At 40.0% G+C, this 57671-nt stretch carries 60 protein-coding genes and 1 tRNA gene (2 of these 61 cut by a window edge); 31 read left to right on the top strand and 30 right to left on the bottom strand.

The features are described 5' to 3' along the window. Together PR766_RS02360 and PR766_RS02355 are read left to right on the top strand one after the other, a co-directional pair. Window positions 1–221, top strand: partial view of a hypothetical protein gene (locus PR766_RS02360; RefSeq protein WP_154636346.1) — the 3' portion only. The gene continues 34 nt to the left of window position 1, outside the view; only the last 221 of its 255 coding nucleotides appear in the window; its start codon lies beyond the left edge, outside the window; its stop codon occupies window positions 219–221. Beyond that, the gene (locus PR766_RS02355; protein ID WP_154636347.1) at window positions 221–553 is read left to right on the top strand and encodes a hypothetical protein; all 333 of its coding nucleotides are present in this window, start codon (window positions 221–223) and stop codon (window positions 551–553) included. Before PR766_RS02360 ends, PR766_RS02355 begins: the two co-directional genes overlap by 1 nt. A gap of 225 nt (window positions 554–778) precedes the next feature. Here the strand turns inward: PR766_RS02355 and PR766_RS02350 are convergent, their stop codons facing one another. The 3 genes from PR766_RS02350 to cptA all read right to left on the bottom strand — a co-directional run bounded on the left by PR766_RS02350 (window position 779) and on the right by cptA (window position 5669). Continuing rightward, on the bottom strand, window positions 779–2785 hold the full coding sequence (locus PR766_RS02350) for a BCCT family transporter (RefSeq protein WP_006657323.1): 2007 nt from the start codon (window positions 2783–2785) through the stop codon (window positions 779–781). 526 nt (window positions 2786–3311) lie between these two features. Further along, window positions 3312–3767, bottom strand: a complete 456-nt coding sequence (locus PR766_RS02345) for a hypothetical protein (protein WP_006657325.1) — start codon at window positions 3765–3767, stop codon at window positions 3312–3314. Between the two features lie 192 nt (window positions 3768–3959). Continuing rightward, the gene (cptA, locus tag PR766_RS02340; protein ID WP_154636348.1) at window positions 3960–5669 is read right to left on the bottom strand and encodes a phosphoethanolamine transferase CptA; all 1710 of its coding nucleotides are present in this window, start codon (window positions 5667–5669) and stop codon (window positions 3960–3962) included. 337 nt (window positions 5670–6006) lie between these two features. Between cptA and PR766_RS02335 the strand changes: the two genes are divergently transcribed. The 6 genes from PR766_RS02335 (at window position 6007) to PR766_RS02310 (ending at window position 11003) form a co-directional block, all read left to right on the top strand. Then, the gene (locus PR766_RS02335) at window positions 6007–7185 is read left to right on the top strand and encodes an NAD-binding protein (RefSeq protein WP_006657327.1); all 1179 of its coding nucleotides are present in this window, start codon (window positions 6007–6009) and stop codon (window positions 7183–7185) included. A 33-nt stretch (window positions 7186–7218) separates the two neighbouring features. Beyond that, on the top strand, window positions 7219–7836 hold the full coding sequence (gene ccmA / locus PR766_RS02330; RefSeq protein WP_006662716.1) for a cytochrome c biogenesis heme-transporting ATPase CcmA: 618 nt from the start codon (window positions 7219–7221) through the stop codon (window positions 7834–7836). Next, on the top strand, window positions 7836–8501 hold the full coding sequence (ccmB, locus tag PR766_RS02325; RefSeq protein WP_006657329.1) for a heme exporter protein CcmB: 666 nt from the start codon (window positions 7836–7838) through the stop codon (window positions 8499–8501). The genes ccmA and ccmB overlap by 1 nt, the downstream gene beginning before the upstream one ends. A gap of 66 nt (window positions 8502–8567) precedes the next feature. Beyond that, window positions 8568–8939, top strand: coding sequence for a thioredoxin family protein (locus tag PR766_RS02320; RefSeq protein ID WP_006662714.1), 372 nt, complete (start codon window positions 8568–8570; stop codon window positions 8937–8939). Then, the gene (locus PR766_RS02315) at window positions 8927–9742 is read left to right on the top strand and encodes a sulfite exporter TauE/SafE family protein (protein ID WP_036967230.1); all 816 of its coding nucleotides are present in this window, start codon (window positions 8927–8929) and stop codon (window positions 9740–9742) included. Before PR766_RS02320 ends, PR766_RS02315 begins: the two co-directional genes overlap by 13 nt. A 256-nt stretch (window positions 9743–9998) precedes the next feature. Then, window positions 9999–11003, top strand: a complete 1005-nt coding sequence (locus tag PR766_RS02310; protein WP_006662712.1) for a LacI family DNA-binding transcriptional regulator — start codon at window positions 9999–10001, stop codon at window positions 11001–11003. 55 nt (window positions 11004–11058) lie between these two features. Here PR766_RS02310 and PR766_RS02305 read toward each other — a convergent pair whose 3' ends face one another. From PR766_RS02305 to PR766_RS02290, 4 genes are all read right to left on the bottom strand, one after another. Then, entirely contained in the window at window positions 11059–12030 is a 972-nt protein-coding gene (locus PR766_RS02305; protein WP_006662711.1) for an ABC transporter permease, read from the bottom strand. 10 nt (window positions 12031–12040) lie between these two features. Further along, the gene (locus PR766_RS02300; RefSeq protein WP_006657334.1) at window positions 12041–13525 is read right to left on the bottom strand and encodes a sugar ABC transporter ATP-binding protein; all 1485 of its coding nucleotides are present in this window, start codon (window positions 13523–13525) and stop codon (window positions 12041–12043) included. 174 nt (window positions 13526–13699) lie between these two features. Next, on the bottom strand, window positions 13700–14560 hold the full coding sequence (locus PR766_RS02295; RefSeq protein ID WP_392397799.1) for an ABC transporter substrate-binding protein: 861 nt from the start codon (window positions 14558–14560) through the stop codon (window positions 13700–13702). 186 nt (window positions 14561–14746) lie between these two features. Beyond that, on the bottom strand, window positions 14747–15820 hold the full coding sequence (locus PR766_RS02290; protein WP_154636349.1) for a zinc-binding dehydrogenase: 1074 nt from the start codon (window positions 15818–15820) through the stop codon (window positions 14747–14749). A 558-nt stretch (window positions 15821–16378) separates the two neighbouring features. Between PR766_RS02290 and PR766_RS02285 the strand changes: the two genes are divergently transcribed. From PR766_RS02285 to PR766_RS02240, 10 genes are all read left to right on the top strand, one after another. Next, a complete protein-coding gene (locus PR766_RS02285) occupies window positions 16379–16939 on the top strand; it encodes a LemA family protein (RefSeq protein ID WP_006657337.1) in 561 nt (186 codons plus the stop codon). Window positions 16940–16954: 15 nt separating this feature from the next. Continuing rightward, complete coding sequence (locus PR766_RS02280) at window positions 16955–17998, top strand: hypothetical protein (RefSeq protein WP_230086829.1); 1044 nt, start codon at window positions 16955–16957, stop codon at window positions 17996–17998. A gap of 1 nt (window position 17999) precedes the next feature. Then, window positions 18000–18548 carry a LemA family protein gene (locus tag PR766_RS02275; protein ID WP_112860823.1) on the top strand — a complete coding sequence of 183 codons (549 nt, stop codon included), beginning with the start codon at window positions 18000–18002 and terminating at the stop codon, window positions 18546–18548. Further along, window positions 18545–18937, top strand: a complete 393-nt coding sequence (locus PR766_RS02270; protein ID WP_006662706.1) for a hypothetical protein — start codon at window positions 18545–18547, stop codon at window positions 18935–18937. The genes PR766_RS02275 and PR766_RS02270 overlap by 4 nt, the downstream gene beginning before the upstream one ends. 870 nt (window positions 18938–19807) lie before the next feature. Beyond that, on the top strand, window positions 19808–20434 hold the full coding sequence (locus PR766_RS02265; RefSeq protein ID WP_036962688.1) for a fimbrial protein: 627 nt from the start codon (window positions 19808–19810) through the stop codon (window positions 20432–20434). Between the two features lie 57 nt (window positions 20435–20491). Further along, on the top strand, window positions 20492–21151 hold the full coding sequence (locus tag PR766_RS02260) for a hypothetical protein (RefSeq protein WP_006657343.1): 660 nt from the start codon (window positions 20492–20494) through the stop codon (window positions 21149–21151). Between the two features lie 35 nt (window positions 21152–21186). Continuing rightward, complete coding sequence (locus PR766_RS02255) at window positions 21187–21840, top strand: DUF1120 domain-containing protein (protein ID WP_036962685.1); 654 nt, start codon at window positions 21187–21189, stop codon at window positions 21838–21840. A 214-nt stretch (window positions 21841–22054) separates the two neighbouring features. Further along, window positions 22055–24295 (top strand): fimbria/pilus outer membrane usher protein, encoded by a 2241-nt coding sequence (locus PR766_RS02250; RefSeq protein WP_230086832.1) that lies wholly within the window; start codon window positions 22055–22057, stop codon window positions 24293–24295. A 34-nt stretch (window positions 24296–24329) separates the two neighbouring features. Next, window positions 24330–25016 carry a fimbria/pilus chaperone family protein gene (locus tag PR766_RS02245; RefSeq protein ID WP_036962681.1) on the top strand — a complete coding sequence of 229 codons (687 nt, stop codon included), beginning with the start codon at window positions 24330–24332 and terminating at the stop codon, window positions 25014–25016. A 73-nt stretch (window positions 25017–25089) separates the two neighbouring features. Next, complete coding sequence (locus tag PR766_RS02240; RefSeq protein WP_006657347.1) at window positions 25090–25428, top strand: helix-turn-helix domain-containing protein; 339 nt, start codon at window positions 25090–25092, stop codon at window positions 25426–25428. 166 nt (window positions 25429–25594) lie between these two features. Here the strand turns inward: PR766_RS02240 and PR766_RS02235 are convergent, their stop codons facing one another. From PR766_RS02235 to PR766_RS02205, 7 genes are all read right to left on the bottom strand, one after another. Next, a complete protein-coding gene (locus PR766_RS02235; RefSeq protein WP_154636352.1) occupies window positions 25595–26401 on the bottom strand; it encodes a hypothetical protein in 807 nt (268 codons plus the stop codon). 29 nt (window positions 26402–26430) lie between these two features. Further along, entirely contained in the window at window positions 26431–26952 is a 522-nt protein-coding gene (locus tag PR766_RS02230) for a hypothetical protein (protein WP_036967208.1), read from the bottom strand. A 52-nt stretch (window positions 26953–27004) separates the two neighbouring features. Then, the gene (locus PR766_RS02225; RefSeq protein WP_272518467.1) at window positions 27005–29581 is read right to left on the bottom strand and encodes a fimbria/pilus outer membrane usher protein; all 2577 of its coding nucleotides are present in this window, start codon (window positions 29579–29581) and stop codon (window positions 27005–27007) included. A gap of 88 nt (window positions 29582–29669) precedes the next feature. Further along, window positions 29670–30380: a fimbria/pilus periplasmic chaperone gene (locus PR766_RS02220; protein ID WP_006662699.1), complete on the bottom strand. Its 711-nt coding sequence runs from the start codon at window positions 30378–30380 to the stop codon at window positions 29670–29672. A gap of 59 nt (window positions 30381–30439) precedes the next feature. Beyond that, window positions 30440–31021, bottom strand: a complete 582-nt coding sequence (locus PR766_RS02215) for a fimbrial protein (protein ID WP_154606209.1) — start codon at window positions 31019–31021, stop codon at window positions 30440–30442. A gap of 92 nt (window positions 31022–31113) precedes the next feature. Beyond that, window positions 31114–31413, bottom strand: a complete 300-nt coding sequence (locus tag PR766_RS02210) for a helix-turn-helix domain-containing protein (protein WP_036979927.1) — start codon at window positions 31411–31413, stop codon at window positions 31114–31116. A 521-nt stretch (window positions 31414–31934) separates the two neighbouring features. Next, the gene (locus PR766_RS02205) at window positions 31935–32534 is read right to left on the bottom strand and encodes an FMN-dependent NADH-azoreductase (protein ID WP_006662697.1); all 600 of its coding nucleotides are present in this window, start codon (window positions 32532–32534) and stop codon (window positions 31935–31937) included. A 103-nt stretch (window positions 32535–32637) separates the two neighbouring features. Between PR766_RS02205 and PR766_RS02200 the strand changes: the two genes are divergently transcribed. The 7 genes from PR766_RS02200 (at window position 32638) to PR766_RS02170 (ending at window position 39604) form a co-directional block, all read left to right on the top strand. Continuing rightward, window positions 32638–33549 (top strand): LysR family transcriptional regulator, encoded by a 912-nt coding sequence (locus PR766_RS02200; protein ID WP_006662696.1) that lies wholly within the window; start codon window positions 32638–32640, stop codon window positions 33547–33549. A 191-nt stretch (window positions 33550–33740) separates the two neighbouring features. Next, a complete protein-coding gene (locus PR766_RS02195; RefSeq protein WP_230086834.1) occupies window positions 33741–34433 on the top strand; it encodes a carbohydrate-binding family 9-like protein in 693 nt (230 codons plus the stop codon). A gap of 187 nt (window positions 34434–34620) precedes the next feature. After that, the gene (gene murQ, locus PR766_RS02190) at window positions 34621–35541 is read left to right on the top strand and encodes an N-acetylmuramic acid 6-phosphate etherase (protein WP_036967196.1); all 921 of its coding nucleotides are present in this window, start codon (window positions 34621–34623) and stop codon (window positions 35539–35541) included. Between the two features lie 47 nt (window positions 35542–35588). Next, window positions 35589–36953 (top strand): PTS transporter subunit EIIC, encoded by a 1365-nt coding sequence (locus tag PR766_RS02185; protein ID WP_006662693.1) that lies wholly within the window; start codon window positions 35589–35591, stop codon window positions 36951–36953. Between the two features lie 15 nt (window positions 36954–36968). Next, the gene (locus tag PR766_RS02180; protein WP_006657359.1) at window positions 36969–37811 is read left to right on the top strand and encodes a MurR/RpiR family transcriptional regulator; all 843 of its coding nucleotides are present in this window, start codon (window positions 36969–36971) and stop codon (window positions 37809–37811) included. Between the two features lie 6 nt (window positions 37812–37817). Next, window positions 37818–38600 (top strand): sulfite exporter TauE/SafE family protein, encoded by a 783-nt coding sequence (locus PR766_RS02175; protein WP_006657360.1) that lies wholly within the window; start codon window positions 37818–37820, stop codon window positions 38598–38600. A gap of 455 nt (window positions 38601–39055) precedes the next feature. Continuing rightward, a complete protein-coding gene (locus tag PR766_RS02170; protein WP_036967190.1) occupies window positions 39056–39604 on the top strand; it encodes a hypothetical protein in 549 nt (182 codons plus the stop codon). A gap of 183 nt (window positions 39605–39787) precedes the next feature. Here PR766_RS02170 and PR766_RS02165 read toward each other — a convergent pair whose 3' ends face one another. The 5 genes from PR766_RS02165 to mutY form a co-directional block, all read right to left on the bottom strand. Beyond that, window positions 39788–40699 carry a nucleoside hydrolase gene (locus PR766_RS02165; RefSeq protein WP_006657362.1) on the bottom strand — a complete coding sequence of 304 codons (912 nt, stop codon included), beginning with the start codon at window positions 40697–40699 and terminating at the stop codon, window positions 39788–39790. Window positions 40700–41488: 789 nt separating this feature from the next. After that, window positions 41489–41564, bottom strand: a tRNA-Phe gene (locus PR766_RS02160). Window positions 41565–41756: 192 nt separating this feature from the next. After that, window positions 41757–42830: a membrane-bound lytic murein transglycosylase MltC gene (gene mltC, locus PR766_RS02155; RefSeq protein ID WP_006657364.1), complete on the bottom strand. Its 1074-nt coding sequence runs from the start codon at window positions 42828–42830 to the stop codon at window positions 41757–41759. Between the two features lie 122 nt (window positions 42831–42952). Continuing rightward, entirely contained in the window at window positions 42953–43222 is a 270-nt protein-coding gene (locus PR766_RS02150; RefSeq protein ID WP_006657365.1) for an oxidative damage protection protein, read from the bottom strand. A gap of 11 nt (window positions 43223–43233) precedes the next feature. Then, entirely contained in the window at window positions 43234–44286 is a 1053-nt protein-coding gene (gene mutY, locus PR766_RS02145; protein ID WP_036979938.1) for an A/G-specific adenine glycosylase, read from the bottom strand. Between the two features lie 237 nt (window positions 44287–44523). Between mutY and trmB the strand changes: the two genes are divergently transcribed. The 5 genes from trmB (at window position 44524) to PR766_RS02120 (ending at window position 48494) form a co-directional block, all read left to right on the top strand. Then, window positions 44524–45240, top strand: coding sequence for a tRNA (guanosine(46)-N7)-methyltransferase TrmB (gene trmB, locus PR766_RS02140; protein WP_154636354.1), 717 nt, complete (start codon window positions 44524–44526; stop codon window positions 45238–45240). Between the two features lie 2 nt (window positions 45241–45242). Continuing rightward, a complete protein-coding gene (locus PR766_RS02135) occupies window positions 45243–45572 on the top strand; it encodes a YggL family protein (RefSeq protein ID WP_006657368.1) in 330 nt (109 codons plus the stop codon). Window positions 45573–45608: 36 nt separating this feature from the next. Next, on the top strand, window positions 45609–46577 hold the full coding sequence (gene glsB, locus PR766_RS02130) for a glutaminase B (protein WP_006657369.1): 969 nt from the start codon (window positions 45609–45611) through the stop codon (window positions 46575–46577). 42 nt (window positions 46578–46619) lie between these two features. After that, window positions 46620–47351: a DUF2884 domain-containing protein gene (locus PR766_RS02125; protein WP_006657370.1), complete on the top strand. Its 732-nt coding sequence runs from the start codon at window positions 46620–46622 to the stop codon at window positions 47349–47351. Window positions 47352–47543: 192 nt separating this feature from the next. Further along, complete coding sequence (locus tag PR766_RS02120; RefSeq protein WP_036967183.1) at window positions 47544–48494, top strand: siderophore ABC transporter substrate-binding protein; 951 nt, start codon at window positions 47544–47546, stop codon at window positions 48492–48494. Window positions 48495–48579: 85 nt separating this feature from the next. Here PR766_RS02120 and hemW read toward each other — a convergent pair whose 3' ends face one another. From hemW to rsmE, 9 genes are all read right to left on the bottom strand, one after another. Beyond that, window positions 48580–49719 (bottom strand): radical SAM family heme chaperone HemW, encoded by a 1140-nt coding sequence (gene hemW, locus PR766_RS02115; protein ID WP_154636355.1) that lies wholly within the window; start codon window positions 49717–49719, stop codon window positions 48580–48582. Then, window positions 49712–50305, bottom strand: coding sequence for an RdgB/HAM1 family non-canonical purine NTP pyrophosphatase (gene rdgB, locus PR766_RS02110; RefSeq protein WP_006657373.1), 594 nt, complete (start codon window positions 50303–50305; stop codon window positions 49712–49714). Before rdgB ends, hemW begins: the two co-directional genes overlap by 8 nt. A gap of 15 nt (window positions 50306–50320) precedes the next feature. Continuing rightward, window positions 50321–50905 carry a YggT family protein gene (locus tag PR766_RS02105; protein ID WP_006662644.1) on the bottom strand — a complete coding sequence of 195 codons (585 nt, stop codon included), beginning with the start codon at window positions 50903–50905 and terminating at the stop codon, window positions 50321–50323. Between the two features lie 21 nt (window positions 50906–50926). Further along, complete coding sequence (proC, locus tag PR766_RS02100) at window positions 50927–51748, bottom strand: pyrroline-5-carboxylate reductase (RefSeq protein WP_036962655.1); 822 nt, start codon at window positions 51746–51748, stop codon at window positions 50927–50929. Window positions 51749–51764: 16 nt separating this feature from the next. Beyond that, entirely contained in the window at window positions 51765–52457 is a 693-nt protein-coding gene (locus PR766_RS02095) for a YggS family pyridoxal phosphate-dependent enzyme (protein ID WP_154631045.1), read from the bottom strand. A gap of 128 nt (window positions 52458–52585) precedes the next feature. Then, window positions 52586–53005: a Holliday junction resolvase RuvX gene (gene ruvX, locus PR766_RS02090; protein WP_006657377.1), complete on the bottom strand. Its 420-nt coding sequence runs from the start codon at window positions 53003–53005 to the stop codon at window positions 52586–52588. Next, on the bottom strand, window positions 53005–53568 hold the full coding sequence (locus PR766_RS02085; protein WP_006662641.1) for a YqgE/AlgH family protein: 564 nt from the start codon (window positions 53566–53568) through the stop codon (window positions 53005–53007). Before PR766_RS02085 ends, ruvX begins: the two co-directional genes overlap by 1 nt. Before the next feature lie 126 nt (window positions 53569–53694). Then, complete coding sequence (gene gshB, locus PR766_RS02080) at window positions 53695–54642, bottom strand: glutathione synthase (RefSeq protein WP_006657379.1); 948 nt, start codon at window positions 54640–54642, stop codon at window positions 53695–53697. A gap of 9 nt (window positions 54643–54651) precedes the next feature. Further along, the gene (rsmE, locus tag PR766_RS02075) at window positions 54652–55383 is read right to left on the bottom strand and encodes a 16S rRNA (uracil(1498)-N(3))-methyltransferase (RefSeq protein WP_006657380.1); all 732 of its coding nucleotides are present in this window, start codon (window positions 55381–55383) and stop codon (window positions 54652–54654) included. Between the two features lie 254 nt (window positions 55384–55637). On the opposite strand from rsmE, the gene PR766_RS02070 reads away from it, so the two are divergent. Further along, window positions 55638–56297 (top strand): prepilin peptidase, encoded by a 660-nt coding sequence (locus tag PR766_RS02070; RefSeq protein WP_154636356.1) that lies wholly within the window; start codon window positions 55638–55640, stop codon window positions 56295–56297. Here PR766_RS02070 and PR766_RS02065 read toward each other — a convergent pair. Then, a complete protein-coding gene (locus PR766_RS02065) occupies window positions 56290–56934 on the bottom strand; it encodes a DsbA family protein (RefSeq protein ID WP_036979953.1) in 645 nt (214 codons plus the stop codon). The two genes, PR766_RS02070 and PR766_RS02065, sit on opposite strands and share 8 nt — an antisense overlap. A gap of 132 nt (window positions 56935–57066) precedes the next feature. After that, window positions 57067–57671: the 3' portion of an MBL fold metallo-hydrolase gene (locus tag PR766_RS02060; RefSeq protein ID WP_036967174.1), read on the bottom strand. 268 nt of this gene lie beyond the right edge of the window; the window shows 605 of its 873 coding nt (coding positions 269–873); its start codon lies off the right edge, out of view — the gene reads right to left on this strand; it ends in the stop codon at window positions 57067–57069.

Below are 57671 nucleotides of genomic sequence, written 5' to 3'. Positions count from 1 at the left end.
AGGACGTTATCGGAAAAAATATCCTTATCGAACATTTTAAAGTAACACCTCAGCTGAAAGGTAATACAATTAATACATTTGAAAATAAGTGGGGAAAATTTGAAGAGCGCGAGTCATTTCTTATTGGACCATCAGGTAAAGCTACAGTTTTCCATACGACATATAAAATAGAAAGCAATGGCAATATGACTTTTGTAACAACAATTCCTAAAGGTGAATAATGAGCATTTATAAATACCCAGATAGTGTTGAATTGCTTGAATTCTTTGAAAATGAGCCTTTTTACACGAACTTAGATGATGGTTTAACTTTTGGCTATGAATATAGTACTGGCGATATCTCTCTCCTCTTTTATTTTACTATATTAGAAAACAGCGCAACTCTTATATTAAAAGTTAGAAATATCAAGATTGCAACAATAAATATTATTAATGTCAATAAGATAGAAATTATTGGTGATGAAATCATCATTACTTCAGTAAAGGGACACAATGAGAAAATATTTTATGCGCAAATAAAACCATCAATACTAATTAAAAATAGTTATTATTAAAATATTACTAATAGAGTAATGGCAATTCAGCATAAAACTAATTGTGGGCAGCTCGTCGGAACTGCCCACAAAATGAAATTGAGAGCCTGTCTGTTAGGCTCGGCTGAAAACTGTTGTGCCTGTAGATAATTTTGTACAGGTCAACGATGTGTTATTTACAGGTGGTCATTGATCCAACCATCAAAGTGGATCCTAAACCAGTTCATCGATGAACTCCATTTGGGGCTACTTACCCAGTAAATGTAAGAAGTGAATATGTTTTTCATATTGGTCGAGAATATCGTGGATGATCTGCTCTTTTGCCCAGCCCATCACATCGTAGTCTTGCCCACCTTCTTTTAAGTGAATTTCAGCGCGGTAATATTTTTGCTCTTCACTTCGCTCTTCATCGTTGTCATTTCCCATTCCCGCGAGGGCGAATGCGGGTTGAATGTAGTAGCGTAAGCGAACTTCATACAGAAAGTTCATATCGTCGCCTAAATCGACTTCAAATCCGATTCTATCGTCTTTATCTGTATGGATATGGCAAACGGTACCTTGCTTAGCTAACTCCTCGGAAACCATCTCCATGGATGGCTTCACGGACTCTTCCATAAAGCGTTTTACATGAGCGCGTTTCGGGAAGTAGACAATATTACGTAAACGGCGCTGCCATGGAATTGGATTACGACTAGCGGTAGGTGCAATGGTGGCTAATTGCTGGCTATCTCGTTTATAGGCATCCACTCGCAACGCTTTAAATAGCCCATAAATAGAGATAAGCAGAACGATAGCAAATGGCAACGCGCTAGCGATGGTTAAGGTTTGCAGCGCTTGTAGACCACCTGCAAGTAACATCGTGATAGCGACAACGCCCATTAATCCTGCCCAGAAAATACGTTGCCAGACAGGCGTATTTGAGTCCCCGCCAGAGGCGAGAGTATCCACTACCATTGCGCCAGAGTCTGCGGAAGTGACAAAGAACACCACCACCATCAACATGGCGAAGAAAGATAATACGGTTGAGAATGGGAAATAAGTTAAAAACTCAAACAGAGCGAGGGAGACATCGGACTGCACAGTTTCTGCCAGTCGGGTTGCTCCTTGATTTTTAATCAAGTCGATGGCGGTATTACCAAAGAAAGTCATCCACATCAGGGTAAAGCCAGCTGGCACAAACAACACCCCAGTCACGAATTCTCTGATAGTGCGGCCACGGGAAATTCGGGCGATGAACATCCCAACAAACGGTGACCAAGATAACCACCAACCCCAATACAGTAATGTCCAGCCCCCTAGCCAATCACTCGATTTGGGTTCGTAGGCATATAAGTTAAAAGTTTTGCTGACTATCTCAGAAAGGTAACCCCCTGTATTTTCCACAAAGGATTTTAATAGCAGCACGGTTGGACCTAAAATCACAATTAGCAGCAATAGGAGGAAGGCGAGACCGAGGTTCAGCTCAGATAAAATACGGATCCCTTTGTCGAGCCCTGAGACGACGGATAAAGTTGCAAGAGCGGTGAAGGTGATAATCAAACCGACTTGCACAGTCTCATTCACAGGTAAGCCGAACAAGTGGTTCATTCCCGCATTCACTTGCAGTACCCCAAAGCCAAGAGAAGTCGCGACACCAAACACGGTACCCACGACCGCAAAGACATCAACCGCATGACCTAGGGGACCATAAATTCGGTCGCCAATAATCGGGTATAACGCAGAGCGTAGCGTGAGGGGTAAGCCATGGCGATAGCTGAAAAATGCCAGAATCAAGGCGACAATGGCATAGATAGCCCAGGCGTGTAGCCCCCAATGGAAGAAGGTGAGGCGCATTGCTTCTTTCGCCGCTTCTATCGTTTGAGGATCACCCACTGGCGGGTTGAGATAGTGCATGACGGGTTCGGCAACACCGAAGAACATCAAACCGATTCCCATTCCTGCGGAAAATAGCATGGCAAACCAAGAGACATAGCTGAAATTGGGTTGAGCGTGGTCAGGACCTAATTTTATTTGTCCATAACGCGAGAGTCCCAGATAAGTCACACTCAGCAAAATGATGGCTACAGCAAGGATGTAGAACCAACTGGCATTGTTAAATAAGTTCTTTTGAAGATGACTTAGATGAGATTCTGCCATTTCAGGCATTAAGGCGGCAAAACCGACGATAATCAGGATAACGAGTGCCGAACTGTAAAATACAGGAGGGCTGATTTTAGTACGTACTTTTTTAGTCTCAGTAACGTTTTGACTCATAACGACCTTCTTTGATTTTTATTTTATTTTTTGCATACCAATGATAAGGGGGGCATGCGGCGTGCTGTCCTTCTGAATAAAACAATAGGTTATTGCGAAAGGGTTTCCCTGTAGGAAACGAGGTAGAAAGAACAATAAAACGACTAAATTGTGAGCGTTGATAACGGTGTTTATTAGCTAAGTTATCAACAAAAATTGGTGAGTGATGACCCCCTTTGAACCCTAAAACAAACAAAAAACGAAAGGGTATACTGCCATGGTAAAAAACAATGATCAACCTAATCGGGGAAATGAAAATAAATAATAGGGTGAAATTTCATGTTATTTATCAATCTATTGTTTACTTATCTTACTGTATTTAGGTGTTATTTATAGGAATTAAACCAAGTGAGCAAAAGAGATGGTTATGTTTATAAGGAAGGGCGAAAAACGAGTTAAACAATAGCATGCGTTAGGTTTTTAGTGCATAAAAAAGCAGGCAATCATTGCCTGCTTTTCACGTTAAAATAGACAGAAATACGCGCCGTTATTTCTTCGCGTCATTCTCAGATTTTAATTCTCCAGTTTTGTTTTTAGCGTCAGTGGCAAGTTCATCTGCTTTATTGATTGCATCGGTTTTCACCTCTTGTGTTTTTTCTGAAAACTCACTCGATGCTTTATCGTACTGATCTTTGAGTTTATCGGCAGAATCTGAGGCGTCTTGTTTCAACTCATCGGCCTTTTTCTCGCCTTGGTCAACTAACTCTTTGGTTTTATCTGAGAGTTCGGATGCTTTATCTGAAGCTTCATTTTTCACATCTTGCGCAGTCGCTTTTGCGCTATCAGATAACTCAGTGGCTTTTTGCTCAGTCGCGTCTTTTAACTGGGTAGCTTTTTCTTCGACTTGTTGAACTGCGGTGTCTTTTTTGGCGGAGTCATCACAACCCGCAACCAGTGTTAAAACGCCAGCTACAACAAGGGAAGAAATGATTTTATGTTTCATTATTAATTCCTTAACAGGTAATGTTAGAAAAATACTAATTAAACGGTAAATTCATTTGGAGCTAAGATACCGACATACACAGATAAAAATGTAGCACATGAAATGAAGATAGATCCATGAATGGGATGTAAATGATGGTCGTAGAAAGAGGATAGTGCAAGTGAGTGAACACCCACTTGCACTGGTTGATGACTATTTCTTTAAGTCATCATATAGCATCATAGATGCTTTATTTTCAGGATCGCCAATCCAACGAGGTTGAGGTTGGTAATCTTTATTAATTAAACTTTTTTGTGGTTCAAAACCGGTGTAATTCAAACCCGCTAAGTCAGACCATGTATAGATAAAATCCATAGTGCTGTATGGGCGAGTTGTTTTATCTTTTAGATCAAACTGGTGACTTTGTAGCCATTCTGGAGACTGCCACACTAAGAATGGAACGTTGTACATCACTTTGCTTGGTTTGCCTTCACTACGACCTAACATTTCATGAGGCGGCGTATCATAAACATCTTCCCCGTGATCAGAGAAAAAGACTAAGAAGCCATTTTCCTTCGATGAATCGAAATCTTTGATCAGTGAAGAGACCACATAATCGTTGTAATGCTGGGCATTATCATACGCATTGTAATCTTTGATTTGGTCGCCTTTAAGGTTTGTCGGCACAGGGCTATTGCTATCCGTAAAGAGGGCTTTATCTTCAGGATAACGGAACTCATAGCGCATGTGCGTACCGAGTAGATGAACGACAATAAATTTCTTTTCAGCAGGATCCGCTAACGCTTCTTTGAACGGATCAAGCACCACGTCGTCATAGATTCGTGAGCTCTGTGCCATATCATTATTCAAATAATATTGCTTATCCGTTTGACGAGAGAATGCAGTTAATAAGGTGTTTCGCTCAGTCATGGTCTGCTGGTTAGTGATCCAGAACGTTTTGAAACCAGCCTGTTTCATCATATTCATGATAGAAGGGCGGGAATTAAACAGATCCGGCTCAGTTTCTGAAGCAAACGTTAAAATTTGCTGTAATGCCTCGATGGTATAAGGACGAGGTGTTACCACATCATTAAATACCGTCAAATTGTTTGGATACTGTTTTTCAAGCTGGTCGAGCTCTGGCGTTGTCTGGCGAGAGTAGCCATACAAGCTCATTCTATCGCGGCTGGTGGACTCACCAATGACCAAAACAAAGGTTCTCGGGGTATTGCCATTCGCATCGACGAAATTTTCTAATGGTGGAATTTTGTTATTGTCGCGAATTAATTCTTCCATATTAGCGAGCTGATTCTTATACAGGAAGTAACCACTCACAAACTGCCATGGTGCGGCATACGCGAGCTTACTGTTCACATAAGACACGACGTTTTCAAAAGGACGCTGTTGTTTAATGGCTTTATTGTAATAAGGAACGGCAAACAAGATTGCCAGAATCAGGAGCGAAACAATGACACGCCCAGTTACTGGTAGCGTGACAGGTTTTAAGCGAGTCCATAAGAAAATTGCGCCAAGTGTATAGGCAAGAATCACCGCAATCACTTTAAAACTCAAATACTGGCGTAGGAATTCGCCCGCTTCGTTGGTATTGGTTTCGAACATCACAAACATGACGCTTTGCGACAATTGATGCCCATAGACTACGAAATAGGCGAGGGCGACGACCGAAGATAGCCACAATACAATCCCAATTAAGCCGGCTACCAGTTTGATTTTTCGAGGGAAAAATAATGCTGGGACGAGCCAAAGTGAGCTATACAGTAAAGAATCTCTTAATCCAATGGTGTTACTTTGACCCGTGATGACCACATACAGCTGTAATAAAGATGAAAAATACCAGAAATAAATTAATAGCCAGAACAAAGACATCCAGCTAAATTTTCCCGTTTTTATCGAATTAACCATAAATTTTTAGCTCTTAATTATTAGTTTCGTTAAGTAACAATCAAACCATAGTCGAAAAATCATTTTTTAGATAGAAAGTCATCGAGTTAGTTCAAATTATATTAATAATGAACTCATTACAGATAATGAGTAATTTATTACACTGATTATCAATGATTTTTAAATAATGTATAAGTTTTTCTTTTCATCCATCCTTTAATGATTAACTCATTAAGAAATGAGGCTTTTCAGATAGATTTTTCATTTATTGCATAAGTCATGGAATTGATATTATTCTTTGTTAATCTATTCGCTGGAAATACCAACCGGCGATTTAATTGATGGGTGGCACAACACGATGCTAGATAACGCCTTTGTGGCTTTTTTGAGATCCGCTTTAGCCGTAAGAATTTTGCTCTCCATTCTGGTGATTGTTGATGGGGGCTTAATCTTAAAACCGGTGCTGAGTGCTTACACAGACTATATCGATTGGCGCCAAAGTGGATTTACTGAATGGCTAAAATCCCTCGGATTTATGAAATTATTGGATATCCCGCGCTTTTTATTAGGGATTGCGTTGATATTTTTATCGCTATTTATGATTAACGGTGCGCGTATAGCTTGGGTTTTTGCACTATTGCTACTGGCGATTATCGCGTTTGTAGATTTGCGGATCGCTGTAGACCACGTAAGACAGGGATATTTCTCGTTTGGTTTGCTGGTTGCATTAACGCTGTTTTGGAAGCTTTACCCACGACATAGTATCAGTAGCGCGGGTTTTGTTGCGCTTACCTGTATTATTTCATTATTGATCTACTCCATTTTCGGTACGCTGTATATTGGTGATGAATTCTCGCCAGTTGTGAAAGATGGCACCACGGCATTCTATTTTGCGCTTGTTTGCATGACGACGGTGGGGTTTGGCGATATTGTTCCCGTGACAATAGATGCCCGTGTATTTACGGTCACCGTGATTATTTTAGGGATCACTATTTTTACTACTTCCGTGGTGTATGTGGTGGGTGTATTAGCGAAAGGAACGAAAGAGATTGTTCGTAAGAGGTTTTCATATATGAAAAATCATTATGTCGTTATTGGTAGCACACCGATGGCAGTTAATATCTACCAAGCGCTGAAAAAACGGGAACTTCCTGTCGCAGTCATTTGCCAAGATAGCCACCGTAGCCACTACCCTGAAAAAGACAATATTGTCACGGGGGACCCGACGGATTCTGCATTATTGGCAGAGGCAAATGTGAAGCAGGCTAAATGCGTGCTTATCATGACCGATAGTGACTCTTTGAGTACGTTTGCCTTGCTGGGAGTGAAAGAACAATCAGGCAGCAAAGGTGAGGCGAAAACGGTGGTATTAGTTAACCAAGAGTCAAATATGGATAAAATCCGTTTGTTGCATCCTGATATGCTATTTTCACTCTCTTCTCTTGGCTCAGAAGTTTTGATGCAAGTGCTTTGCGGTGAAACAATTTCTAATGACAGCATTAGTGATATGCTGCTGAGTAAAGTCACCAAAAGCTAGCGATTTCACGGATGTTAAAAGGAACTCAGCCCCATGTTAAGTGCGGATAAAATTACCTGCCACCGACAAAATAGAACGTTATTCCGGCAACTGGATTTCTCCGTTTTACCGAGTCAAATTTTGCAGGTGGAAGGTCCGAATGGGGCAGGGAAAACGACCCTGTTACGCATGATGGCTGGGTTATTAAAGCCAGACGAAGGAACGATTCTATGGCAGCAACAATCGATTGAAAAACTACAGGAAGAGTTTACTCGTCATCTATTGTATCTGGGGCATAAACCCGCCGTAAAATCATTGCTGACACCTTATGAAAATCTGAAATTTTATTATCAAATGTACCACCATGAGCCAGAAGGGGACAAAATCTGGTCTGCATTAGAAGAGGTCTCTTTGATGGGATATGAAGATATTCCGGTGGGGCAGCTTTCGGCAGGACAGCAGCGTCGGGTCAATCTTGCTCGCCTATGGCTAAGTGAAGCGCCGTTGTGGATTTTGGATGAACCATTTACGGCTATTGATGTAGCGGGTGTTAATCGTTTAACTGAGCGTTTTCATCAACATGCCCAGCAAGGCGGTATGATTTTGTTTACGTCGCACCAAGCGATGACAGGGCATTTTGGTACGTTAAAACTGACAGGCGGGTATGAGTGATGTTTTGGTTATTAATAAAAAGAGAGCTCAAAATTGCGTTTCGCAGTTTCTCTGAACTCGTCAACCCACTGTGGTTTTTTTTGATTGTCATTACGTTATTCCCGTTGAGTATCGGACCTGAGCCTCAATTGTTGGCGCGGATTTCCGTCGGGATTTTCTGGGTTGCGGCAATTTTATCATCACTGCTTTCGTTAGAACGCTTATTTAAAGATGACTATTTGGATGGCTCTCTCGAACAATTGCTATTAGCGCCTCACCCACTGTTTATGACTGTGTTGGCTAAGGTGATCTCCCACTGGTTAGTCACGGGATTACCGTTGGTACTGCTTTCTCCTGTGGCGGCGGTCATGTTATCGATTAATAGCGAAACATTGCTAGTGCTAGCGGGCACGTTATTATTGGGTACGCCAGTATTAAGTTTCATTGGGGCGATTGGCGCTGCGTTGACGGTATCACTGAAGAAAGGCGGCGTTCTGGTCAGCTTATTAGTATTACCGTTGTATATTCCGGTTCTGATTTACGCCACAGGGACAATGGAAGCACACAGTTTTAATATGCAGCTTGGAGGCTATTTTGCCATTCTAGGGGCATTGTTTGCGGCAAGTATTACGTTCTCTCCACTGGCGATTGCGGCGGCGCTAAAGATTAACGTAAGTAATAGTTAGGGAGGAACCTTGTTAATTTAGCTGATATAGTCAAAGCGTATTCTATCTGGCAAAAGGAAAATTATCATGTCCGCGGTTCCCCTGATCAGTAGTGAGAACTTTAGCCGATTGTTATCTGATCCAATGCAATCGAGTGGGCAATGGGCATTAATCTATTTTTCTGCGTCTTGGTGCCAGCCTTGTCAAACAATGAAGCCTATCTATTTACAATTAGCAGACTACTTTTCTGATAATGGCGGTTCGCATTTTGGTGGGAGTGTACATTTTGGAATAGTGGATATCGCCCAATCTCCGACAATAGCCCCGCAATACGGAATTAAATCTGTTCCTTCTATTGCGCTTTTTCATGATGCTCGTTTGGTGGATTTGATAGCCGGGGAATATCAACTTTCTTCACTGATTGCGAAAATAGAAAATAAGCTGTTATGTTCGCATTAATCTTTGAAGGATTAGTTATTGGCTGCCTATTAGGATTAACGGGGGCTGGTGGGGGTATTTTGGCGGTCCCCGCTTTAATGACCTCTCAAGGCTGGGATGTAGCGCAGGCAGCTCCCGTAGGCTTATTAGCGATAACGTTAGCTGCATTTGTTGGTGTTATTCAAGGGCTGATTCAGCAGCATATTCGTTATAAAGCTGCCATATGGATTGCATTGATTAGCATACCAGCGGCTAAATATGGCATTTATTTAGCTCAAATTATTTCACCCCAATGGCTGGTTTTTGCCTTTAGCATTGTGATGTTTATTGTTGCATATCGTATTGTTTTTAATAAGGTTATCGATATTGATGATGCACCCTGTAAAATCAATCAGCAAACTGGAAAATTTATTTGGAATATACAAACGGCATCTATACTGGGTGGAATAGGTTTGGTTGCAGGATTGCTGACGGGCTTATTAGGTGTCGGGGGCGGGTTTATTATTGTGCCTGCCATGAGAAAATTCACTAATTTAAATCTTAAAAGCATTATTGCTACTTCGTTAATGGTGATATTTTTAATCGGCAGTATTAGTATTTCAATTAATATATTCAATGGGTTTGAGTACCCGTTAGAGGTTAGTATTACCTTTATTTCAGCCTGTGTTTTGGGACTGATTATTGGTCGGGTTTTGATTGGCTATATTCCTGTTAATATTGTGCAATTTATATTTTCGCTATTAGTGGTTTCAGTTTCTATTTATTTATTATTTTCGGTGTTTGTTTTTATTCTCAATGATGGTATTCCCAGTTTGTTAATATAATATTTCTATTTTAATCATCATGTGATTAGTGCGCTAATCGAATATTTTATTTTTTTAATGTTGTGTTGGTAGAATTTAAAATTAAGAATATTAAGCAGAAGATGCGATTGGCTTGATGCATAAGAAAGAAAACTGATTTATCTTCAATGATAAATAGGTATAATGGATTAATCGCAATTCTTATTCAGCCGCGACATCAAAAAACACGCTATACCCTACCAAATACAATAATCATTACAGGTTGATTAGCATAATTATGACTAAACAAGATAGTTCAACAACCATCATTGATATCGCTAAGCGCGCTAACGTGACTGATATTACCGTATCTCGTGCTTTTAACCATCCTGAATTGGTAAAAAAAGAAACACGGGAAAAAATACTCGCGATCGCACAAGAGTTAAATTACGTTCCCAATGTATTTGCGCGTAACTTAAAGAATAAAAATAGCCGAATTATTGGTGTTGTGACAGACAGCACGTTTAACCCCTTCTATGTGGTTTTAATCCAGACGGTGTCGCGCTTAGCGAAAGAAAAAGGCTATCAGGTCATGATTTTTGATACTGATAGTGATGAAAAAGCGGAGCAAACCGCGATTGAAACCTTAGTGAGCTATAAAGCCAGCGGCATTTTGCTTTCGCCTGTTCGTGATGATAAAGCGTACCAACCAAGTTATTTGTCGTTGATCGATCAGCATCAAGTCCCATTAGTCTTTGTTGACCGCTCTATTTATGGAAGAAATTATCCTGGGCTATTTTTGAAGAATTTTGAAATCGGGGCACTAACAGGAAAATATCTAAACGAACAACGCAGTGAAAATACGTTAATTATTTCAGGTCCTGAACATTCTGAAATTAGTCTTTCCCGTCTCGCGGGTATTTATGATCAATTTACGCATCATAAAAATATTCATGTTTTGTACAGTAGCTATATTTTTAGCAAAAAAGATGAAGAGTATTTAAGAGAAAAAGTCAAAGAACTCTATACACCAAATATGTATGTTGTGGGACTAAACGGGATTATTACAGCGGGAATGTATAAGATTATTTCTGAGCTCGGATTATCTTGTCGTTATTTCTCGGTAGATTTACCGCCTTATGCTGATACTTATCATTTATCGATTTCAGGTGTTCATCATGACTCAGTTTATTTAGGTAAACGAACAGCTGAATTATTGTTTGCAGAGATAGAAGGTGGCTCCACTAAAGAAACGGGTTCTAAGCAAATCTTCGTCAATGGAAAATTAGTGACTTACGATTAAAAAAATAAGGATTTCATCATGAAATCCTTATTTCTATTTATCGCTAAATATAAACTTAACGTTTCATTGAGCTAATTAAGGTGGCACCCCAGATAATTAAACCTTTCACAATATATTGAACGTATGGAGATATACCCAATAAGTTCAAGCCATTATTAAGTACACCTAAAATCATTGCTCCGATAAGTGTCCCAATAATCATCCCGCGACCACCGGCGATAGATGCCCCGCCTAAAACCACAGCAGCAATCGCATCAAGTTCAAAACCGACACCGGCGTTAGGTTGACCGCTCATTACTCGAGAGGTAAAAATTAATCCTGCGAATGCAGCGGTAAAGCCGCTGATGACATACACCAGCATTTTGTAACGTTCAACACGAATACCACTTAAACGCGCAGCTTCTTCATTACCGCCGATGGCATAAATATAGCGACCAAATGGAATGTGGTTGAGAACGACATAGAAAATCAGATACAAACCCAGCATTAATAGGATAGGTACTTGAATTCCCATTAACTCTTCACGTCCCCAAAACGCAAACTCTTGTGGCAAGCCTGAAATCGGGTAACCACCGGTATAAATGAGCGCCAAGCCTTTTGCGATAATCATCGCACCTAAGGTGACAATGATGGGTGGCATTTTACCGTAAGCGGTTAAAATTCCATTAACAAAGCCAAACGCGATACCTGATAGCAAACCCAGAGTAATGGCAAGGGAAGGATCCATGCCATAGTATTTCATTAATCCCGCCATTAATGTGCCGGATAGTGCCATCACCGCGCCAACAGAAAGGTCGATCCCTCCCGTTAAAATGGCAAATGTCATCCCGATAGCAATAATTGCGTTAATGGAAACTTGGCGAGCAATCGTGGATAAGTTATTTACCGTTAAAAAATGCTCATTAAAAATGGACATACAAGCAAATAAGATAATTAACCCAACGAGAGGTAAAAATGCCGGTATTTTGGTTAATCTGGCAAAATTAAGTTTATTCTTCGCCAGTGGAATTGTACTTTGATTAGACATAGTCATGATCCTATATAATATTGCCGGCCGCATGTAACATAATTTGGGTTGAGTTAATATCATCCCCACTTAATTCAGCAGCAACTTCACCATCTCGAAAAACCAAAACTCGGTCACTCACGCCAATCACTTCAGGCAATTCTGAGGAGATCATAATAATTGAGATACCTTTTTCAGTGAGTGAACGCATTAACTGGTAGATTTCTGATTTTGCCCCAACATCGATACCTCGCGTAGGCTCATCGAAAATAAGAATTTTGGCTTGTTTATTGAGCCAGCGCGCAATAACCACTTTTTGCTGATTTCCCCCACTTAAGGTTGAAACCGCGGTATCCGCTTCGGGTGTTTTAACTTTGACTTGAGAAATCAAATCAAGTGATAACAAATGCTCTTTTTTATTTTGAATTAAGAACAATTTTTGGGCGTGGTTATTTAGCCAGATATTCTCTTTCACCGAAAATGGCAAAACTAATCCTTGGGTTTTACGACTTTCAGGTAACAGCCCAATCCCTAACTGTAGCGCTTGCGCCGCTGATTTCACTTTGACGTCTTGACCGTCCAAAATCACTTTTTTCTTGTAAGCTTTATCGGCTCCCATCATGGCAAGGATATTTTCAGTTCGCCCAGAACCGACTAAGCCCGCAAGACCAAGGATCTCGCCTTTTTTGAGTTGAATTCGGTTGGTTGGGCTAGTGGCAAACCGTTGAATATGGGCATCAAGAATGAGCTCTTGTCCCTCAAAATGACGTTTTGGCGGGTAGATATTCTCAACTTCACGACCCACCATCATCTCGATGATCACATCAAGGTCAGTTTCATCCACTTTACGTGAACCGATGTATTGGCCATCTCGCAGTACGCTAATCGTGTCACAAATTTCATAAATCTCTTCCAAATGGTGAGAGATAAAGAACATGCCGACACCTTTGGCTTTTAAGTCGCGCATGACATCAAAGAGGTGATTTGCCTCTTTTGGCGTTAATGTCGCGGTGGGTTCATCTAACACCAAAATCTTGGCGTCTAAAGATAGCGCTTTAGCAATTTCCACGAATTGCTGCTCAGCGATACTTAAATGGCTAATAGGTTCATCAATATCAATATTAACGCCTAATTCAGATAGGAGGATCTGCGCTTTTTTACGCATCAGCTTTCTATCTAATAAGCCAAATTTATTTTTAATTTCCCGGTTTAAAAAGATATTTTCAAAAGCATTTAAATAAGGGATTAATGAAAACTCTTGGAAAATAATACCGACGCCTGCTTTGATAGCATCACGATAATTATGGAAGATGTGCTCTTCGCCTTCGATAAGTATTTTCCCGCTATCTGGTTTATGAATTCCACACAGCACTTTCATTAGCGTTGATTTACCCGCACCATTTTCACCTAGCAGTGCGTGTACCTCTCCTTTTTCCAAAGAGAGATTAATATTATCTAGCGCCTTAACCCCAGGGAAAGTTTTACTGACATCTTTTAATGCTAACAATTGCATCATGTTGCTTCCCTTATTTTCTTACCGCTTAAAAATGGGTAACAAAGCGAGTTGGAAAGATAAAAACGTTCCAATAAACATAGTGTCATTCATTTTTATTAAGAGGATTGCGCCAGGGATATAATCCACAGACGCAATACCGAGTTCGACTTACTTATTTACTTTATTAATTGCTGATTACCAATGGAAATCTTTGGCATTAGTTTTGTCGATTAATTTCACATCGAGAGGAACTTCTTTCGGTACGTTAGCACCCCAATGTTTTGCTAAGCCCATCGCCAAACCGATACGTACTTGGTCACGCGGGAACTGTGCAGAGGTTGCGATAAATGGTGAATTACCTTTTGCAATTTCAGCAACGGCTTCAGGCGAACCATCAACACTGACTAGCTTCACATCACGACCAGAAGATTCAATAGCGGCTAATGCACCTAAAGAGCCGACATCGTTAACGCTGAAAATACCGTTTAAGCCAGGGTTAGCTTGCAGCATGTTTTCAGTGACGTTCATCGCAGTATCACGCTCTTGTTTACCGTTTAATTTGGTCACAATTTTGATGTTTGGATACTCTTTCATGGCAGCTTCAAAACCACGAACACGCTCAAGGATTGGAACCACAGGAATACCATCAAGGATTGCAACTTGACCTTTACCGCCCAATGACTCACCCAGACGTTTACCTGCCATTAAACCCGCTTCATAGTTTTTAGAGCCGACGAATGAATCGATGGGACCATTAGCTTGCGCATCAATAGCGATAACCACAACACCGGCTTTTTTTGCGGCTAATACGGCTGTTTCTGCACCTACGCTATCCGCAGGGTTGATCAGCAGAATATCGATTTTCTTCTGTAGCATATCTTCGATGTCGCTAGTCTGTTTTGAGACATCGTGAGCCGCATCAGCAATATACAGCTGTGCACCCATTTCACCAGTTGCACTTTCTAAAGCCTCTTTCATTGTCACGAAATATTCGTTATTCAGTTCTTGGAACGACATTCCGACAGAAACAGGTTTTGCTGTCGCGTTAAAAGCCATGCCCAGTGTTAAAACGCTTGCTGCAACAGCTAACTTTTTAAATTTACTCAACATAAGATGTTCTCCTAAAGAGTCTTTAGTGTTATAGGGTACTGTTAATATTTATGATTATTAATGACTTACTTTAATTATGCTGATACTACATTTTCACTTCATGTACGACACAATCATTGAACGACAACAGCATTATGGCTTGATGACGACTTTGATGGAGTCGGCTGATTTCGCCATAACAAACGCCTCTTCCCAATCATCGATTGAGTAGAAGTGGGTAACGATATCGTCAGCACATACCAGCCCTCGGCTGAACAGGTCGATAGCAACCTCATAGCTGTACGGACCTAAGTGTGCGCCTCGGATATCTAACTCTTTGCGGTCACCGATAATGGACCAGTCAACCGTAGTTTCTTTACCGAAAACGCTGAACTCGACGAAGCGACCCAGTTTACGGATCATTTCTAACCCTTGAGTCACACCGATAGGCGCGCCAGTGGCTTCGATGTACACATCGCAACCGTAACCTTCGGTCATCTCCTTAACCAGTTTGATAGCATCTTCTTTCAGTGGGTTGATAACAACATCCGCACCAAATTTCTTCGCTAATTCAAGGCGCTCATCGATAGCATCAACCACGACTAATTTTTTCGGCGTTTTCAGTTTTGCTACTTGGATCATGCACAGACCTAATGGACCCGCACCGGCGATGACAACCACGTCATTTAAATCAATATCACCACGGCGAACAGTATGGATAGCACAAGCCATTGGTTCGATTAATGCCGCGTCTTTATCCGATAATTCATCTGGAATTTTATGAATAATTGCACGCTCAGAGAAACGCATATATTCAGCCATTCCGCCATCTGCGACTTCTTTTTGAAAGCCATAAATGTCATGGGTTTCACACATCCAATATTTGCCTGACTTGCAGAAACGGCATTCCCAGCAAGGGACAATTTGTTCCGCTAAGATACGGTCGCCAATTTTCAATTTATATTTTTCAGCGGACCCTTCGCCCAGTTCCGCAACGCGACCGTAAAATTCGTGACCGGGTACGACAGGTGCTTTGATCCATGGGTTTTCACCCCAGAACATTTGAGCGCCATCATTGGCTTTACAGTCACCTGCACAGATACCGCATCCGTCAACTTTAATGACGACTTCACGAAACCCTGGTGTTGGTCTTTTAATCGCTTCAAAACGATAATCATGGGGACCATGACACACAACCGCTTTCATTTTTTCAGGTAGGGTACTCATATTCTAATAACCTCATTCTGGATGTTGGCTATAATGTTGACGTCAACATTGACCGTCGCTTTTGTATCTAAACCGTTCTCTTTGTAAAGTTTGACGGCTAAAAATAATAATAGTGTGAGAAATGTGATGCTCTATTGTTATAAATAAATTGTTTAATTTTTAATATGACGACGTCGTCATTTTTAAGAGATGCTAAATAAAAAAGTGATAATTGTGATTCAAATCTTATTTTTTATTTAATAACTCTTTTGTTTTTGTGGGTTAGCTTGTCAGATGAAATGCAAACTATGGTGGATGCGATGATTGTCGAAAGAGTATAATTAGTTTCATTATTTTCAGAAGAGAAGAATCTTTGAAAAAACATTTCAGCTAACACTTTACATTGAAAATTGAATTAGTTTTCTCAGGTTACTGTGATCATGATCGATTCGAAATGTGTGATAAATTCCTGATTATCCTTTTCTTTGCTATTTTTCCGATTGAATAAAAAGCATGTTATCGATAACTTAAATTAAATATCTCAATATTAATGACTTTGCTTAATTAAAAGGCTCAGAAATGGCAACGACGATGATTGTTCTTCTAATTTTACTTATTATTTTAGCTGGATGGGGAATTTCCATTTACAACCGCTTGGTGAGTACGCGGAATCAAGTGAGCAATCAGTTTGCCAATATTGATGTGATTCTAAAGCAACGAGCTGACCAAATTCCGCAATTAGTGACCGTTGTCGAAAAATCAATGGAGCATGAAACTGCGCTCTTTACCTCATTAAGTAATGCCCGCCAAAATTACTTTAATGCGAGAAATGTGAATGAAAAAATCGCCGCGTCTAATGAAATGGATAAAGCCTTAAAAAGTCTTGTTGCCATTGCGGAAAATTACCCAACGTTAATCTCTGGTGAACAATTTACGCAATTACAAATCGCATTAAGCGAAGTAGAAGATAAAATTGCTCAGCGCCGAGAAGGTTTTAATGATGCGACCACAGAATACAACACGGCGATCCAAATGTTCCCTGACAGTATTTTTGCTAATATTTTCGGTTTTGCTACGCTGCCTTTATTGGAAATTTCCGAGTCTGAAAAGAAATATGACGGTATTCAATTCAAATCATAATTAAAGGTATTATTGGTGAATATCTACTATGTTCTCGGCGCTGTATTAGGTGGCATTCTTTTTTATTTAGATCGCACATATTCAAAAAAGCGCAAACTAAATTGGGGAGCGATTCCTTTTTTCGCTGTTCTATTTGGAGCATGGGTAACCCTTTCACCACAACCCAGTTCATACGAATCCTACTTTTTCTACGGGGCATCTGTCGGCGTCGCTTTTGTCGTGAGCCGTATTGCCGTAGGGGTAACGAAAAGTGCTTATACTCGCTATCAGCGCCTGCAAAACGAAGGGTCTTCAAAATTTGCAGCATTATTAAAGACGCTGATAGGTAGCGCATTAGCACTTTGTTTAGGCGTAGGTTTTTTTATTGATATTCGCGTCTTTTTTGTGGCCTTTGTCTTAGCATTTGTGTTCGGCATTATTGAAAATACCCCCGAAAAACGATTTCTCAAGTTTCAAAAGAATCTTGCCACTTCAAAAATCCGCTCAATTGCGATGGGTTTGGTCGAAGTGGAAGGAAAAATCACATCAGGTGCAGAAATCAAAAGCCAGTTGGGTAATCGCAGCTGTTATGGCTCTTTCTATTACGAATATTCCATTTCAAAAGATAAAGACGGTAAAAAAAGCTATACCCTTCAAGACAGTAAAACTCGGCTGCATAATTTCACCATTACGGATGATACGGGATCGGTCAAGGTGATTTGTGATAATGATTATTTTATTCACACGGGATTAGCGCCACATATGGATTATGAAAGTGGTAATCGTCGCTATAAAGAGTATTTACTTGAAAGTGGGATGAGTTATTTATTGATTGGTTCTGCGGACAGCGAAAATGGCAAAGTAGTGATTACCCGTAAAGCACCGCATATGCTATTAGGCGTTTCACCATCAGATTATGTCACGCGTTGGAATAAGTCTGCGCCAATGCGTAGAAACTTAGGCGTTACAGTAATGATTGCAGCTATTCTGATTGCCTTAATATTAATGACGCCTGTGCGTTATCAAGATGGATATTTAACACTTTATTTTAACCACATTTCGTTATCTGACAGTGAATGATATGAATAACATTATTTTTTGGATCTTTGCTGTTGTCATGGGGACCATTTTGGTTCGCTATATAGTGGGGATCTACAACAACATTATTTTCTTAAAAAATAATTGTGAGAAAGCCTTCGCTAATATAGATGTGCTTTTGAAAAAACAAGCAGACCTAATGCCGCAATTAACCGTGATAGCCGAAGGCGCGATGACTCACGAAAAACAATTGATAAGCGAATTGCTGCGAAGTCGTGAACATTATCTATCGACGAAGCAGCTCGACATGAAAGTGGATTCAGCGAATCAATTTCACTCACACTTAAAACCGGTTTTTTTACTGGCAGAAAAGTACCCTAACTTAATGAGTCAACAGGCTTTGTTGGCATTGCAAGCTTCAGCAAAAGGTATTGAAGATCAAATTGCGGATCGTCGTGAATTCTTTAATCAGACCGTGACCTTATACAATACGAATATCCGACTGTTTCCAAATCTGATTTTTACTATTTTGTTTCGCTTCAATGATATTCCATTGCTGTATGGTCAACGGGGGCGAGAGACATTGTCATGATGACGATTCCTTTTTCATGGTTTGGTTTTACCGATTGGCTGCTGGATAAAGGTGAGGCAGGGCTAATCGTGATGTTTGCCACGTTTGGTATGATCCCCGCTTGTATTGTGGTTACGTTGGGAATGAAAGCCATTGGATTGAAAAAATTTATCGCGCCTATCGTATTGGGAATGATGAGCTCTATGTTTGTGAGCATGATTGTGTTGATCCCATTGTTGTTAATATTCCGTTTGGGAGATATTCCAAAAGCGATACTCATTTGGATGGTCGTGCTGGGAAGCTGCGTGACATTTTTCCTCATGAATATGGATTACGTGGATATATGGGCATCAAATCGAGTGGAAAAAAAGAAACAAACAGTGGCTGCGAGAAAGAAACGGAAGAAATAGTAGGACGTTGTATTAGATTTTTTAGAGGAGTAAATGGAAAAAACGTATTTTTTTACTATTTAAGACATTATATATGACTATTTTTTAGGATAGATCAAGAAATAAATTTTCCGCTTATATAAGAATAGGGCTATAATTCACCGCTTAAAAAACAGTTATTGGAATAAGCTAGTATATATAATTAGGGAGTATTCAAATTAAGATTATCCAAATAGGGTTTTTTAAGGGATAATATAGTTTGATTAGCGAACATTACTCTTCATTGGTGTAACAACTTGGGTATAGTTTCGTATGAATTTAATTGGTTTGTAAAGTTTCTTAAGTTTACTGTTAATAGGTGTGAATCGTTTTTTGAGGAGTTAATTTTTAACTAATTGATTTTTATGGGTATAAATTTTTTTTTGCTTTTTCTTATCTGTTTACTATCTTCTTTTTTTACTCTGCATGTGTGTTAAATTGTGTTTTTTTATAGATCAAAACAAATTAAAAGAATATTTAGCATATAAAACTGTATTTGTATTCTTTTTATGACTATTCTGGGTTTATATATACTTGATCGACAGTCTAAAAATGATCTGTAAGGCTTACTTGTTTGTTTTCTATAATGAAACATAATGAAATACTTTGTAATAAAGTGAATTTAAATATTTTACCTTATTTTGACCAATTCAAATCCTGAAAATATATGCTTATAATGAGTCCATCGAATTAATTGAGCTGATGGAATTTATTAGCATTAAATCGATTTTAAAAATAAATAAAGCCAACTAAATATCTAACATTTTCCTGTTGGAATTTTAATTTTTTAAAATTCTAAGAGGAGGGGTTTTATTTGTTTAAATATTATTTTTATTTTATAGGATTTATTTCATGTTTAAGAAAACCATAATTGCATTATCTTTAATTACTTTCTCTGGTGCTACATTAGCTGCAGCTCCCGTTGCAAATTTAAAAGTAACAGGATCAATTACGCCACCAACGTGTACTATTAAAGGTCAAAATGAAGTTGACTTAGAATATGTATTTGATGTGTCCCCTGGTATGTTCCCTGTATCAGGTAACTTATTATTAGATGCAAAAACAAATAATATCGAAGTTGTTTGTGACGCCTCTACCTATTTAACATTCTCTTCAACGGATAACCGTGCGAGTTCTGTATTAACCGCTGGCGTATATAACTTCGGTTTAGGTCTGTTTGATACGGATAAAAAAGTTGGTTTTTATACAATTACAATGAAAAATGCGACAGTAAAACAAGATGCTTCAAGCGCGGCTCAAACTGTTGGTGTATCGAATGGAACATCATATGCAACATCATTATCTGTTGATAAAACTAAAAAAATGGCGTGGGCAACAGCAGCAAGTACATTGAGAGCAGGGCAAATTTTTTCTGCTGACCTTGATGTAAGACCAACGCTGAGTTCTGAGCTGAAAACCAGTTCAGGTGATGCTAATTTAGATGGCTATGCAACATTAGCTTTCGCTTTCTCACTGTAAATTCGTTATTAGGATGAATGGATATAGTACTATATCTATTCATTATGGGATCGCTTTATGATGAAAAAAGTAACGACATTAATATTATCGACAATATTAATGTCTCCAGCTGTATTTGCAGGTACATCTGCAAATATAAAAGTATCTGGTGTTGTTAAAATGCCAACTTGTTTAATTAATGGTCATGAGCAATCAGATATTATTTTTGAATTAGTAAAAACATCACCAAGGTATTTAAGTCAAACGTCATATACTGTATTGCAGTCTCCAGTGAAAAAGAATGTCACTATTACGTGTGATGCAGAGACGTATTTAACATATCGAGCAACGGATACGTATCAAAGTACACCATGGCCTACTGCAAGCGGCGATAATTATTTTTTTATGGTGAATTCGGATCATACGGATAAATCAATTGGTGCTGTAGTATTTTCTGTTTCTGATGTCACTATTGATGCTAAAACTGCGTTTGTTGCAAAAGATGGTGTAACAGAAAATAATGGCATTATGACTAAAAAAATACTGAATGGCTTTGGTACGAAGAGCTCAACAATATTTGCTAATAAATTGACAGCTGGAAAAGTATTTTCCGCGGATTTTTTAACTAGTAGTGTTTATATTAGCTCAATCAACCAATTAACAGCGTCTGGTATTGATTTGACGTCCAATGTTGATTATCAAGCAGAGGCCGTGCTGGCTTTTAACTTTGGTATTTAATTAAGCTTTAATCTGAAGTGTTTTTTGGGGAATGTATGCGTTTATTTATTATGCCAGCAGCTAAAGCTACATTGTTATTTACATACTGTAGCCTGTTTTTTAGTGAAGCAGCTAATTCGCATAATTTTCAAAGTAGGAATATTTTTGAACAGATTGAATCTCCTCCTACGTGTGAAATTGTCATCCCTGATGGCGGGCAATATCAGTTTAATCAACTGCATGCCCGCCAGTTTGACCCAATTAAGATGACTGAAATTCCTGAGATTTCGAAAACATGGCAAGTTTCCTGCAATACGCCGACTCAGTTACTTATTCAGTTTTCTGATAATCGAAGTGATACGTCACAAATGGGAAATGAAAGTTACTTTGGGTTAGGGAAAGTGAATAACCAAGGGCGATTAGGTAACTATCAGCTCATCCTTAATCAGCCTAAAGTTGATGGGCAATCTGTTGGAATTGGAGTCGTTGAAGGTGTTGGAATGATTCAGCGAACTCAGGGGGAAGCCGTATTAAAAAGCAAACAATACGCATGGTTTACAAATGAAAACGTATTATCCAGTGGGAAAAACTTCTCCGTAAATATAGCGGTAAAACCCATTCTTAATAGCCTTAAAGAGACAAATGGTCCAATTATTGAGGCAATGGAATTAGATGGTAGTGCAGATATTATATTTTCATTTGGAATATAACTTTAATTTTTAATAATTTATATTGGAAATAAAAATAATAATGTATAAGAAAAACTATTTTTCTTATTGCCAACTATTTTTAATTTTTATCGTACTGCATGTAAATAATTCCGTTGCATCTGAAACTATAAAGAGTGAAGTACCATCGTCAATTAATTTTGATCTCGACTCTTTAAAATCACTAGGGTATGGAGCAGAAGTTGCAGAATTTTTTATGAAGGGTAATCAGTTTTTACCTGGGCAACATGATGTCACCATAAAATTAAATGGCAGTAATGAATATGCCGCAAATGTTGAAATCAATGAAAGTGGCGAACTATGCCTTACTGATGGATTGATGAGTAAACTGAGATTAAAAGAAATTAACCTAAAGGAAGGATGCAATACCTTTGGACAGATATACCCAGATGCAAAGATTGCATTACATCCTAATACATATCGTATCGATATGGTGGTTTCTGAAGATAATATTGATCAGAAACTACAAGGTAGTGAATTAACTTACGGTGGATTTGGTGTGGTGAGTAATTATCAATTATATGGGATGCATATTAATGGTAATTATAACCAGCGTTTTTACCAAGGCGAATTTGAAACAGGAATCAATTGGCAAAATTGGGTTTTGAGAAATAATAGCAGCATTTCTGTTGGCGATTCAGACTCACAATATCAGTTTAATGAAACTGTGTTATCAAAGAGCATCGAGTCTTTAAAATCGTTGTTAGATATTGGTCAGCTCAATACGCAAGGTGCATTTTTTGGTGGAACGTCGATTGATGGTGTTCAGATTTATTCGGATAGCTCTTTGCAAGCGACGAATGTTTTAGTTGTTCCTGTGACCGGATTTGCCAGCACACCCTCAACAGTTGAAGTACAGCAAAATGGTCGATTGCTCTATCGCACGATGATACCAGCAGGACCTTTTGAGCTAAACAGGATTAATAATGTGGTGATTGGCTCACCGTTAGATGTCACTGTGATACAAGACAATGGTGAGAAACAGCAGTTTCAAGTGGTGACAGCAAACCAACAAAATGCAGTTTCACCAATGAGTTATCAATTTTCACTTGGGCGATACCGTAGCCGAAATGATCAGCAAACGGATAAGCCAATTATTAGTAGTGCAGAGATAAGCCAACAATATGGTGTATCAAATTATGCCGCAGGAATTCTCTATTCAGAGCCATTCCAGGCAATCAGTGGGCGAGTGAATTCCTATTTCGATATCGTGACCCCTGTTTCTATAGGGATGGGGGTACAAAGTGCTCGAAATAATGAAAAACGTGGAGAGCAAATCGATTTCAATAGCAATATCGCATTTGAAAAAATGACATTAGGTGCATCCGTTTTATATCGAACGAATCAGTTTCCTATGTTAGATAGCTCATTATTAAAAAAGTCGCCAGCTCAGGATGAGCAACAAAAAACGAATAAATGGTTTAGCGGTGAAGTACAAACATCGTCCTCGTTATTTACAAGTTGGGGAGATGTTACTTGGGGACGTTTTAGCGCTAACGTTAGTCATAACCATTTTTATGGCAATAAATCCGATACGGTATTTTATTCCATTGGTTATGGCAGAAAAATTGCGGATGTATCTTTGAATGTGAATTATCAAACTGGCGATGACCAAGATAGCCGAATTTTTATTAATGCATCAATGCCGTTAGGTAAGAAAAAAAATATTAGTATGCAAAGCCAGCACTACCAAGATAAAAACATGGTCATGGCGAATTACAACCAGCAAGTTAGTGATAATTTGAGGTATTCAGTTGGGGCTGGTCGTAATGATAAAGTTAATGTCGTTAATGGAAGTATTAATAATACCAACGCGTATAGCAATATTTCGTTGAGTGGTTCCATGTCTCAGAATAATACGCGCTCCATTACCGTCTCTGCATCGGGTGGCTTGGCGTATTCCGATGGGTTATTTGCAACGTCCTCCGTCCCGTTAGGAGACACTTTTGGTATCGTTTATGTGCCTGATGAACCGGGGGTTAGAGTGAACACCATGGGAAGTGGAACAACGATAACGAATCATTTCGGGACAGCGGCTATTTCATCGCTGCCGAAAAACCAAAAATCGACAGTGCAATTAAATACAGAGAAATTGCCATTGAATGTGCGTTTAGATACCACTTCATTTGATGTGGCAGCTGCGAGAGGCTCCGTCATCACGAAGCGTATTAGTGCAACGACGATGAGGCAATTATTACTGAGTATTAAAATGGCAAATGGGGATGCCGTTCCTTTTGGTGCCAGTGTGCTAAATAAAAAAGGTGATTATATGGGCGTCATTATGGGAGAAGGGAATCTATTATTAAGTAATGAGCAAATTGGTGAGGATATTATTTTACGCTCACCCAACTCAGATGATTGCATTATTAAATATACCGTGCCGGAAATATTTTCCGCTGAATCACTTTATGAAGAGGCAGATGCTATCTGCCATTAATCTTACTATTATTGAATACAAGTTTGAGGTTTAAATGAAAAAGTTAATTTATACAACAATTTTAGGCTTAATTGGTTTAATTAGCGTATCTGCTAAAGCAAGTTTCCAATTAGAAACTATGACCGTTATTTTAGATGCTGGTGAAGAGCGCAAAGTATTTAGTGTAAAAAATACATCGAAAGAGCCTATTTTATTATCAACGAAAGTTTCTGATCTGGATGGTTCGAAGCCTATGGCAAAAGACGTAATGGTATCACCGCCAATTGTTCGTATTGAGCCAAATGAAAGCCAGCAAATCAACTTTGTTTTAAAGAAAGGGTTAGAGTTAAAGCAAGAGGAAATCTTACGTGTTTCTTTCCAAGGAGTGGGGGCGGTTAAACAAAACTCAGCAAAAATGCCGATTCGTCAAGATGTGGCAATGTTAATTACACCGACTAATGGTCTGCTAAGCCAAACACCATGGAAAAATATTACGGTTAACCAAAAAAATAATCAGCTGACGTTAACGAATACGGGTAACCAAGTTGTTCGTTTATCCCCGTCTGTAACTGTATTACCGAGCCATGAGGCTTACTCAATTGACCAGTTTTATTTAAGACCGAATGAAAGTAAAACCATTGATGTAAAAAGTCAGGCACAAGAATTAGTGATTTCACCGTTAAGCCGTTACGGATTTAAAAATTCAAATGACGATACAATCAAAGTCACTCATAACGAATAATGTTTTATCTATCAGATGGAACGAGAGTCAATAGGTTGGCTCTCTCGTTCCAATATAGGGAGATATCTAAAATATGAAAAATGCAGATGAAGACAGTAAACCGGAAAGTAATATTTACTCATTTATAATAGGCAAGGAACTTCGGTGTATTCGTAAAAGAAAAGGATTTTCGGGTGCAAAGATTGCTAAGCAATTAGGTATTTCTCAACAGCATTATTCACGGTATGAGTGTGGAAAATGCCGGATCTCGGTGGATACATTATTAAGTATTCTTTTTGTTTTAGATTTTGACTTCGGTGATTTTTTTAGTGAGTTAAGATTTCAATTGAAAAATCATCAAGATGAACTTCCAGATGTGAAATTAAATGATACCCATAAGGATATCAAAAATTATTTCGAAAAAATAAGTTAAGTTTGTGACAGCCTATTGTTATATGCCACGTAGAAATTCCTATTGTTTAATTGCTTAGCAAAGTTCTCTTTTTCTCTATTAATTTGATTTATTAATCCGCCAATTAGGCGGATTTTTTTAATGGTTAGCAAGGGATAATAAAAATGTTGAAGATATTTAAATAAGATTACTGAATGGTCGTAATATACTCTGCGTTCCAAACATATTCTCCAGCGTTATCTGGGCACAGCCCTTTCAAACGGGTCTCAATTTGTTTCTCTTTTAGCCCTGCTGGCATTTGAATAACTTGGGGTTGTTTATTGAGAATACTTTGATTATCGAGAGTAATATCAAAACTATCAGGTAAATCATTAGATTTTACGGTTAACTCCATTCTTTTATCTTGCCCTATATACCCCACAAAACCTACCGTCAAAGGAATAACGGTTTCTAGTTCTTGATTGGGGAAACAAGACTTTAAATCAACAATTGCAGGTGCGCTGATATGGGGATATGCCTCACTAGATGCCATTAGATTTACAATCGTATAAGATACTTCACGAGGTCGAAATTTAATTTCAGTAATCATATTACTTACAGCAGTGCAGTATAGTGTCCATTTGTCACCGTTAAATCCCGTGAGACTTCTAAAGTTTGTATATGTATTTACAGTGTTATTACCACTATAAAATGTCATTGGGGTGTAACTAGCATACACACCCAGTTTTCCGTCGTTAAATGTTATCTCAGCGGTATTAATGCCATCATTAGAAGCATTTTTCATATCATCAAAACTTCCCCAACATGACGATCGTAATGAGCCTGATGTGTTATTGTCATTTATATAGTCGACAGTAAATCTGAATAGCGTTTTATTAGCTTGAGATGATATTTCCTCTATAGACACATTTTGAGTTTCTTTTAGAATAAATATTGTTTCTGCATAAATAGATAGCGGAAATAATGAAACGATAAAAATAAATAACTGGCGCAATGTCTTGACCTTACTGGTTAATCCGTAATTTACATCGGCTCGATAGTGATGGTAATCTGCCCATTGACTTCACCAACCGGAGTGCTTGTGGTAGAAGCCACCTGTGGGATGACGGTTATCGGTGTTATATTTCCATCTTTGGTAATATCCCAATTCAAGGTCGCTGTAGTCGACGATAAATTAATATCTTTATCATTAGATTTTAAGCAGTAGCGCATAAAATCGGCATTAGTTTTAATGCAGGATGCATCGGATTCTGTGACTTGGAATGTGTATTTATATTTATCGGTTCCAGAACATGTAGCAGTCAAATTAAAGGTTTTCGCGTAGTCTGTTAGGTTATCCCCAACGCGTTTTCCATTAAATGCAGAGCTCGGAATATTATCTAAAGAAACAGTTTCAGGCGCATCCAGTGTACAACCTGCCAAAACAGTGGTTTTTATTTGAACGATTGCATTGGCACTTTCTGCAATGGCTAAGTTGATATTGGTACCTCCGACAACGCTAGCGACCAAAATTAAGTTAAAGAATTTGTGGGTTATAAAGTTCATATTAAGCCTTTTATTTAAGTTAATGTTTAAAATAGTTTTGTTATTGCCAAGATTACTGGCAATTAACTTCGAATCGAATTAATGATTGCTGATCTGTATTTTGAGGTAGTGAATAGGTGGCTCGGCACTGATTTTCATCATCATGTCCCCACTTAGCGATGAGTTCGCCTGAAGGTTCTAGCCCAGACAAATAAACCTGACCATCATCATTCACAATGGATGTTTGATGCCCAATTGAAATTAAGGTACCGAAAGGCAGATTTTTGCCATTTTTTACAATGCGAACCAGTGCTCGAGCACCTTGACGAGTGACAAAATTTGCTTTGACGATAGCGCCGCGAGTGGGCACCGTTGTCAGAACGCTGTTTTCAATTTCCGTTTGTTCATCTAACTCGCTACTGTCTAATGCAACGCGGTTTAAACGATATGGGGTTGCGTAAGGTTTGATGGTGTAACCGAACCAATCCGTCTTAACGCCACTCGTGTGCTCAACGGGGATATCACTGGCTCCCGGTGCCGAAATCAGAATATTGGTCTCACCAAGAGGCTGGCTAAAAATGACACCGTCAGAATGTAAAGTCACTGCACCCGAAAGACCCGTTGAGATCTTGCGGTAATCCTTGCCGTAGCTATAACCCACTTGTGTATTTCCATAGCCACCTTGATACGCTAAGTTGAGGTTTCCGTCATTTCCATTACTTGAGGAATAACCTTGAGCTACGTTCCAATTCAGGTTTTGTTGTGGCAGGAAACTTCCGCTTAGGCTAGTTTGCTGGATTAACTCTCCTTGGTTATCATGGTTAGCACTATAAGAGGCATACATCGGCGGCGCTCCTTGAGGCAACCATTTTTGCAACGGAATGGAGACCGTTAAGAAAATATTCCTATCTGTCGTTTTGACATCGTACTGATCAATGTTTTTATTTAGCCCATATGAGAGCGTGTAATTGATATCGCCAATTTGGCTACTTAGTCCTGATTGTATGGAAACAGAGCTGCCATTTTGTTCCCAAAAACTTTGGCGGACTCCTGTTAAATAAATAGAACCAATGCCTGTTATTTTTTGTGAGATATTGGTTTGTATTCTTTCTCGCTTGTTATTGTAAAGATTAAAGTAATAAGTATTGTTGGTTTTAAGTTCCCCATCGGAATCAACACTTTCATTCTGGGACAACCAACCGGACATTCGATTCAGTGACGTTTCTTGTAAAGTGTAATAACCCCGAGTTGAATATCGATATCCGGTTAATTGAATATTCGTACCCGTTTCAGGGAATGCGCGTGCGTAGAGAAATCGCAATGATTGCCCTTGATAGCGGCTCCCATCGGTTAATTGGCTATTTGCATGGGTAATATCAGCTGAAAATGCCCCCCATGCCCCTAAGTTAAAGCCTGTACCAATTGCACCGGACAGGTAGTTTTGGGCATACTGAATGCCACCATAAAGTGTGGTGAATGAAGATGCTCCCCAGATAAGCGTAGTTTCGCCAAATTGGGTTGTATCATAATGGCTGTTATCAGAGCGAAATTCACCGGCGGTTAGGCTATAGCTCATTCGACCTTCTCGTAATAGCACCGGAACAGAGGCATAGGGCACGATAAAGGATTGAATATCACCGTTAGCTTCAAGAATACTGACTTGCAAATCACCGCTTGAGTTCAAGGAATTTAAGTCAGTAATGGCAAATTCACCCGGCGCGACATTAGCTTGGTAAATTAAATAATTATTTTGACGAATCTCAAGGGTGGCATTACTGTTTGCAACACCTCGAATAATAGGCGAAAATCCTTGTTGGCTTGCTGGATACATGCTTTCGTCAGTTCTTAATTGCACACCGCGAAACGTCAGTGAATCGAAGACTGTGTTATTGGTCGTGCTATCCCCTAAAACTAATCGACTACGCCAAGGAATGATCCCGCGTTCGACATAGCTGTTTAGATATTGCCAGTGGCTTTCTTGGTTATGCTTGCTTGTATAGCGAGTCCATGTGCGGTTGTCTCGATACCGCCAACTACCTATATTGATGCCATTTCTTAGGTTTAAGTAAATGTTTTTACTGAAATCATGCTTATATTGGTTATCTGTAATACCTAATGTATAGCTGGTAAATAATGCATTAATTCCGTCATCCCATTGGTTTGTTGAAATTTCATCTTTGGCTACATTACTTAACGCTATCTGTGGAATACTGATATTTAATTTCATTTTAGGGAAATCAAATTCGGTATGCGCATTAGGGATCAGTTGGACGATATTAATGCACTGATCACTCTCTGATTGAGTGAATGCAGATGTTTCCGTGTTCACTCCCAGTTCAGTAAGATCTTGTTTGGTTAACAGCGGCATCAACCCCGTAGGGTCTGTTGTTGTAGATACATGTGTATGTTGCTCTTGGCAGTGCTGTTCTTTAACAAAAGCCATGTTTCTTCTGTATTTAAGATTACCATTTAAATAAACATCAACGTCATAGGTTCCTGGCAATTGTGAACCTTGGTTTTCAAATGTGCTTAAGTCTGCAATATGCTCTGCATCAATAGAAATTAAAGAGGAGGGAAAATAGTAATCTTTCCCGTCTTGGGCATAGGTATTTGGTACGACAAAAAGGCAAATAAATAAGTATGAGGACATCAAATGGTTATTTATGCTTTTTTTGTATTTTTTGAGTGAGACGAACATAGAAAACCTTATTTCCATTTGAAATAAAACACATTGATTTTTAATTGAAAATGGCAGGCTTTGGCGGTGTGACGCCACCAAAATCATTGATTGAACTAAATGTCAGTTTATTGATATTAAATCCATCTGGAGAGTTAACTTGAATATCACTAAATGGCGCAATCATGACGGTTGGCAACTCTTTTTTGTCTGACTTAAGATCCGTTAATGTCATGTAATAAGGTGATGGATTGGATATTTTAATCTTTTGATTATCTACCTTGCTAAATCGAATAAGACTTATTGCTTCTTTAGGTGTGATCTTTAATCCTTTTGGTCGAACAAAAAGTTTAATGCGAGTCACTGCCGCAAGAATTAATGCATTTTTATCAGACAGTTCATTTCTATCAATAGATGGAATAGCTTTGACATTGAAATAAAATAGAGATTCTTTATCTATAGGTAATTTTTCACCTGCATAAACTAAGCGTATGGTATTTTCATTTTTGGGTGCGCTAGTGAATAGTGGTGGCGTAGAAATAAAATCATTTATTTTATTTCCTTTTGCATCTTCTATCCATGTTTGAACTAAAAATGCTGATTTATCTGAGGTATTCCGAATACCTGTAGTAATTTGTTTACTTTCTTGCGGATAAATAATTCGGGTGCTATCAAGTGTTATTCCACCAGCAAAACACAGCGAAGAAAAACCAAAATAGCATAGCGAAACTAGCCATTTATAAAAATGGCTAGTTTTAGGTAATGAAAACATAAGAACTCCGAAAATAAATAATGCGCACCCGCTATGACACGGGTGCTAAGACAGAAGTATTACTGGTAAGTAATAGTGAAATCGGCAGATGCGTTAGCAGAACCCGCAGTGACTTCATCCGCTAATGCGATGTACTGTGCTTGGAAACGTAATGTACTATCACCTTCATTCAGCTTAACTACATCCGTCGCTTTTAAACCATCAACATTCACTAATTTACTGTTTTGTAAAATTTGAATACCTACGCCAGTCGCTGTTATTTGCCCACCTTGAGAAGCGACAGGAGCAAGAATTTTTTCTTCGTCAGGAACAGTAATACCTGCGAAAGTCAGAGAGGCATTTTTGAATGTTTCGGTTGCACAACCCGTTAATTTAATATCAAAACCAACAGGAGAAGAAACTGAAGATTTACCGGTGAAGGCATCTTGACGGTATTGACCTAAATTAACAGTTTGTGAGGCATCGTCATTATCAATAACACAAGGAGTATTCACAATGGCACCTGCAAAATTCACAATGCCACCACCTACAGTAACTGGAGTTAAAGTAGGCTCTTGCTCTTCTGGAGGGGTATTTGCAAATGCAGTGTGAGATAAAGCTAAAGAAATAGGTAATGCGATAGCGATTAACTTGAGTTTCATTATATAACTTTCCATTATAAAAATTTAAAAAGGGTTTAATTACTTGCTTGGTACTTGCATTTAAAATGGCGCATGCACTCCGAAAAATACATTTATATATTTTTGAGATTGCCTACATTAATTACACCGTCAGTTTCTAACTCTTCGATAAGTAAATCGAAAAGTCTATTTTGCTCTGGCTTTATTATTTTTTGACTGAATTCATCAAAAGGGATATTCAGAGCATTCAGTAGTATTAAAATATTTTGAATGCTTAAAGTGGATACTCCTCTTTCATATCTTGATACTTGTTGCTGACTTACCGATATTAAAGATGCTAATTCCTTTTCAGATAATCCTTTGCTTACCCTTGCATTTCTAATAAAATTTCCTATTTTTTTATTTAGTTTCATTATATTGATGGTTAGTAATTACCTAGATTGGTTAGATAAGATTTATATAATTGGATGATTTCAAAGCGAGGCGAATTGTAAATAGGTTAAATAATGATGTAAATACTCAAAATATGATGAAATATAATGTTACATTCTATTGAAATAAAACATTGATAATATCGCCTTTAAAATTACTCTTTTTTTGAGTATATTTAGTAATGAAATAAAAGAATGATTGAGTAATGACATAGATTAATAAATGAAATCTATTTAATGATCGATAGATGAAATAAAATGATACAATATAAAATATTTTCTTTCACTTTATGCTTTTTGTTACTCATTAGGGGTGTTTTTTGAGGTGAGAAAATTAAAGGGAATGACGTTATTATAAAAAAATGAATTTGTTAAATACTAATAGATACAATTCATTAGCTATGAATTTTCAATTGTAAGTGAATATTTATAGATTTCTTAATGAAAATAAAATCCTCACTAATTACAAAATACAGAGTGAGGATTTTTCTGGTAAATAATACTTAACAATGAACATGATGCATTAATTGTTGTTGAGCTTTAGCTATTCCCGCTTCATACCCTTCGGGTTTCATATCCAAACCCTCAGCATAGATAAACTGAACATCTGTAATGCCCATTAAACCTAAAACGGATTTCAAATAAGGTGTAATTGCATCGGTTTCTTGCCCATAGTGAATGCCTCCCCGAGCACTAAATACCAGTGCTTTAACATTTTCCACTAAGCCCAGCGGATAGGTTGCTGTATAGCGGAATGTTTCTCTTGCTCTGACGACTAAATCAAACCAATTTTTTAATTCAGTCGGTACGTTGAGGTTATACATTGGTGCACCGAGGATCAGTAAATCACTCTCTTTTAATTCCGCAATTAACTGGTCTGAAAGTTCGGCAGTATTTTTTAAATCATGATTGTTAATCTCTGCACCTCTTAACGCAGCAAAACGCGCTTGATTCAGTACTGGTAAGGGTTTTTCTGCCACATCATGCTCGATAATGCAATCTTGATATCCTTGGGCTTTACGTTCATCCAGATACTGTTGAATTAAGGTATTTGTTTGAGATGCTGCACCATTAATACTGGATTTTATAACTAAGATTTTCATGGGGTTCTTCCTTATCAATTTAAGATGTAGCAAGTATATCTGGCTTGATAAGTGGACAATGAGTGATATTCTTTCCTTATATTGTTTCCATTTGAGCACCAATATGAACAAATTAGATTTGAACTGTTTACCTATCTTCATTGCTGTGGTTGAAGCCGGAAATTTTTCAGCGGCAGCAGAGCGCCTACATTTAACGCGATCAGCCGTTAGTAAAAGTATTTCACGATTAGAAGGCAGTTTAGGTATTGCACTGTTTCAGCGAACGACTCGTCAACAAACCTTAACCAATGATGGCATGGTGTTGTATGAGTATGCGAGCAAGGCTTTGAATGCACTTCAAGAAGCCTCAAACTATTTAGAAAGCGGTAAGCGTAATGTTGAGGGGAAAGTGTGTATTACTGCACCTCGATTATTGGGTAATTTATATGTTGTTCCGTTGCTGGTTGAACTGATGAAGTTATATCCAAAACTCGAAATTGAAACGGTATTGAATGACCGTAACGTGGATTTACAGCAAGAGGGTGTTCATGTTGCAGTTCGAGTGGGTAAACTCGCCGATTCAAACCAGTTGATTGCCCATGAAATTGGTTACCATAAAATGATTTTTTGTGCGTCGCCGAGCTATTTAGCGGAACATGGTATTCCCCAGCAACTTTCTGAATTAGATAAGCACCAGCTGATCGCGTATACACAGGCCGGAAAAATTTTGCCATGGCATGTTTTTGATCAGAACCAGCAAGCGCATCGTTATTTACCTATAAGCAAATTAGTGATGGATGATATGCAAACCATTATGTTTGCAGCATTAAATGGTGCTGGGATTGCGTATTTACCTCAATGGTTAGTCAAAGAAAATATCAAGACAGGTCATCTAATTGAGATTTTATCCATATATCAAAGTGCTCGTTATCCTATCTCAGTCGTATGGGTAGCAACCTCTTTTTTACCGTTAAAAACGAGGGTGGTTATTGATGCGATTCGTGAAAAATTACCCCTGAATTTGACATCAGAATAGACGATTATAAACAGTGAGTCTTCTCACAGAGTGAGGGTTTTTATTGAACATGTCTTGCATGTGGTGAAATTTTAATTCTATATTCGTTATAAGTTATGAAATTTAATTTCTTAAAAAATCATAACGATTTCGTTATAAAAACACCATTGATGTTATTCGCACATTATAAAACCGATAAAGTGAGGCAAGGCATGAAATTAACGACCCTATTTGCAGCAACAACTCTGTTAGTGACCGCCAGTGTGGCAGCGAAAGAGTATCCCATCCATCATACTGCACAGATTAAATCCTTAGATGATGCCCAAAAAGCCGCAGTCTGGGAGCAAGCTGAAGTGCTCACTGATTTTGTCTACCCGTGGGAAAATGAGGCACCACCTAAAACCGATTTTCGTGCATTGTGGAGCGACAATGCGCTGTATTTCCGTTTTATCGCGGACGATAAAGATATTCAGCTAGGTCAAAATACTGATAAAGATCAGGCGGTATTAGATTCTGATCGTGTGGAATTATTCTTTGCGACGAGCCCTGAATTAAAACCTTACTACACCGCAGAAATGGACCCATCAGGGCGTACCTTTGATGCGAAAGCGAATTTTTATCGTGAAGTCGATCCTAGCTGGAATTGGCAAACTTTAAAAACGGTTGGGCAAATCACGCCAGAGGGGTATGTGCTAACGGGAAAAATTGACCTTGATGAATTGACGCAACTGAATCTTTGGCAAGACAGCGATAAGAAAACCTTGATGTGTGCCATTTTACGCGGAGAATTTAGTGCCGGTGAGCCGAAACAAGTACGTAAATGGATCAGCTGGATCAAACCAGACTCTGTGAAACCTGATTTCCATATTCCTTCAGCCTTCGGGAGCTGTAAACTCGTCAAATAGCCTTCATCCGGTGGTAGCCTTAAGCGGTTTATAAAGTTGCCACCGATTTTTCAATTTCTTTTATACCATTGTTGTGAGTTCAATCACGTAAATCATCCTAAGTGAATAACTTGTTATGATTAGAATTGAAATTAATATTCATAAATAGTATTTTTCTATGAAATATAGTTTCAATTGAGGTGATGTGATGTCAGTAACCGAAAATACGCTTAGCGATTGTTTGAACAATGAACTTAATCAGGACACATTGCAGTTTTCTCGTTTAGATACCTTATCCATGCTCACCGTGATCAATCAGGCGGATAGCACCGTCGCGACAGCATTACATTCCGTGTTACCTGAATTGGCGAATGTGGTTGATGTGATTGCTGAACGTTTAAAACAAGGTGGGCGGATCTTTTATGTCGGAGCTGGCACCAGCGGGCGATTAGCGGTATTGGATAGCGCGGAGTGTCCTCCAACATTTGGTACCTCGCCTGAGATGGTGCAATCAATCATTGCGGGTGGGCATTCCGCGATGTTAAAAGCAGTTGAAAATATTGAAGATTCAACGGAAGCATCTGTACAGGAATTGCAAGAACGCGGTGCTACGGAAAAAGATGTGATTATCGGTATTGCAGCAAGTGGGCGGACTCCATTTACCTTAGCCGCGATTGAATATGGTAATCAAATTGGCGCATTGACGGTGGGGATCACGACACGTGGACACGGCTCATTGAGTGATTTAGCGCAATATGCCATTGCACCGGATGTCGGTGCTGAGGTGCTTTCTGGCTCTACGCGAATGAAAAGTGGTACGGCACAAAAAATGATTTTAGGCATGTTAAGCACTTGCGTTATGGGGCGCTTAGGGCGAATTCATACCAACTTAATGGTCGATGTAATGGCGAGTAATATCAAACTATTGCGTCGGGCTGAACGAATTGTTGGGGAAGTTTGCGGGATTGATGTAGATACGGCGGCAAGGTTATTAAAGCAGGTGGATTATCACCCACGCCGCGCCATTTTAATGTATGAATTGAATATTACTGCACAGCAAGCGACAGAGATTGTTCAGCGCAACCCGAACACCAGTTTGGATTCGATGCTAAACAGTCATAGCGAATAGCATAAACATAAACAGAGTCATGACTCAGTCAACACCGGGGAAATACTATGGCTAATAAGATAGAACATCTGGAAGTGCTCGCCAGAGAAATAGAAAAATACGCGGGCGGGTTTGAAAACGTGGGTACGTTAACACATTGTATGACGCGTATCCGTTTGGTTTTAAAAGATAACAGTAAATTTGATGCCGATGCCCTCAAGCAAGTGGAAGGGGTGAAAGGCGTTGTGTTTAATGGTGAGCAGCAACAAGTGATTGTTGGTATGGGAACCGCTGCAAAAGTTTTCTCCGTCATGAATAAACGCATGCAAAATAGTGGCGTAGCGAGCGAGGAAAGCAGCGCTTTGACACCAGAGAAAAAATCTTTCTCCATTCGTCGTATGCTTAATACGCTAGCTGCCATTTTCGTACCCACTATTCCTGCATTGATTGGTTGCGGTTTGATTATGGGGCTGATTAACATTGTACGCTTAGTTGCTCCCGGTGTTGTGGAGCAGTTCCCTGAACTATTTAAGTTATTAAAGTTGATTGGTAGCGCAGTATTTACGTATTTATCCATCATGATTGGGGTAAATACAGCAAAAGAGCTAGGTGCATCGACATCGATTGGTGCTGTCATGGCGGGGCTTTTAGCCATGCCAGGCTTAGCGGATATCACTTTATTTGGTGAAAAGCTGCAACCTAACAGTGGTGGGATTTTTGCGGTACTGATGGTGGTGGTCTTCTCATCTAAATTTGAAGTGTGGTTTAGAAGTATCATCAAAGAGAGCCTTGATTTGATTGTGACGCCATTCGTGACTATTTTAGTCTCTGCGATGGTGGCATTGATTGTTTTTCAACCGGCGGGACATTACCTTAACCAAGTCCTAGCTCAAGGGGTTTCTGTTGCATTGCTCAATAGCGGTGGCGGGGCAGTGGCAACTGGCGGTATCTTAGGCGGAAGCTTCCTGTTCTTATTATTAACCGGTCTACACCAAGGCTTGATCCCAATCCATGCGGAAATTTTGCAAACATTTGGCTTGAATTACTTATTCCCAATCTTAGCGATGGGCGGTATGGGGCAAGTTGGCTCGTGTTTCTGGGTGTTATTAAAAACCAAAAATCAGCGCTTAAAGAAAACCTTAGTGGGGGCTCTACCTGTCGGGATCTTTGGTGTCGGTGAACCATTATTATTTGGTGTTTCATTACCATTGGGCAAACCGTTTATTGCTGGGTGTATCGGGGGGGCTGCGGGCGGTGCACTGATGGCATTCTTCCATGTCGGAATTATCATCCCATTTGGGACTGCTGGATTGTCGTTAATTCCGCTGGTGGGTGATGGGCAAATTCTCGATTTTCTGATTGCTGTTGCAGGCGCATGGATTGTCGGTTTCATTGCCAGTATGATAATAGGCTTCAACGATCCAGAAAAATAATAAGAAGGTATAGCCATGTCAGCATTGACTGTAAAATTGGAAAGCTTATTGACGAGAGGCAAAGGCACGGAACAGCGCATTGCGCAGTTTTTGCTGGAGTATCGCGACAGCCTTGTTGCGATGAATGCCGCAGAATTGGCTCAAGCAGCTGGTGTCAGTAGTGCATCCGTCATTCGTTTTGCAAGGCAAATGGGTTACCGTGGCTATCCTGAATTTAAAGTCGATTATTTATCGGATGAGAAGCAACACAAAGCAGAAAGTTTATATGGCAATCTGAGTCGTAATGACGATACGGCTCAGATCATTGCCAAATCAGGGCAGCTGTTTATTAGTGCCATTGAAAAATCGTTAGAACTGTTAGAACCCGCTGCGGTTGATGCTGTTGCTCAAAAACTGGTTGAAGCGAAACGCATCGTGCTGTTTGGTATTGGTTCATCAGCGATTGTGGCGAATGATATTTTCCATAAATTTATCCGCGTCAATAAATCGGCTTTATTTAGCCCAGATTTGCATGTGCAACTGAGCTACTCGGCGAATTTAGGTGATGGAGATTTAGCTATTGCGGTGACCGCTAGGGGTAATACACCTGAAGTGAACCGTATGCTGAAATCCGCTCACGATAATGGCTGTACCACTATCGCCTTAACCCGTTTTGGGCAAGATGATGCGGCGCGCCTCGCGGATTTAATACTCCCTTATTACTATGATGAACAACATTCTCAGTTGGGGGTAATCACCCCTCAAGTGTTGCAGATGGTGATATTCGACACACTATTCTTCAAATACTTAACCCTTGCTAATGAAGATGCGGACATCGCATTGCAAAAAGGTCGACAAGCCGTTACATCGGCAGGATAAACCACCATGATTGTCACAGAGTTAGCTATCGGCGCACTGATCGGCTTGATTATAAGTACGACGGGTGTGGGCGGTGGTGTCATTGTTTTACCCATATTGACATATTTTTTTGGATTGAATGCCCTAGCGGCAGTAGCAACGGCGAATTTTCTCTCCATGTTGATGAAAGTGTCTTCGTCATACATGCATTTTCGATTAGGGAATATTCCCCTAAAAGGCGCGTTGATAGTCTTAGCGATTATGTTGCCAAGTACATTTTTATCCAGCCTGCTGGTGACGTGGTTAGGCAGCATTCCAGCGTATGAAAAACAGGTGGAATGGGGGATTAATGCGCTGGTGGCTGCGGCAATTATTTTTTCATTGTACTTATTTATTCAGCGGATGTTTTTTGCCAATCCACTCAAGAAAGTTGTCATGAAAGAAAACCAGCTGAAAGCGATGGCGATTCCGGCGGTGTTAGCTGGGGTTGTATTAGGTGCGACAGGGGTAGGCGGTGGGGTGGTCGTTTTACCCATGTTATTGCGCTATATGGATTTAAATATCAAACAAGCCATTGGTACATCGATTGTTGTCACGACAGTATTATCGGGATCTTCAGCTTTGGCTTATGCGCAAGATGGTTACACGGATTTAAAACTGGCATTAATTCTCTGTGCGGGCGCGTTATTGGTCATGCCATTGGCAAAATATTTGCTGGTGAAATTATCTGAACGGACATTCCAATACCTCACTTTATTGCTGATCTTATGCAGCGCCGTAATGATGACTTGGAAAGTGATTATGCCGTAAAAATGAAATAATGCTTTTCCTTACTCGCCTACTTTCTTTCATTAGTCTGAAATTGATAGTTTAAATATAATTACATTTAAACTATCAATGTTATTACTTATTTAATTTTCATCTAAAAATGAAATTCAATTTTCGAAAATAATAAATATAATTGAATTTTTACTTTTTAATTTGAAAAAATATTATCATTAATAAAATGTTGGGCTATAATAAATTTCGCTCATTGGAAATTAATCTATTTTTGATTTTCATTGTTGAGTTTTAAAATATGACGCTATCTTTTTTGTATATGTAATAATTGATATTGTTATTTTGTTTTAAACAATTGATATTGAAGTGGATGCTCTTATAAAGATACGATTTTTAATTAAATTTAAATTGCGATTTATATTTTGGAAAACACGTTGTTTGTTTTTCAAGAGTATTGAAAAGCATCAATCCAAAATGATTATATTATGAAATATCAGTTAACTCATGCGTATAGCCGATCAGCTCAGTTTTATGGTGTTGAAACAAACTTAAGCCTAGAGCAATTTCAACAAGCTTGTGCTTATATTCAGTTAATTAGAGATAAACTACCGAGTTTTTCATCTTCTGATGATTATCTAGTTGAGTGTGAAACTCTTTTTCTTCTTCAGATGTTTTATGGCTTTATGCCATTATATGAAAATAGTGAAGTGGATGCGATTGTTGATGTTCATCATAACTGGGAATGTTATGTAATTGGTGGGAGCTTGGCGTCTATAAACCAATATGCGATATGTAATGCAAGCATTATTATGCTGGAGTTTCTTCGCTATAAATTACAGGCAAAACTCAATAATTATTCTAATGAGAAAATAAAAGTTGATTTAGCTCGGCTAGATTCCTTATTAAGTGGCCATTTTTTAAAAAAAGAATGGGAGCTGAGAGATGTTTATGGAAATGATCTTACGGGTATTCAATTTTTAAGAAGTGATAAAGTTGAATTAATATCTAAAGCACCTATAGAAGCTGAAATGTAGCGAGATGAATTTTTTAGTTGATAGAAAGCACAAAGCCGTCACTAGATGAAGTGCCCCCTTTAGTTGGATAACCATTTGCTGGGGGGCTTTTTATGCCAAAATATAATTGCGATGTAAAAATTATCATTGCAATAGATGTGTATCAGAGATTCTGAGTATTTACCCGTTGAGGTAAGCTTTATCTCAAAGAGTTAAAATGCGCTCTGTAATTAAGGTCATCAATTTCGATGTATCAACATCAGTCATGATTTTACAATTCATCGTTTCCGAACTGTGATGAGTCAAAGTAGATGGGGTCGCAAAACTATGACCAAATAATCTCTTGGATTCATATTCAATAGAGATTGAACCATCAACACCTGAAAAAATTTCAGGTTGAATGAGGTAGGCAATAACACAAGGGTCATGAAGGAAAGGATCAAATTCAGCATATCTTCGACACATTTCTGCTACGCTCTGGGCAATAGCCCCTCCTTTTTCCAAAGCAGTGCACAAACCCGCTCTTATATCCGCTTTACTTGTCACATCTAAACCAAGCATTGTAATGTGCTGCGCACTATCAAAAACTATATGAGCAGCATGAGGGTCTACATAAAAATTAAACTCAGCGGCTGGCGTTATATTTCCCTGTGTAAATGCGGCTCCTCCCATGACGACAATATCTTTTACATTATCAATTAATTTTGGCTCTTTAATGATAGCTATTGCAATATTAGTGAGAGAGGCTATTGCGCATAATGTTATTTCACCAGGATTTGCCATAACAGAATCAATAATAAAGTCTACCGCGTGACCAGAATCATTGTGGTGTTTAGATTCCGGTAGGAGCACCCCAGCAAGCCCATCTGTACCATGAACATTCGTTTTATTCCCAGTTTTGCTCATTAATGGACGATTACAGCCTTTAGCGAGAGGAATATCTAGCCTATTAGCTAATGTCAGTAATTTTTTTGCATTACTGTGAACCTTTTCTAACTCTACATTCCCTGCGACTGTTGTTATCCCGATTAATTCTATTTCTGGTGACGCTATAGCGAGAAAAATAGCCACTGCATCATCAACTCCAGGATCACAATCTATTATTATTTTATGCATGTTAACTCCTTGATTTATAATTTATTAATTAGATAATCGAAAGTATTAATAATTAAACCTAAAGTTTATTTATAGAATCTATTTTTAGAGCGTGTGAAAGCTAAAGATAGAAGAGCTAAAAAATTAAAATAGAGGGAATCTATATATTAATATTGCCAAAAATATCTTTCTAATGAAGTTTTTTTGGTAAGAATGATGATTTTAATAAGTTATGATGGTTTTCAAACACTAAAATTTAAAGTTAACTTGTTATGGCATGATTAATTACATGGAAAGTTCAAAAAATAGAACGATTGAAATATAATAATCTAAAAAATGAGAACTCATGATTGTTTTTTAAAATATAATCCTGAAAATGTGAATCACATCGCATTTGGCAACTATTTATCAGGTGGGTATTTTTATGAAAAATAGTGAATATATTTTCTATGTTTCAATTTCTTAAAAAGAATGCTTTTTTACATTCACATTCGTTCGTAGAAGAATAAATGGCATATTTTTTTCTGCTTGGATAATCGTAATAATCAACAAAATAATTTTTTAATCTATCACTGCATAAATTATGCATTAGCCTAATGAGCATAATTTTATAATGACTGTGTTTACCATTGATTGAAAGCGGCTAGTTTTTAGTGAATGTATGAGCTCATTTTTCTGAGGAGGGAAGTTCGATAGGTACTACCGTGAAGCGATTGCGGTGATGGATGAAAGATAAATCATCACTGATGAACCAATAAATTAATGATATAGAAAGCAAAAACCCGCCACTAGGGCGGGTTCTTTAAATAGTGGTGCCCGGACTCGGAATCGAACCAAGGACACGGGGATTTTCAATCCCCTGCTCTACCGACTGAGCTATCCGGGCAACGGAGCGTATTAAACCTGATTTAAGAGGGTGAGTCAAGGCGGTTTCTAAAAACTTTTGATTGAATGCGTTTTTTTTCAGCGTTTGAATTAAATTTTAATCAAATCAATGTAAAAACTCACAAAAAGTGAAAAAAAAATGCCAGAAACGTTGAGGGTTATCTGGCATTTATGTTGCTATTTTAATGGTTTATTAGCGTAAATACTTTTTCTGCGCCTTATTAACTTTAATCAGGTAATTACGAGATTCTGCCGCAGGGTGTTTGGTCGAAAGTGTCTCGTAAACCTCACCTGGCTCTAAATTATTAATTCGTTGAGCAGCTTGCTTTTTATCATTATGGAATACACGCAACACACTACCTGCACCCCCGTTATAGGCTGTGATCACCGCATAGCGACGTGAGGTTGGGTTACTAATCTCTCCTAAATAGCTATTTTGTAAGATAGCTAAGTAAGCGGTGCCTGTATCAATGTTTTGCTCAGGGTCAAACAGGTAGCTGCGGCTTGGTACACCGGATTTACCTTGAGAACGGAATACGTCTTTACCTGCGGTGTTCGGCATAATTTGCATCAAGCCTAACGCATCAGAGCGGCTAACGGCATAAGGGTTGAAGCTTGATTCAATTTGCATGATCGCCAGAATCAGTGATTCATCTACACCGTATTTTGCAGAAGATTTTTTAATATAAGGCAGATATTTATGGGCGCGTTTATCGAGGTGGTTTGGCACCAATTGCATGGTAACCGACCAAACGATATTCATGCCGGACTGCCTGCGCTGCATTTTATTGCTGATCAGATAATCAGCAAATTTATTCGCGCGCCACTCCCAACGAATAGGTTCGCCCATATTGTCCATAACCTGACCAAACAGGAATGGCTCTTTACTGTAGGGAATGTCGTTAATATCGGAATAGAGGTCGATGGAGTTCGGGTCATCGCCCATCAATAATGTAGTGACAATCGCTTTCTTCAGGTGTGCTGACGGTTCAACAGCAGAAATTGTCTCGACCGTGATGGTTCCTGCATCAAAGTTAATGTGGCTACGAGTACGATACTCATCAGTATATTTCACATAGTCTTTGGGACCTGCAATGAGAACTTCTTTAATCCCCCAAATATTTTCGATGTTATGAGCAAATTGCCCCATCAAAATATCAAAGCCATTAGTATCTTTGACATAGTCAGGATTAAAGTCAGATTTCTGATTACTAGAACAAGAAACAATCAGGGGAATCAACAATGTGAGTGTGAGTAATTTTTTCATACGATCCACAATATTAATGCAAGCTATTTACTATTTCGTTCATTGAATCAAAAGCGTTCAAGTTGCAGGGGGGAGCAAACCAAGCCATGCAACTTGAGGAACGATAGGTATAGACCTAAAAACTATTTTTCTGGGGTATAGCCATCAATTTGAATATCGTGACCTTCAAATAAGAACTTCACCATTTCTTGTTCCAACATTTTACGGTCATCTGGATTCATGGTGTTGAGCTTCTTTTCATTGATCAGCATCGTTTGTTTGGTCATCCATTGACTCCATGCTTCTTTCGAAATCTCATTAAAAATACGCTTTCCTAATTCGCCAGGGTAAAGCTGAAAATCTTGCCCATCAGCGTCACGTTGTAAGAAAGTGCAAAAAATGGTTCTACTCATTTAATTTTTCCTCAAATATCAGATAATAAGGCAAGTTGTTTTAGTAAACTTTCAACCGGTGCAGCGAGCCCAACGGTTGCGCCTAGGTGTAAGTTATACCAGAGTCCATTACCTTCATCCATGGCAGAGTTAACTGCCTGAATATTAACTTTTACAGGGATAATATCTAAATGGAAATGGCTAAACGTGTGGCGAAAAGCAATTAATTGTTCTGGTATGTCATGTTGCAGACCAGAATCAGCCAGCCATTGAGCCAGTTGCTCATGGCTTTCAAACTGTGGAAAGGCGAATAATCCCCCCCAAATACCGGATGGCGGTCGTTGCTCTAACCAGACATTATCTTGGTGTTGAAGGATCAAGAACCAGGCACTTTTTTCAGGAATTTTTTGTTTCGGTTTTTTACCCGGATATTCCTGCCAAGCATGGTTAGCGTATGCAATACAGCCTGTATTGAGCGGGCATAATTCACATTTTGGCTTGCTACGGGTGCATACCATCGCGCCAAGATCCATCATGGCTTGGTTAAAGTATTCCACTTCAACGTTAGGTGTGACCTTGGTGCTAATGTCCCACAGGCGGTTTTCCACCTCTTTTTTCCCTGGCCAGCCTTCGACGGCATAACAGCGAGCTAAAACACGTTTTACATTCCCATCTAAAATGGGATAGTGCTGTTTTTGAGAAAGGGAGAGAATGGCACCTGCGGTGGAACGTCCAACACCAGGAAGCGCATTAACTTCCTCAAATGTCGTCGGAAATTGACCTTGATATTGAGTCGCAATGACTTGAGCTGCTTTATGTAGATTGCGTGCTCGGGCGTAATAACCGAGCCCCGTCCATAAATGCAGAACTTCATCAAGGGGCGCATTTGCCAATGCAGTGACGTCGGCAAAGCGTTGAGTAAATTTTTCAAAATAGGGAATGACAGTGCTGACTTGGGTCTGTTGCAACATGACTTCAGAGAGCCAAACATGGTAGGAGGATTTTTCCTGCTGCCATGGCAAGGTTTTACGACCGTATTTGTGATACCACTTGAGCACGGCGCTTGAAAATTGTTGAGCTTCCATTATTTATAATATTTTTATCGCTATTTCAGTCATGATGAGGATTGCAACATAGACCGTGGTGGCTGTAAACCGCTTCTTGTGTAAAGTTATCCAATTATCAACTGCAAGATCCGAGAAGTTTTGCTAAACTCCCTTTCCCACCATACTTAGATATTAATTAATTAGGTATGTTTGGTTTTTTTTATACTCTTGTTGGCACATTATCTAATTGGACAACGAATTTTTTAGAACTTTATTATGATCAATAACGTTATCTCCCCCGAATATAATGAAGAAGGGCGGGTTATGCGCCGTGTCCGTAGTTTTGTCCGCCGTCAAGGGCGTCTGACAAAACGTCAGGAAGAGGCATTAGAAAGCGAATGGGCAGAAATGGGTATCGATTTTGTTAACGAACCCTTTGATTTCGCAAAACTATTTAATAATTCAAATCCGGTTACTCTGGAAATTGGATTTGGAATGGGCGCCTCATTAGTCACGATGGCAGCACAAAACCCAGATAAAAACTTTCTGGGAATTGAAGTGCATGCACCGGGTGTTGGAGCTTGTTTGGCATCGGCAAAAGAAGAAAATGTCACCAACTTACGTGTGATGTGCCACGATGCTATCGAAGTTTTAGACTTCATGATCCCGAACGGTAGCTTGGAAATGGTTCAGTTATTCTTCCCTGATCCATGGCATAAAGCGAAACACAATAAACGCCGTATTGTGCAGGTGCCTTTCGCAGAAAAAATTCGCAGTAAATTAATTGATGGTGGTGTTTTCCACATGGCGACAGATTGGGAACCTTATGCAGAGCATATGCTTGAGGTAATGACCAGTGTTGCTGGGTATGAAAACGTATCAACCACAGGGGACTACGTTCCTCGTCCAAAATCAAGACCAGAAACAAAGTTTGAAAAGCGCGGCCAGCGGTTAGGGCATGGTGTATGGGATTTAATGTTTAAGAGGATTTAATCATGGCTAAACAACAACGTAGTCGCCGTTTACGTAAAAAAATGCGTTTGGATGAATTCCAAGAATTAGGCTTCATTGTTAAATGGAACTTTAAAGAAGGCACGCCGATCGAAGAAGTGGATAGCACCGTTGATCAACTGATTGCTGAAGCTATCGAACCAAACGGACTGGCATTTGAAGCTAGCGGCTACATGAACTGGGAAGGGATTGTTTGCCTACAAAAAATTGGTAAATGTACCGAAGAACACCGTCAAATCGTTGAAAATTGGCTAAAATCAAAAGGGATGAACGACGTTGTTGTTTCTGAACTGTTTGATGTTTGGTGGGAATAATAACTAGTTTGATTATTAATAAAGGCATCCAATTGGATGCCTTTATTTTCTAGAGTAATCCATTCTGGAGCAAAACACTTGAGCACCCAGTTTTCTGACCAATTACTGCATGATATTTTGGAACAAGTTCGCCCCCTGATAGGTCAAGGAACGGTGGCAGACTATATACCTGCTTTGGGCGGTATTCCTTCACATCATTTGGGGATTGCGGTACATACCGCTGAGGGAGATGTGTTTACCGCTGGAGATGCCAAAACACGTTTCTCAATTCAATCTATTTCTAAGGTTCTTAGCTTGACCTTGGCAATGACGCGTTACGAAGAGCAAGAAATTTGGAGCCGTGTTGGTAAAGAGCCATCAGGGCTGCCATTTAATTCATTGATTCAAATCGAAATGGAAAAAGGAATTCCCCGGAATCCATTTATCAATGCTGGGGCGATTGTGATTGCTGACATGCTGCAATCTCGTTTGAGCGCACCAAAACAACGGATGTTAGAGTTTGTCCGGAAACTCGCTTGTGAGCCAGATATTAGTTATGACACGAATGTCGCACGCTCAGAAATGGAACATGCGAGCCGTAATGCGGCCATCGCGTATTTAATGAAATCTTTTGGCAATTTTGATAATGATGTTTTAACTGTTTTAGAAACTTATTTTCATTATTGTTCTCTAAGTATGAATTGTGTCGAGTTAGCTCGGTGTTTTACCTACTTAATGAATCAAGGTGAATCCTCTTGCTCGATAGACCCGATTATCACGCCATTGCAGTCTCGACAGATCAATGCCTTAATGATGACTTGTGGAATGTATGATGGTTCCGGTGAATTTGCATTTCGTATTGGAATGCCCGGTAAGTCAGGTGTCGGTGGTGGTATTGTGTGTGTGGTTCCTAACCAATTCACGGTGGCAGTATGGTCGCCGGAATTAGATTCGGCGGGAAACTCTTTGGTGGGATGCGCCGCCTTAGAACTGTTATCGAAACGCATTGGACGTTCTGTTTTTTAATTACCTCTCAACAGAGATAGAGGTAATCGACGAGGAGATTTTATGTTACGCCGTACTTTAATTGCATTTTCATTACTGGCCTGCGCCACGAGCCAAGCGGCGGATTATAACTGTGCCGTGACACCCAAAGACGATATTTTTATGACGCCTGAACATGTTCAAGTCATTGGTCGTAGCGGGGATTTAAAAATCACGCCTAATGGTGATGTCACCTTAAATGGTCAAAAAGTTGCACTGACCTCAGAGCAGCAGCAACAAGCATTACGTTATCAATCGGCCATCCGTCAGGATTTACCGTGGATCAAAAAAGAGTCCGAAGAGAAGTTAGCCGCTTCAAGAAAATCCCTCGATAAAGTGGTTGTCAAAGTGATTGGAAGTGACAGTAATATTCGTAATCGCTTAACGAAACTCGAAAAAGATCTCAATGGTCAGATTAATCAAATCATTGAAACCCGTTCAAATGGCTACGTTTTCCACCATGAAGGAATTAAAAAGGTGGAAACAACAGGGCGTGAATTAGTCAATGAAAGCTTAGGTGGTATTCTGCAAGACAGCATTAATGAAATGGGTCGTAAGCAGTTGCTGGCAGGTGGTGACACCAATAAGATGCTGCAAGGTATGTTGGGCAGTCTTGGTGGATTACAGCAAGAAATTGAAGGCGAATGGAAAAACCAAGAAAATAGTTTCCAACAGTTTGGTCAGCAGGTTTGTACGAAAGTGACATCGCTAGAGCAACAACGTATGAGTTTATTAGACGGGATTAAATCTAAATAATTGAGTTCTGTCCGCGTTGATAGGCAGCAACAGGGAAACGTGTTGCTGCTTTTTTGCATTAAAAATTCGTGAAAACTATGATGTTCATACCATAAATAAAAACAATACTAAGAATCATTATCATTTAATTGACTTATTGGTCACTCTCCTTAGAATGCTGGTTTGGCTTAACGACTAAATTGGTGTTACTACATGAAAAAATTTATTCCAGCTCTACTTGTTTCTCTTTTATCATTCTCCGCACCTTACGCACTGAGTGCTGAATCAGCTGCATTCACACCAAACGCAATCACTGCACAAGGTACTGAAAAAGTTACGGTTAAACATCTTTCTGGCGAAACAGAAGTGGTAAAAAAACCACAGAAAGTGGTTCTGTTTGATTTCGGTATCTACGATTCAATGCAAAAACTGGGATTAGGGGATAAGGTTGTCGCGTTGCCGATGGGAAATGCGCCTGCTTACGTGAAAGCGGGCATCCCTGCGACAGTGAAAAATGCAGGTGGCATGAAAGAGCCTAATTTAGCTGAAATCGCTGCATTGAAGCCGGATTTGATTGTGATCACCGGTCGCCAAGGTAAATCTTACGAAGCGTTATCAAAAATTGCACCGACGCTGAATTTAGGCTCTGATAGCAAAAACTATATTGAATCAGTAAAAGCGAATATCCGTTTAATTGGTGATTTATACGGTGACCAGAAAGCGGTAGACGAGCAACTGGCTCAGTTGGATAAAACCATTGCAGAAGCTCAGAAAAAAGCGGCTGCATCCAATAAAAAAGTGCTGGTTTTATTGCACAATGACGGCAAGTTAATCCCAAATAACCAAGCAGTTGTTTATGATGTGGTGAAAGCACAGCGCGCTGAATTACCTGTTCAAGCGGATGCAGACAAATCTAAACGCCGTGTGGTGGATACCAAAACTATCGCACAAGCGAACCCTGATGTGATTTTAATTGTCGATCGTAGCGAAGCGATTGGTGCAGGTAAGTTAGATAAAACGGTATTTGAAGACCAAAATATTCAAGAAACGAAAGCGTATAAAGATGGCAAAATTACCTATTTGCAATCTGACTTGTGGTATCTCTCTGGTGGTGGTTTAGTCAGCCTCACTGAACAAATCGATGCAGTCACCAAAGCACTGTAATCGATAAATTATTATTTTCATTTATTACCCTTAGTAAAAAGAAAAAGCCAGCATTAAGCTGGCTTTTTTTATGGAAGAAGAAAAATCACTCTTCCCCTAAAAATAGCTCCAGTAGGGAATTTAAGAATAATTTTCCATGTTCGGTAATTTGCCATTCATCGGCGGTTTCTGAGATATAGCCTTTGGCTAACGCCTCATCAATCGCCGGACGTACAACTGACTCGGCTAGCCCAGTATATTCCGTAAATTCTCGGCGAGGCATCGCTTCTAGTAACCGAAAACGGTTCATAAAATACTCGAATGGGCGGTCTTCGTTCTCTACATTGTAGCGATTATCGAGATAACGACCTTCCATATAGCCGCGAGGATGCTTCGTTTTGACTGTACGTAAAATCTGACCATCGGTAGAGGTAATTTTACCGTGTGCACCACAGCCGATACCGAGGTAATCCCCGAATCGCCAATAGTTAAGATTATGTTCGCACTGGTAACCCGCTTTGGCATAGGCGGAGGTTTCATATTGTTGATAACCCGCGGCTGTCAGTAACTTATGTCCTTCTGTATAGATATCCCATAGGGTATCGTCGTCCGGTAAACGCGGAGGACGAGAGCCAAATTGCGTATTTGGTTCAATGGTGAGCTGATACCAAGAAAGATGCGGTGGCGCGAGCTCAATGGCTTGGCGTAAATCAGATAACCCTTCATCGCGAGTTTGTGATGGCAAACCGTGCATTAAGTCCAAATTAAAACTGCGCAGATGTAAGTTGGTGGCTAACTGTGCGGCGCGCTTGGCTTCATTGGGACCATGAATACGCCCCAGCATAATCAGCTTGTCGTCCCCGAAACTTTGTACACCAATGGAGATACGGTTGATCCCCGCAGTTTGGTAACCAGAGAAACGGTCTGCTTCGACGGTGCCTGGGTTGGCTTCCATCGTGACTTCTGCATTAGAATCCAAGTTAACGCGTTGACGAACACCATCCATCAACATTTGCATGGATTCGGCACTTAGTAAACTCGGTGTTCCGCCACCAATAAAGATAGTTTTGACTGGGCGGGAGCCAATAAGCTCCGCGTCCTTATCAAGATCGTCAAGCAAATGTTCAACATACTCAGTTTGAGGAATTTCCCCTTTGAGAGTATGCGAATTGAAATCACAATATGGGCACTTTTGTACACACCAAGGAATATGGATATACAGGCTTAATGGGGGAAGCTTAAGCATTTTTCAGTGCATCCAACATCATTGCTAACGCTTTACCACGATGTGATACCGCTTGTTTTTCTGCTTTAGTCAGCTCCGCAGAGGTACAACCTAATTCAGGTACGTAAAAAATCGGGTCGTAGCCAAAGCCACCTTGCCCTTTTGCCTCTCGGGTTAATACCCCGTGCCAGCGTCCGTGAAACACCAGTGGCGTTGGGTCTTCGGCATGACGTAAATAAACCAGCACACAGTTAAACTGAGCTTGGCGTTGGTCATCGGGGACGTCTTTCATGGCATCGAGAAGCTTATCGAGGTTTTGCTGGTCAGTGGCATCTTCTCCTGCATAGCGAGCGGAGTAGATCCCCGGTGCACCGCCTAAAGCATCAACAGAAATACCAGAGTCATCGGCAATCGCGGGTAGACCTGTATGCGCTGAAGCATGGCGGGCTTTTAAAATCGCGTTCTCAATGAAGGTTAATCCTGTCTCTTCGGCGGACTCAACGCCAAGGCTGGTTTGGGCAACGATGTCCATACCAAAATCACGGAGTAAGTCCGCTAATTCGTTTACTTTACCTGGATTACCAGTTGCTAAAACAACTTTTTGCATTGCTTTTATCTTCCCTTACATAATGCCGACAGAGAACAACATTGCGGTTAGCGCAGGGTCGATCATTAAGGAAACATCAACACGTAAGTAGTTCAGTGCGATCAGAATAAACATGACAATCATCGCAGAAAAATCTAACCCACCCATCGCTGGAATAATGCGACGAATTGGCGCCATTAACGGTTCAGTTAATTGGAACAATAAGTAATCTACAGGGTTACGACCTTGGCTGACCCAGCTTAAAATTGCGCGGATTAAAATCATCCAGAAAATCAATTTACCGATGTAAGTCAGTAAGAGAATTAATCCCATTGGTAGAAGGGTAAGCCCAATGGCAGGCAGCATATTGGTTGCCCACATACCAAAGATAATATCGGCTATCGCCAGCACAAACGCGACGAGCAGAGTCGCAGTATCTAAAGACCCTACAGATGGGATCATGCGGCGTAGTGGTCCAACAATAGGTTGGGTTGCTTTAACCACAAATTGTGAGAATGGATTATAAAAGTCTGCGCGAACGCATTGCATCCATACTCGAAGCAGAAGCACAAAGATATACAGTTGGATCAGGGTGGTAACAACAAAAACGATAGTCTGCATGGCGTGTCCCAAAAAAATAAATTAAAAAAGTTTTTCCATCTCTTCCGCTCGGTCAATCGCGCTTTGCATGGCATTGGCGACAGTCTGCGGTAGATGACCATTATAAAATTGCTCTAAAGCCATTGCGGTAGTGCCGCCTTTAGAGGTGACTTGCTCACGCAATGTCGAAAATGGGGTATCACTCTGTGATTTAGCTAAAGCCACTGAGCCTTCAATGGCATTGAGTACTAACTCACGAGCTTGTTTTTCATCATAGCCAAGTTGTTCGGCTTTTTGCTGCATAGATTCCATGAACAGGAAAAAGTAAGCGGGGGAGCTTCCTGTTAACGCAATGATATTATTAATGTCACTCTCTTTAGCGCACCAAGTGGTGGAGCCAACGCTTTCCATTAATTGCTGCGTAAACTGTTTGTCACCTTCCGTCACATTGGGTTGTGCAAACAAACCGCTCACCCCTTTACCAACCAGTGATGGGGTATTTGGCATAATACGAACTAAGTGCAGAGAATGTGCAAAGTAGTCATTGTAACGCGCTGCGGGAATACCTGCGGCAATGGTTAATACCAGCTTGTTTTCTAAATTGGTGAGCTGTTGCAGCGGTTCACAAACGTCTTTCATCATTTGAGGTTTGACGGCCAGAACAATGACGTCCGCTTGCTGAGCTGCCGTTAGGTTGTCATGGGTGCTGATGATGCCATAATCCTGCGCCATTTTATCGCGACGTACAGGGGTTGGTGAACAAACGGTGATCATCGATGCCGGATAGCCATGAGCCACAAGACCCGCAATAATGGCGTTTGCCATATTCCCCGCGCCAATAAAGGCGATTTTGCGATGTTGCATGTTGTTCTCCTAAAGATTAATTATGGTATTGACGGGCACCGAAGATCGCAGTACCGATACGTACGAGAGTAGAACCGCAGTGAATTGCAGCACGCATATCGTCGGTCATTCCCATCGATAATGTATCTACAGTAGAGTAGCTGGCTTTCAATTGCTCGAATGCGTACTCCATTTGGCGAAATGCAGCACATTGGCGCTCATAATCAGTTTCTGGGGCGGGGATGGTCATTAACCCGCGTAACACTAAATTTGGCAATCGGGCGACTTGAGCCGCAAGCTCATTTACTTCCTCGAGGGTTATTCCCGATTTGCTGTTTTCATCGCTAATATTAATTTGGATCAGCACATTCAGCGGTGCTTTATCTTGAGGGCGCTGCTCATTTAAACGCTGAGCGATTTTGGCGCGATCTAAAGTATGGAACCAATCAAAATGTTCTGCCACTAAACGACTTTTATTGGACTGGAGTGGACCGATAAAGTGCCAGACTAGATCATTTCTTTCTGAAAAATACTGGATTTTCTCAACGCCTTCTTGCACATAGTTTTCACCAAACTGGCGTTGACCGGCTTCGATGGCTTCCATAATGGCTTCACAAGGTTTGGTTTTACTCACAGCTAACAGGGTAATATCTTGAGGGGAGCGGTGACACTCAGTGGCAGCAAGACGAATACGCTCTGTGACATCAGATAGGTTTTTTTGAATTGTCATGTTATTCAATACCGTTTTTCAGTTGCTTTCGGTGAATAGTGAGAATTAACCCTAGTGTAAAGCATATTAAGGGCGAACGGCACCTTTGCAGCAACTGAATGGGGAAAATAAACGTAAAGATGTGCTTTTTAGTAATTCTGTTCGAACCAACTCTCTAAAATCACGACCGCAGAGGCAGAATCAACTTTTCCTTTGCTGAGCGCACGATAGCCACCTTGCTCAAATAAACCCGCTTTTGCTTCCACGGTAGACAATCTTTCATCATGTAATTGGACTTGTACACCAAAGCGCCCATGAATGCGGTTGGCAAAATTACGTGCTTGGCTGGTGACGAGCTGCTCTGTGCCATCCATATTCAAAGGAAGACCGACAATCACCAATTGTGGCTGCCACTCTTTGAGCAATTTTTCGATTTGTGACCAGTCAGGTCTGCCATCGCTGGCTTTTAATGAGGTCAATGCGCGAGCGGTGCCAGTAATTTCTTGACCCACGGCAACACCAATACTTTTAGTCCCAAAATCAAAGGCGAGTAAGGTTCTGGCTGACATTAGGCATGCCCCGCTTGCAGTGATATGTTATGGATGTCGATCCCTAAAAGGTCGCCAGCGGCTTTCCAACGATCTCTTAATGGAGTATCAAAAATCAGTTTAGGATCAGCTTTGACAGTCAACCAGCTGTTTTCCATGATTTCGTTCTCTAATTGTCCGGGTTCCCAGCTTGAGTAGCCCAATGTAACCAGAGAGTTCATTGGGTGCTGATCGCTGCCTAATGTTTCTAAAATATCTTTCGAGGTAGTGACCATAACATGGTCATTTAAGCGTAAACTGGCAGCATAACCGGCAACAGGGGTATGGATAATAAACCCATGTTCTTCAGAAACAGGACCACCTGCAATTACCAGTTTTTCCAGATTTCGCGTGTTGGTATTCTCCGAAATGGTAATTTCGAGTTTTTTCAGCATTTCAGAGACAGAAAAATCCTCAATGGGTTTATTGATCACTAAGCCCATTGCGCCATTTTCATTGTGTTCGCAGATATACACAACGGAATGATCGAAATAAGGATCCGTCAGTGAAGGCATGGCAATTAAAAAATGATTCTGTAAATTCATAAATGGCAAACTCAGGGGTTATGTTCCTATTGGTTATGATAAAGATAGCGCGTTACGGTGATGACAAAATAACGGCAAAGGCAACCTCGAAAGGCTGCCTTTTGGAAACGAGCCAGTTAACAAATACTATTTTTTCAGGCGGCGCTCAATCGCATCCATCAGCATACCGGTGATGGAGATATCAAATGCAGCTTCAATTTCGCGGGCACAAGTTGGGCTGGTGACGTTAATTTCAGTCAATCGGTCACCGATAATATCTAAGCCAACAAAAATGAGTCCTTTTTCTTTCAAGGTTGGTGCCACAGCTCGCGCAATAGCCCAATCACTTTCGGTTAATGGACGCGCTTCACCACGACCACCAGCGGCGAGATTTCCTCGGGTTTCCCCTTGTGCTGGAATACGAGCAAGGCAGTATGGTACTGGCTCACCATCAACGACGAGTACACGTTTGTCACCTTCTTTAATGGCAGGTAAAAAGTTTTGTGCCATGCAGTAACGAGAATTGTGCTCCGTTAAGGTTTCGATGATAACGCCAACGTTTGGATCATCTTTCTTCAAACGGAAAATAGAGGCGCCGCCCATACCATCCAGTGGTTTAAAGATAACATCACCATGTTTTTGGTGGAACTCACGCAGCTTTTCAGAGCTACGAGTCACTAACGTATCTGGCGTTAACTCTGGGAACCAAGCGGTAAACAGTTTTTCGTTACAGTCACGTAAGCTTTGTGGCTTGTTCACGATCAGGCTGCCGGCTTGTTCTGCACGCTCAAGAATGTAAGTCGCGTAGATATATTCGGTATCAAATGGCGGATCTTTACGCATCAAAATGGCGTCAAGGTCACTTAAGGCTATGTCTTGCTCTGAGTGGAATTCATACCATTTAGTTGGGTTCTCTTCGACGGTCACGATTTTGGTCGTTGCACGCGCTTCGCCTTGGTGTAGGTAAAGATCGTTCATTTCCATATAGTGAATTTCATAACCGCGACGCGCAGCTTCTAGCATCATTGCAAAACTGGTGTCTTTCTTGATTTTAATGGATGAAATCGGATCCATTACTATGCCGAGCTTGATCATTTTATCTCCTTAACCCAAGTCACCTAAACGCACTTGTAATGCTGTTATTGCGGTTAGTGCGGTCGTTTCAGTTCGTAATACTCGTGGCCCTAACAGGATATCAGTGAATTGATAATTCGCTGTCATGGCAATTTCGTCTGCGGATAGTCCACCTTCGGGACCTATCAGTAATCTAACGTGTTTTAAATCAGCGGGGAGCGTATTGATGCTCTCACTTGCCCGTGGGTGTAAGTTAATTTTAAACGCACCATCATTTTCAGCACACCACGCTTCAAGAGATTGAACGGGGCGAATGACAGGGATGCGGTTACGACCACTTTGCTCGCAGGCTGCAATGGCAATTTTTTGCCACTGTTGTAATTTTTTCTCTAATCGTTCGCCATCAAGACGTACACCACAGCGCTCAGAAAGCAGAGGAGTGATGGTATTGACGCCAAGCTCAACGGACTTTTGAATGGTGAACTCCATTTTTTCCCCGCGGGACATAACTTGTCCTAGGTGAATATCTAATGGGGATTCACGATCATCAAGGGTGCTATTTAGAACGCGGACAAACACATTTTTTTTCGTCGCTTCAGTAATTTCAGCGTTGAATATGTGATTGCTTCCATCAAATAATTCTAGCTGCTGTCCGGCTGTCATGCGAAGAACTCGACCTACATGGTTGGCTGCATCATCACAAAGCGAAATCGTGGTGTTAATTTGGAGAGGCTCTGGGTGATAAATGCGTGGAACGCGCATGATTTTTCCTTAGTCAATAATCAAGAGAACTGATGCAGGATATGGGGACAGAATCCTGAAAAACAAGAGGACGGATTGAGTTTATAACTAAAAAGAGGGATTTTTTAGTTCGTCTGTGCCTTGTCTTTCAGACTCTAAATTTGTCGATAAAACCGACCTTAAACCACGAAATTATGGTGTTGGTTTATTCATCACACATCGTATAGTAAGTCGCAGTATTGATAAACGTCTGGGTTCATGGAAAAGGAGAAACCATGATTGATACAGCAAATGGAATGCTGGTACTTATATTGCCAGTCATTGTATTGTCGCTTTTGTCTGCGTGGCTGACAACTCAGTTACTGCGATACATTCCCGTCTGTTATTTTGATTTACCGAGTATTGTTATCAGTTTCAATCGGATATGGGCTGGGTATTTTGTGCTTGGGGGAATAGTGGTACTGCAAGGGTATCCGTTTTTCACCCTTGTTTTTTTATTTCTATTTTTTAATTTTGGGCTTCCATTGTGGGTCATTGACATTAAAACAGGCTATTTGCCCAATATTCTTACGTATCCTTTACTGTTATTAGGTGTTTTATTTCAATGGATTATGCCAACTGGAAACATACTTTCGGCGATGTACGCACTGATATTCAGTTATATTGGGTTAGAGGTGATCACAACATTGGTGGAAAAACTCAGGCGACGTCCACAAATGGGACGAGGGGATTTTAAGCTGATTGCGGCGTGTTCAGCGTGGTTGGGAATATTTTATCTGCCTTATTTTCTAGGGCTTGCCGCAAGTTTAGGTTTATTACATTTTCTTTGGTTGATATGGCGAGGCAAACAGAAAGTCGTGCAGAGTATTCCGTTTGGTCCCGCCATTATGTGTAGCGCCAGCTTTTGGGTGTTGCTTAGCGTGCATCCTAATTAGCCGCGGCGACGAGTGAATCTAAAAACTGTTGCCATTTTTCGGGTTCACCGAGGTAGTTTTGCAGTGGCACTCGTAACCATTTACCTTGTTGTTGAATAAGCAAGGTCGGAAAACCCGATGCACCTGATTGGCTAAGTAGTTGTTTACTTTGCTGGATATGTGCATTCGTTTCTGTTTGTGCACATTGTGCATAATCTTTTTGGAACTGATCAACATTCAAACCAATTTCTTGCGCCACTTCCGCTAAGACTTCGGGCTGTTTAATCTGGCGACCAGAAATGTAATGTGCTTTTTGCAAAGCTTTAAGCATTTCAACGCCTTTTCCTTGCTTTGTTGCCGCTAAAATAGCTGTTTGTGGTGGCGTTGAGTCCATCACTACATTTGGCTGATGCAACATGGCAATATAGTCATCACCAAAAACTTGCCCTGTCATGGCAGCAATGCGTTTATCTGATTGCAGGATGTATTGGCGAAATTGGTCATCAAGATGGAGTCGAGCATCGCCAGCTAGCATTCCGCCACCGTGTAATTCTAATTGAATGTGTGGATGATTGGCGGCAATCGTCATTAACGGGGCTGCGGCATAGCACCAACCACAGTAAGGGTCATAGATATAATGTAGGGTAATTGCATTCATGGTATTTATTCTCTTTGGTTATTGTTTCATCATTCTATTCGAGTCGGTGCAAAATATCGAACGGACGGAAAATAGCAGTTCAATACACGCTATCTCCGTCACGGTTTATTTGCGTTTCGATATATCAGTCGCTTATTGTGGCCACTGCATTTCGCCTTTCACAACTTTTGCGCTTAACTCTAAGCTCGATTTGTCATCCAAACTTGGGTAGCGAGCTTCCATTTTCTGAATAAGTTCTGCGGAATCTTTACTCTGGCTGTTCGCTTTCTCAAAGTCAGTTAAATATTTTTGGGTAAAAGTCACACTCGCCAGATCCATTTTAGATTTACCCGTAAAATGCCCCGGAACAACGACACTTGGTTTGAGTGCTTTGATGCTCTCTAAAGTTTGTTGCCAATGTTGACGTGATTGCGGAGTCTGAGTGTCTGCAATCCAAACGTGGATATTGTCAGAAACAACAACGCCACCCACAACCGCTTTAAGCGAAGGAACCCACACATAGCTTCTATCCGGTGATACGCCATCTAACCCTTTAATTTCTAACGTTTCGCCATCTACAGTGAAGTGATTAGTTTTGATAACTTCAGGTACGACAACTTTACTTGGCGCTTCATTTTTTAATACACCGCCCCAATAAGCCAGTTTGCCATCTTTAGTCGCATTAATAGCATCAACCGTTTGTTGTGTGGCAACAACTTTCGCTTCAGGGAATGCTTTTGTCAGTGTTTCTAACCCGA

The sequence above is a fragment of the Providencia sp. PROV208 genome (assembly GCF_028479465.1).
In the GTDB taxonomy this organism is placed as follows: domain Bacteria; phylum Pseudomonadota; class Gammaproteobacteria; order Enterobacterales; family Enterobacteriaceae; genus Providencia; species Providencia alcalifaciens.
This window is presented reverse-complemented; position numbering and strand designations above follow the sequence as displayed.

Excerpts from the sequence above, each read along its gene's own strand:
- PR766_RS02355 (WP_154636347.1), top strand. The coding sequence starts at position 221 with ATGAGCATTTATAAATACCCAGATAGTGTTGAATTGCTTGAATTCTTT.
- PR766_RS02350 (WP_006657323.1), bottom strand. The coding sequence starts at position 2,785 with ATGAGTCAAAACGTTACTGAGACTAAAAAAGTACGTACTAAAATCAGC.
- PR766_RS02345 (WP_006657325.1), bottom strand. The coding sequence starts at position 3,767 with ATGAAACATAAAATCATTTCTTCCCTTGTTGTAGCTGGCGTTTTAACA.
- cptA (WP_154636348.1), bottom strand. The coding sequence starts at position 5,669 with ATGGTTAATTCGATAAAAACGGGAAAATTTAGCTGGATGTCTTTGTTC.
- PR766_RS02335 (WP_006657327.1), top strand. The coding sequence starts at position 6,007 with ATGCTAGATAACGCCTTTGTGGCTTTTTTGAGATCCGCTTTAGCCGTA.
- ccmA (WP_006662716.1), top strand. The coding sequence starts at position 7,219 with ATGTTAAGTGCGGATAAAATTACCTGCCACCGACAAAATAGAACGTTA.
- ccmB (WP_006657329.1), top strand. The coding sequence starts at position 7,836 with ATGTTTTGGTTATTAATAAAAAGAGAGCTCAAAATTGCGTTTCGCAGT.
- PR766_RS02320 (WP_006662714.1), top strand. The coding sequence starts at position 8,568 with ATGTCCGCGGTTCCCCTGATCAGTAGTGAGAACTTTAGCCGATTGTTA.
- PR766_RS02315 (WP_036967230.1), top strand. The coding sequence starts at position 8,927 with ATGTTCGCATTAATCTTTGAAGGATTAGTTATTGGCTGCCTATTAGGA.
- PR766_RS02310 (WP_006662712.1), top strand. The coding sequence starts at position 9,999 with ATGACTAAACAAGATAGTTCAACAACCATCATTGATATCGCTAAGCGC.
- PR766_RS02305 (WP_006662711.1), bottom strand. The coding sequence starts at position 12,030 with ATGTCTAATCAAAGTACAATTCCACTGGCGAAGAATAAACTTAATTTT.
- PR766_RS02300 (WP_006657334.1), bottom strand. The coding sequence starts at position 13,525 with ATGATGCAATTGTTAGCATTAAAAGATGTCAGTAAAACTTTCCCTGGG.
- PR766_RS02295 (WP_392397799.1), bottom strand. The coding sequence starts at position 14,560 with ATGGCTTTTAACGCGACAGCAAAACCTGTTTCTGTCGGAATGTCGTTC.
- PR766_RS02290 (WP_154636349.1), bottom strand. The coding sequence starts at position 15,820 with ATGAGTACCCTACCTGAAAAAATGAAAGCGGTTGTGTGTCATGGTCCC.
- PR766_RS02285 (WP_006657337.1), top strand. The coding sequence starts at position 16,379 with ATGGCAACGACGATGATTGTTCTTCTAATTTTACTTATTATTTTAGCT.
- PR766_RS02275 (WP_112860823.1), top strand. The coding sequence starts at position 18,000 with ATGAATAACATTATTTTTTGGATCTTTGCTGTTGTCATGGGGACCATT.
- PR766_RS02270 (WP_006662706.1), top strand. The coding sequence starts at position 18,545 with ATGATGACGATTCCTTTTTCATGGTTTGGTTTTACCGATTGGCTGCTG.
- PR766_RS02265 (WP_036962688.1), top strand. The coding sequence starts at position 19,808 with ATGTTTAAGAAAACCATAATTGCATTATCTTTAATTACTTTCTCTGGT.
- PR766_RS02260 (WP_006657343.1), top strand. The coding sequence starts at position 20,492 with ATGATGAAAAAAGTAACGACATTAATATTATCGACAATATTAATGTCT.
- PR766_RS02255 (WP_036962685.1), top strand. The coding sequence starts at position 21,187 with ATGCGTTTATTTATTATGCCAGCAGCTAAAGCTACATTGTTATTTACA.
- PR766_RS02250 (WP_230086832.1), top strand. The coding sequence starts at position 22,055 with ATGAAGGGTAATCAGTTTTTACCTGGGCAACATGATGTCACCATAAAA.
- PR766_RS02245 (WP_036962681.1), top strand. The coding sequence starts at position 24,330 with ATGAAAAAGTTAATTTATACAACAATTTTAGGCTTAATTGGTTTAATT.
- PR766_RS02240 (WP_006657347.1), top strand. The coding sequence starts at position 25,090 with ATGAAAAATGCAGATGAAGACAGTAAACCGGAAAGTAATATTTACTCA.
- PR766_RS02230 (WP_036967208.1), bottom strand. The coding sequence starts at position 26,952 with ATGAACTTTATAACCCACAAATTCTTTAACTTAATTTTGGTCGCTAGC.
- PR766_RS02225 (WP_272518467.1), bottom strand. The coding sequence starts at position 29,581 with ATGTCCTCATACTTATTTATTTGCCTTTTTGTCGTACCAAATACCTAT.
- PR766_RS02220 (WP_006662699.1), bottom strand. The coding sequence starts at position 30,380 with ATGTTTTCATTACCTAAAACTAGCCATTTTTATAAATGGCTAGTTTCG.
- PR766_RS02215 (WP_154606209.1), bottom strand. The coding sequence starts at position 31,021 with ATGAAACTCAAGTTAATCGCTATCGCATTACCTATTTCTTTAGCTTTA.
- PR766_RS02210 (WP_036979927.1), bottom strand. The coding sequence starts at position 31,413 with ATGAAACTAAATAAAAAAATAGGAAATTTTATTAGAAATGCAAGGGTA.
- PR766_RS02205 (WP_006662697.1), bottom strand. The coding sequence starts at position 32,534 with ATGAAAATCTTAGTTATAAAATCCAGTATTAATGGTGCAGCATCTCAA.
- PR766_RS02200 (WP_006662696.1), top strand. The coding sequence starts at position 32,638 with ATGAACAAATTAGATTTGAACTGTTTACCTATCTTCATTGCTGTGGTT.
- PR766_RS02195 (WP_230086834.1), top strand. The coding sequence starts at position 33,741 with ATGAAATTAACGACCCTATTTGCAGCAACAACTCTGTTAGTGACCGCC.
- murQ (WP_036967196.1), top strand. The coding sequence starts at position 34,621 with ATGTCAGTAACCGAAAATACGCTTAGCGATTGTTTGAACAATGAACTT.
- PR766_RS02185 (WP_006662693.1), top strand. The coding sequence starts at position 35,589 with ATGGCTAATAAGATAGAACATCTGGAAGTGCTCGCCAGAGAAATAGAA.
- PR766_RS02180 (WP_006657359.1), top strand. The coding sequence starts at position 36,969 with ATGTCAGCATTGACTGTAAAATTGGAAAGCTTATTGACGAGAGGCAAA.
- PR766_RS02175 (WP_006657360.1), top strand. The coding sequence starts at position 37,818 with ATGATTGTCACAGAGTTAGCTATCGGCGCACTGATCGGCTTGATTATA.
- PR766_RS02170 (WP_036967190.1), top strand. The coding sequence starts at position 39,056 with ATGAAATATCAGTTAACTCATGCGTATAGCCGATCAGCTCAGTTTTAT.
- PR766_RS02165 (WP_006657362.1), bottom strand. The coding sequence starts at position 40,699 with ATGCATAAAATAATAATAGATTGTGATCCTGGAGTTGATGATGCAGTG.
- mltC (WP_006657364.1), bottom strand. The coding sequence starts at position 42,830 with ATGAAAAAATTACTCACACTCACATTGTTGATTCCCCTGATTGTTTCT.
- PR766_RS02150 (WP_006657365.1), bottom strand. The coding sequence starts at position 43,222 with ATGAGTAGAACCATTTTTTGCACTTTCTTACAACGTGACGCTGATGGG.
- mutY (WP_036979938.1), bottom strand. The coding sequence starts at position 44,286 with ATGGAAGCTCAACAATTTTCAAGCGCCGTGCTCAAGTGGTATCACAAA.
- trmB (WP_154636354.1), top strand. The coding sequence starts at position 44,524 with ATGATCAATAACGTTATCTCCCCCGAATATAATGAAGAAGGGCGGGTT.
- PR766_RS02135 (WP_006657368.1), top strand. The coding sequence starts at position 45,243 with ATGGCTAAACAACAACGTAGTCGCCGTTTACGTAAAAAAATGCGTTTG.
- glsB (WP_006657369.1), top strand. The coding sequence starts at position 45,609 with ATGCCTTTATTTTCTAGAGTAATCCATTCTGGAGCAAAACACTTGAGC.
- PR766_RS02125 (WP_006657370.1), top strand. The coding sequence starts at position 46,620 with ATGTTACGCCGTACTTTAATTGCATTTTCATTACTGGCCTGCGCCACG.
- PR766_RS02120 (WP_036967183.1), top strand. The coding sequence starts at position 47,544 with ATGAAAAAATTTATTCCAGCTCTACTTGTTTCTCTTTTATCATTCTCC.
- hemW (WP_154636355.1), bottom strand. The coding sequence starts at position 49,719 with ATGCTTAAGCTTCCCCCATTAAGCCTGTATATCCATATTCCTTGGTGT.
- rdgB (WP_006657373.1), bottom strand. The coding sequence starts at position 50,305 with ATGCAAAAAGTTGTTTTAGCAACTGGTAATCCAGGTAAAGTAAACGAA.
- PR766_RS02105 (WP_006662644.1), bottom strand. The coding sequence starts at position 50,905 with ATGCAGACTATCGTTTTTGTTGTTACCACCCTGATCCAACTGTATATC.
- proC (WP_036962655.1), bottom strand. The coding sequence starts at position 51,748 with ATGCAACATCGCAAAATCGCCTTTATTGGCGCGGGGAATATGGCAAAC.
- PR766_RS02095 (WP_154631045.1), bottom strand. The coding sequence starts at position 52,457 with ATGACAATTCAAAAAAACCTATCTGATGTCACAGAGCGTATTCGTCTT.
- ruvX (WP_006657377.1), bottom strand. The coding sequence starts at position 53,005 with ATGTCAGCCAGAACCTTACTCGCCTTTGATTTTGGGACTAAAAGTATT.
- PR766_RS02085 (WP_006662641.1), bottom strand. The coding sequence starts at position 53,568 with ATGAATTTACAGAATCATTTTTTAATTGCCATGCCTTCACTGACGGAT.
- gshB (WP_006657379.1), bottom strand. The coding sequence starts at position 54,642 with ATGATCAAGCTCGGCATAGTAATGGATCCGATTTCATCCATTAAAATC.
- rsmE (WP_006657380.1), bottom strand. The coding sequence starts at position 55,383 with ATGCGCGTTCCACGCATTTATCACCCAGAGCCTCTCCAAATTAACACC.
- PR766_RS02070 (WP_154636356.1), top strand. The coding sequence starts at position 55,638 with ATGATTGATACAGCAAATGGAATGCTGGTACTTATATTGCCAGTCATT.
- PR766_RS02065 (WP_036979953.1), bottom strand. The coding sequence starts at position 56,934 with ATGAATGCAATTACCCTACATTATATCTATGACCCTTACTGTGGTTGG.